At 65.5% G+C, this 55,711-nt stretch carries 53 protein-coding genes (1 of these 53 running past the window's edge); 40 read left to right on the forward strand and 13 right to left on the reverse strand.

The genetic code is table 11. The features are described from left to right. From VHP37_22620 to VHP37_22680, 13 genes are all read left to right on the forward strand, one after another. Window positions 1-1,314, forward strand: partial view of an MmgE/PrpD family protein gene (locus tag VHP37_22620; GenBank protein ID HEX2829160.1) — the 3' portion only. Its footprint begins 105 nt before the window's first position; the window shows 1,314 of its 1,419 coding nt (coding positions 106-1,419); its start codon lies off the left edge, out of view; its stop codon occupies window positions 1,312-1,314. 91 nt (window positions 1,315-1,405) lie between these two features. Further along, window positions 1,406-2,401: a tripartite tricarboxylate transporter substrate binding protein gene (locus VHP37_22625; GenBank protein ID HEX2829161.1), complete on the forward strand. Its 996-nt coding sequence runs from the start codon at window positions 1,406-1,408 to the stop codon at window positions 2,399-2,401. A 54-nt stretch (window positions 2,402-2,455) separates the two neighbouring features. Beyond that, complete coding sequence (locus VHP37_22630; protein HEX2829162.1) at window positions 2,456-3,394, forward strand: isocitrate lyase/PEP mutase family protein; 939 nt, start codon at window positions 2,456-2,458, stop codon at window positions 3,392-3,394. Between the two features lie 69 nt (window positions 3,395-3,463). After that, window positions 3,464-4,165 carry a GntR family transcriptional regulator gene (locus VHP37_22635; GenBank protein HEX2829163.1) on the forward strand — a complete coding sequence of 234 codons (702 nt, stop codon included), beginning with the start codon at window positions 3,464-3,466 and terminating at the stop codon, window positions 4,163-4,165. Between the two features lie 112 nt (window positions 4,166-4,277). Continuing rightward, window positions 4,278-5,156: a tripartite tricarboxylate transporter substrate binding protein gene (locus VHP37_22640; GenBank protein HEX2829164.1), complete on the forward strand. Its 879-nt coding sequence runs from the start codon at window positions 4,278-4,280 to the stop codon at window positions 5,154-5,156. A 185-nt stretch (window positions 5,157-5,341) separates the two neighbouring features. After that, window positions 5,342-7,123: a methanol/ethanol family PQQ-dependent dehydrogenase gene (locus VHP37_22645; protein HEX2829165.1), complete on the forward strand. Its 1,782-nt coding sequence runs from the start codon at window positions 5,342-5,344 to the stop codon at window positions 7,121-7,123. A 49-nt stretch (window positions 7,124-7,172) separates the two neighbouring features. Further along, the gene (locus VHP37_22650) at window positions 7,173-7,958 is read left to right on the forward strand and encodes a quinoprotein dehydrogenase-associated putative ABC transporter substrate-binding protein (GenBank protein HEX2829166.1); all 786 of its coding nucleotides are present in this window, start codon (window positions 7,173-7,175) and stop codon (window positions 7,956-7,958) included. Beyond that, entirely contained in the window at window positions 7,955-8,506 is a 552-nt protein-coding gene (locus tag VHP37_22655; GenBank protein ID HEX2829167.1) for a c-type cytochrome, read from the forward strand. Before VHP37_22650 ends, VHP37_22655 begins: the two co-directional genes overlap by 4 nt. Then, a complete protein-coding gene (locus VHP37_22660) occupies window positions 8,503-9,525 on the forward strand; it encodes a cytochrome c oxidase subunit II (GenBank protein HEX2829168.1) in 1,023 nt (340 codons plus the stop codon). Before VHP37_22655 ends, VHP37_22660 begins: the two co-directional genes overlap by 4 nt. Continuing rightward, window positions 9,522-11,447: a cytochrome c oxidase subunit I gene (gene ctaD / locus VHP37_22665; GenBank protein HEX2829169.1), complete on the forward strand. Its 1,926-nt coding sequence runs from the start codon at window positions 9,522-9,524 to the stop codon at window positions 11,445-11,447. The genes VHP37_22660 and ctaD overlap by 4 nt, the downstream gene beginning before the upstream one ends. Further along, window positions 11,444-12,061, forward strand: a complete 618-nt coding sequence (locus tag VHP37_22670; GenBank protein ID HEX2829170.1) for a cytochrome c oxidase subunit 3 — start codon at window positions 11,444-11,446, stop codon at window positions 12,059-12,061. Before ctaD ends, VHP37_22670 begins: the two co-directional genes overlap by 4 nt. 3 nt (window positions 12,062-12,064) lie before the next feature. Further along, the gene (locus VHP37_22675; protein HEX2829171.1) at window positions 12,065-12,397 is read left to right on the forward strand and encodes a hypothetical protein; all 333 of its coding nucleotides are present in this window, start codon (window positions 12,065-12,067) and stop codon (window positions 12,395-12,397) included. After that, the gene (locus VHP37_22680) at window positions 12,394-13,323 is read left to right on the forward strand and encodes a cytochrome c oxidase assembly protein (protein HEX2829172.1); all 930 of its coding nucleotides are present in this window, start codon (window positions 12,394-12,396) and stop codon (window positions 13,321-13,323) included. Before VHP37_22675 ends, VHP37_22680 begins: the two co-directional genes overlap by 4 nt. 76 nt (window positions 13,324-13,399) lie before the next feature. Here VHP37_22680 and VHP37_22685 read toward each other — a convergent pair whose 3' ends face one another. After that, entirely contained in the window at window positions 13,400-14,395 is a 996-nt protein-coding gene (locus VHP37_22685; protein ID HEX2829173.1) for a tripartite tricarboxylate transporter substrate binding protein, read from the reverse strand. 174 nt (window positions 14,396-14,569) lie between these two features. Then, on the reverse strand, window positions 14,570-14,767 hold the full coding sequence (locus VHP37_22690; protein ID HEX2829174.1) for a hypothetical protein: 198 nt from the start codon (window positions 14,765-14,767) through the stop codon (window positions 14,570-14,572). A gap of 626 nt (window positions 14,768-15,393) precedes the next feature. Here VHP37_22690 and VHP37_22695 point away from each other — a divergent pair. Further along, a complete protein-coding gene (locus VHP37_22695; protein HEX2829175.1) occupies window positions 15,394-16,368 on the forward strand; it encodes a phospholipase A in 975 nt (324 codons plus the stop codon). Between the two features lie 140 nt (window positions 16,369-16,508). Here the strand turns inward: VHP37_22695 and VHP37_22700 are convergent, their stop codons facing one another. The 3 genes from VHP37_22700 to VHP37_22710 are packed head-to-tail and all read right to left on the reverse strand — an operon-like array spanning window position 16,509 to window position 21,923. Then, window positions 16,509-17,903 carry an efflux transporter outer membrane subunit gene (locus VHP37_22700; protein ID HEX2829176.1) on the reverse strand — a complete coding sequence of 465 codons (1,395 nt, stop codon included), beginning with the start codon at window positions 17,901-17,903 and terminating at the stop codon, window positions 16,509-16,511. Then, window positions 17,900-21,055, reverse strand: a complete 3,156-nt coding sequence (locus VHP37_22705) for a multidrug efflux RND transporter permease subunit (protein HEX2829177.1) — start codon at window positions 21,053-21,055, stop codon at window positions 17,900-17,902. The genes VHP37_22700 and VHP37_22705 overlap by 4 nt, the downstream gene beginning before the upstream one ends. Before the next feature lie 7 nt (window positions 21,056-21,062). After that, window positions 21,063-21,923, reverse strand: a complete 861-nt coding sequence (locus tag VHP37_22710) for an efflux RND transporter periplasmic adaptor subunit (GenBank protein HEX2829178.1) — start codon at window positions 21,921-21,923, stop codon at window positions 21,063-21,065. Between VHP37_22710 and VHP37_22715 the strand changes: the two genes are divergently transcribed. The 15 genes from VHP37_22715 (at window position 21,880) to VHP37_22785 (ending at window position 40,391) form a co-directional block, all read left to right on the forward strand. Then, entirely contained in the window at window positions 21,880-22,437 is a 558-nt protein-coding gene (locus VHP37_22715) for a hypothetical protein (GenBank protein HEX2829179.1), read from the forward strand. The two genes, VHP37_22710 and VHP37_22715, sit on opposite strands and share 44 nt — an antisense overlap. Window positions 22,438-22,514: 77 nt before the next feature. Continuing rightward, window positions 22,515-23,402, forward strand: coding sequence for an AraC family transcriptional regulator (locus VHP37_22720; GenBank protein HEX2829180.1), 888 nt, complete (start codon window positions 22,515-22,517; stop codon window positions 23,400-23,402). A gap of 143 nt (window positions 23,403-23,545) precedes the next feature. Next, window positions 23,546-23,986: a hypothetical protein gene (locus tag VHP37_22725; protein ID HEX2829181.1), complete on the forward strand. Its 441-nt coding sequence runs from the start codon at window positions 23,546-23,548 to the stop codon at window positions 23,984-23,986. Between the two features lie 728 nt (window positions 23,987-24,714). Next, window positions 24,715-25,482 (forward strand): helix-turn-helix domain-containing protein, encoded by a 768-nt coding sequence (locus VHP37_22730; protein HEX2829182.1) that lies wholly within the window; start codon window positions 24,715-24,717, stop codon window positions 25,480-25,482. Window positions 25,483-25,849: 367 nt separating this feature from the next. Next, the gene (locus tag VHP37_22735) at window positions 25,850-26,218 is read left to right on the forward strand and encodes a hypothetical protein (GenBank protein HEX2829183.1); all 369 of its coding nucleotides are present in this window, start codon (window positions 25,850-25,852) and stop codon (window positions 26,216-26,218) included. A 244-nt stretch (window positions 26,219-26,462) separates the two neighbouring features. Further along, the gene (locus tag VHP37_22740; protein HEX2829184.1) at window positions 26,463-29,036 is read left to right on the forward strand and encodes an EAL domain-containing protein; all 2,574 of its coding nucleotides are present in this window, start codon (window positions 26,463-26,465) and stop codon (window positions 29,034-29,036) included. Between the two features lie 22 nt (window positions 29,037-29,058). Then, on the forward strand, window positions 29,059-29,361 hold the full coding sequence (locus VHP37_22745; protein HEX2829185.1) for a hypothetical protein: 303 nt from the start codon (window positions 29,059-29,061) through the stop codon (window positions 29,359-29,361). A 237-nt stretch (window positions 29,362-29,598) separates the two neighbouring features. After that, the gene (locus tag VHP37_22750) at window positions 29,599-30,861 is read left to right on the forward strand and encodes a nitrate/nitrite transporter (GenBank protein HEX2829186.1); all 1,263 of its coding nucleotides are present in this window, start codon (window positions 29,599-29,601) and stop codon (window positions 30,859-30,861) included. 18 nt (window positions 30,862-30,879) lie between these two features. Continuing rightward, complete coding sequence (locus tag VHP37_22755) at window positions 30,880-32,307, forward strand: NarK family nitrate/nitrite MFS transporter (protein HEX2829187.1); 1,428 nt, start codon at window positions 30,880-30,882, stop codon at window positions 32,305-32,307. Window positions 32,308-32,320: 13 nt separating this feature from the next. Continuing rightward, complete coding sequence (locus tag VHP37_22760) at window positions 32,321-36,106, forward strand: nitrate reductase subunit alpha (protein ID HEX2829188.1); 3,786 nt, start codon at window positions 32,321-32,323, stop codon at window positions 36,104-36,106. Between the two features lie 9 nt (window positions 36,107-36,115). Further along, entirely contained in the window at window positions 36,116-37,639 is a 1,524-nt protein-coding gene (narH, locus tag VHP37_22765) for a nitrate reductase subunit beta (GenBank protein ID HEX2829189.1), read from the forward strand. Further along, the gene (narJ, locus tag VHP37_22770) at window positions 37,639-38,334 is read left to right on the forward strand and encodes a nitrate reductase molybdenum cofactor assembly chaperone (GenBank protein HEX2829190.1); all 696 of its coding nucleotides are present in this window, start codon (window positions 37,639-37,641) and stop codon (window positions 38,332-38,334) included. The genes narH and narJ overlap by 1 nt, the downstream gene beginning before the upstream one ends. Continuing rightward, window positions 38,331-39,143 carry a respiratory nitrate reductase subunit gamma gene (gene narI / locus VHP37_22775; GenBank protein HEX2829191.1) on the forward strand — a complete coding sequence of 271 codons (813 nt, stop codon included), beginning with the start codon at window positions 38,331-38,333 and terminating at the stop codon, window positions 39,141-39,143. The genes narJ and narI overlap by 4 nt, the downstream gene beginning before the upstream one ends. A gap of 9 nt (window positions 39,144-39,152) precedes the next feature. Next, window positions 39,153-39,941 carry a peptidylprolyl isomerase gene (locus tag VHP37_22780; protein HEX2829192.1) on the forward strand — a complete coding sequence of 263 codons (789 nt, stop codon included), beginning with the start codon at window positions 39,153-39,155 and terminating at the stop codon, window positions 39,939-39,941. A gap of 135 nt (window positions 39,942-40,076) precedes the next feature. After that, entirely contained in the window at window positions 40,077-40,391 is a 315-nt protein-coding gene (locus tag VHP37_22785) for an SHOCT domain-containing protein (GenBank protein ID HEX2829193.1), read from the forward strand. A gap of 92 nt (window positions 40,392-40,483) precedes the next feature. Here the strand turns inward: VHP37_22785 and VHP37_22790 are convergent, their stop codons facing one another. Continuing rightward, window positions 40,484-40,648, reverse strand: a complete 165-nt coding sequence (locus VHP37_22790) for a hypothetical protein (GenBank protein HEX2829194.1) — start codon at window positions 40,646-40,648, stop codon at window positions 40,484-40,486. A 3-nt stretch (window positions 40,649-40,651) separates the two neighbouring features. Here VHP37_22790 and VHP37_22795 point away from each other — a divergent pair, with 3 nt between their 5' ends. Both VHP37_22795 and VHP37_22800 read left to right on the forward strand, forming a co-directional pair. Beyond that, window positions 40,652-40,819, forward strand: coding sequence for a hypothetical protein (locus VHP37_22795; protein ID HEX2829195.1), 168 nt, complete (start codon window positions 40,652-40,654; stop codon window positions 40,817-40,819). Window positions 40,820-41,644: 825 nt separating this feature from the next. After that, window positions 41,645-41,935, forward strand: coding sequence for a hypothetical protein (locus VHP37_22800; protein HEX2829196.1), 291 nt, complete (start codon window positions 41,645-41,647; stop codon window positions 41,933-41,935). Window positions 41,936-41,997: 62 nt separating this feature from the next. Here the strand turns inward: VHP37_22800 and VHP37_22805 are convergent, their stop codons facing one another. Then, window positions 41,998-43,236, reverse strand: a complete 1,239-nt coding sequence (locus tag VHP37_22805; GenBank protein ID HEX2829197.1) for an MFS transporter — start codon at window positions 43,234-43,236, stop codon at window positions 41,998-42,000. Window positions 43,237-43,540: 304 nt separating this feature from the next. On the opposite strand from VHP37_22805, the gene VHP37_22810 reads away from it, so the two are divergent. The 9 genes from VHP37_22810 to VHP37_22850 all read left to right on the forward strand — a co-directional run bounded on the left by VHP37_22810 (window position 43,541) and on the right by VHP37_22850 (window position 48,220). Next, entirely contained in the window at window positions 43,541-43,972 is a 432-nt protein-coding gene (locus VHP37_22810; GenBank protein ID HEX2829198.1) for a MarR family winged helix-turn-helix transcriptional regulator, read from the forward strand. Then, entirely contained in the window at window positions 43,951-44,394 is a 444-nt protein-coding gene (locus tag VHP37_22815; protein HEX2829199.1) for a PAS domain S-box protein, read from the forward strand. The genes VHP37_22810 and VHP37_22815 overlap by 22 nt, the downstream gene beginning before the upstream one ends. A gap of 112 nt (window positions 44,395-44,506) precedes the next feature. Next, a complete protein-coding gene (locus VHP37_22820; protein ID HEX2829200.1) occupies window positions 44,507-44,857 on the forward strand; it encodes a transporter associated domain-containing protein in 351 nt (116 codons plus the stop codon). Window positions 44,858-44,871: 14 nt separating this feature from the next. Beyond that, window positions 44,872-45,630 carry an RNA polymerase sigma factor gene (locus VHP37_22825; protein ID HEX2829201.1) on the forward strand — a complete coding sequence of 253 codons (759 nt, stop codon included), beginning with the start codon at window positions 44,872-44,874 and terminating at the stop codon, window positions 45,628-45,630. A 29-nt stretch (window positions 45,631-45,659) separates the two neighbouring features. Then, window positions 45,660-46,043, forward strand: coding sequence for a succinate dehydrogenase, cytochrome b556 subunit (gene sdhC, locus VHP37_22830; protein HEX2829202.1), 384 nt, complete (start codon window positions 45,660-45,662; stop codon window positions 46,041-46,043). Further along, entirely contained in the window at window positions 46,040-46,378 is a 339-nt protein-coding gene (gene sdhD, locus VHP37_22835; GenBank protein ID HEX2829203.1) for a succinate dehydrogenase, hydrophobic membrane anchor protein, read from the forward strand. The genes sdhC and sdhD overlap by 4 nt, the downstream gene beginning before the upstream one ends. Before the next feature lie 27 nt (window positions 46,379-46,405). Next, window positions 46,406-47,101, forward strand: coding sequence for a succinate dehydrogenase iron-sulfur subunit (locus VHP37_22840; GenBank protein ID HEX2829204.1), 696 nt, complete (start codon window positions 46,406-46,408; stop codon window positions 47,099-47,101). A gap of 207 nt (window positions 47,102-47,308) precedes the next feature. Continuing rightward, window positions 47,309-47,677, forward strand: a complete 369-nt coding sequence (locus VHP37_22845; GenBank protein HEX2829205.1) for a sigma-70 family RNA polymerase sigma factor — start codon at window positions 47,309-47,311, stop codon at window positions 47,675-47,677. A gap of 18 nt (window positions 47,678-47,695) precedes the next feature. Next, window positions 47,696-48,220: a DUF4142 domain-containing protein gene (locus tag VHP37_22850; GenBank protein ID HEX2829206.1), complete on the forward strand. Its 525-nt coding sequence runs from the start codon at window positions 47,696-47,698 to the stop codon at window positions 48,218-48,220. 34 nt (window positions 48,221-48,254) lie between these two features. On the opposite strand, the gene VHP37_22855 is transcribed toward VHP37_22850, so the two are convergent. From VHP37_22855 to aceE, 6 genes are all read right to left on the reverse strand, one after another. Continuing rightward, window positions 48,255-49,460: an MFS transporter gene (locus tag VHP37_22855; protein ID HEX2829207.1), complete on the reverse strand. Its 1,206-nt coding sequence runs from the start codon at window positions 49,458-49,460 to the stop codon at window positions 48,255-48,257. A gap of 150 nt (window positions 49,461-49,610) precedes the next feature. Continuing rightward, the gene (locus VHP37_22860; GenBank protein ID HEX2829208.1) at window positions 49,611-49,823 is read right to left on the reverse strand and encodes a DUF2945 domain-containing protein; all 213 of its coding nucleotides are present in this window, start codon (window positions 49,821-49,823) and stop codon (window positions 49,611-49,613) included. Beyond that, complete coding sequence (locus VHP37_22865; GenBank protein ID HEX2829209.1) at window positions 49,820-51,388, reverse strand: FAD-dependent oxidoreductase; 1,569 nt, start codon at window positions 51,386-51,388, stop codon at window positions 49,820-49,822. The genes VHP37_22860 and VHP37_22865 overlap by 4 nt, the downstream gene beginning before the upstream one ends. Before the next feature lie 118 nt (window positions 51,389-51,506). Continuing rightward, a complete protein-coding gene (locus VHP37_22870; protein HEX2829210.1) occupies window positions 51,507-52,496 on the reverse strand; it encodes an AlkA N-terminal domain-containing protein in 990 nt (329 codons plus the stop codon). A gap of 5 nt (window positions 52,497-52,501) precedes the next feature. Continuing rightward, window positions 52,502-52,858 (reverse strand): carboxymuconolactone decarboxylase family protein, encoded by a 357-nt coding sequence (locus tag VHP37_22875; protein HEX2829211.1) that lies wholly within the window; start codon window positions 52,856-52,858, stop codon window positions 52,502-52,504. Between the two features lie 66 nt (window positions 52,859-52,924). Continuing rightward, window positions 52,925-55,597: a pyruvate dehydrogenase (acetyl-transferring), homodimeric type gene (aceE, locus tag VHP37_22880; protein ID HEX2829212.1), complete on the reverse strand. Its 2,673-nt coding sequence runs from the start codon at window positions 55,595-55,597 to the stop codon at window positions 52,925-52,927. Window positions 55,598-55,711: the final 114 nt, after the last annotated feature.

Below are 55,711 nucleotides of genomic sequence, written 5' to 3' on the forward strand. Positions count from 1 at the left end.
GCCGCGCATCAGGCGAAGGTCCGGGTGATCGATACCCTCGGTGCGCTCATCGGCGGCTTCGAAGGCGAATCCGCGCACATGGCGCGTGCCTTGGCCCCGCGGGATGCGGGTAAGCACGCCGCCACGATCATCGGAACAGGATCGAAAACGACGCTCGAAATGGCGGCATTCGCGAACGCCATCGCGGCGCGTTCCGCGGAAATGATGGACATCTACCACTTCCCGGGCAGCTTCGGCGGCCATCCGAGCGACGTCGTGATGCCGGTCTTCGGCGCAGCCGAATGTTCGAGGTCCAGCGGGGTCGATCTCATCACGGCGATCGTGCTCGCTTATGAAATCTTCCTCAGGTTCTCGGACGCTTTTCACAACGTCGGTTTCGACGACACGAATTTCGCCTGCATCGCGTCGGCGGCGGCCGCGGCACGACTGCTGGGGCTCTCGCGCGAGCAGGTCGGAAACAGCATCGCCATCGCGGCGGTGGCAAACGTCGCGCTGAAACAGGTCAGGACGGACGAGCTCACCGCGTGGAAAGTGATTGCAACGGGTCACGCCGCGAGGGCGGGTGTCTTTGCGGCGATGCTTGCCGAAGCCGGCGCGCCCGGCCCGAGCCTGCCGTTCGAAGGCAAGGCGGGGTGGTGCGCTCATGTCGCACGCGAACCCGTGGCCTTCGACCGGATCGGCGGCGCCGGAACGCCGTTCAAGATTCTCGACACGAGGATCAAGCACCGGCCGGCCGCCGGTGAAACGATTTCGACGATCCTCGCCGCCGAGAAAATCGCACCCAGGCTGCAGGGCATCGACCATATCAAGGTCGTCACGGTCGAGCTTTACAAACGGGCCTTGGAGCGTGCAGGCAGCGGTGAGCATCATTGGCATCCTCGTTCCCCGGACGCCGCGGGTAACAGCATCCCGTATCTGGCGAGTGTCGCCTTGATGGAAGGCGGGGTGACCCGGGCCTCGTTCGACGACGCGCATCTGGCCAATGCCGATCTGTCGGGGCTCATGCGCAAGGTGAAGCTGGTCGAGAACGCGGATTTCACGAGGGCGTACGGAAAAACGCCCGTCGAGCATCGCACCCGCATCACGGTCGAAACGAATGACGGGGCGGTTCACGTCGCCGAAACGGGCGGAGACGCCGACGATTTATCCGCCGAAAAGAGCGACAGCCAGATCGAAGCCAAATTCCGGAGCCTCACCGAGCCTGCCCTCGGCCCTCGGCGCGCGTCGAGTCTTCTGAGCCGCCTGTGGGACCTCGAGAAGCTCGGCGACGTCTCGCCGCTGGCCGCCGAGCTCGCATGGCAAGGAGCGCGATAGGGATGACTGCGCCCGCATCGAACGACAGTTCGTCGCGGATCGCGCGGGGCATCGCTGCGCGCGTGCCGGCGGGAATCAGGGCCGACTAGCCGTGCGGGCGTCGAATTCCAATGGCTACCGGGTTGGCATGAAATGGCTGTTGTCGATGGTCGTCGCGATATCGTGCGCCGCATGGGGTGGGCAATACGACGGTTATCCCGAGCGCCCCGTACGAGTGGTCGTGCCCTACGCGCCGGGCGGCGCAATCGATATATCGGCGCGCCTGCTAGGCGACAGCCTGAGCAGGAATCTGGGCAGGCAATTCGTGGTGGACAACCGACCCGGCGCCGGCGGCACGATAGCCTACGGACTGGTCGCGAAGTCGCGGGCCGACGGCTACACGCTATTGGCGATCGGCGTCGACTTCACGATGACGCCGTCGCTTTACCAGAACCTGCCTTACGATCCGCTGCGATCGTTTTCCCCGGTGTCGCTGGTGAGCGAGTCTCCGTTTCTGCTGGTGGTGCATCCCTCCTCGGCGGTGAATTCGGTGAACGAACTCGTCGAGCTCGCCAAGGCGAAGCCAGGCTCTCTGAACTTTGCGTCGGGCGGACAGGGTAGCTCGCTGCATGTCGCTCTCGAGCTGTTCAAGCTGCTGGCGCGCGTGGACATCGTGCATGTGCCCTACAAAGGCGGAGGGCCCGCGTTGAGCGCCGCGGTCGCAGGACAGGTGCACGGCATGTTCGCAAACTCGGTATCCGCTCTGCCGCATGTGCGATCGGGGAAGCTGCGGGCGATCGCCGTTACGAGCGGGACACGTTCCGAGGCCTTTCCCGAGTTGCCGACGGTTTCCGCATCGGGCGTGCCGGGTTACGAGATCGCGGCGTGGCATGCATGGCTTGCGCCTGCGGGGACACCCTCCGCCATTGTCGCCCGCCTGAGCGAGGCGCTTGCAAAGGCCATCCGCTCGGCGGATGTGTCGAACAGGCTCGAGGCGGACGCCGGCAAGCCGCTCGGCAGCAGCCCCGACGAGCTGCGCCGGCATTTGAGCAACGAGCTTGCGAAGTTCTCCAAAGTCATCAAGGCGGGCGGGATACGCATCGAGTAAGACCGCGCGGGTTTCATGTCCGCTCTCCAGTTTCCAACCTGAAGGATCAGCGCCGTGGCCGACACGACCAAACGGAAGACCACCCGACTCAAGGAGCTGTACGCCCGTACGGACCGAATCCTGATCTGTATCAGCGCGCCGTCGCCCTACGGCGCGAAGCTGATCGAGGCCGCGGGCTTCGAGTACACCTATGCGGCGGGAGGCGTCACCGGATCGTCGATGATGGCGATGCCGGACAACGGAACGATCAGCCTCACCGAGTTCGTGTGGATGGCCAAGCTGATCGCGGATGCGGTCACGATACCGGTGGCCGCGGACGTCGACACCTGCTTCGGAGGGATATTCCACGTGCAGCGCGCCGTGAGCGAGCTGATCAGGGCGGGGCTCGCGGGCATACGCATCGAAGACCAGCCTTTCATCGGCAAGCGCTTCGGGGGCGCGGCCGGCAAGGAAGTGATTCCGATGGCCGAAGCGGTGGCCAAGTACCGCGTTGCGATCGATACGCGCAACGCGATGGACCCCGACTTCCAGGTCATCGCGCGATGCGAGGCGCTCACCGCGTCCAATTCGCGAGGCCTACCTGAGGCGATCGAACGCATGCAAGCCTACAAGGCCGCCGGCGCCGATGTCCTGCACCTGGAAGGACCGCGTTCGATCGACGACATCAAAGCGGTTCGTGCGGCCGTCGACGGCCCGCTGACTGCGAACTTCTACAATCTTCCCGAAGATCTGGCGCCCGAAGACGCATTCGCCCTCGGGCTGACCGAGGCGCGATATCCGCGATTGTTGTCGGGCGCCATGCATACTGCGGGCTGGGACGTGTTGCAGCGTTTCAAGGCGCAGGGCTATCAGGGCGTGAAGGATTTCTACAAACTCTTTCCCGGCGACCTCGAGTCACGCGCGCCCGACGTTTCGAAATCGAGCGGCATACAGGAGATGGAAGAGAAGTATCTGCCGCCTGAGCTGTTGCAGAAATATGCGCGCAAGCCATAGCGCCGCCGTTCCGCACGACGCATAGCCGATGTTCAAGATAGTGCACCGAAACTTCAGATACCCCGCGAAATGAAATCGACCACGATCAGACGATCCGTCAAAAAAGAAAAAACCCGACCGATCCAGCCCGCCCGCGGCTCTCAGGGCGGTCATGCTTATGAAAAGCTCCGCGCGCTCGTCAAGGACGGCGTGCTGAAGCCGGGCGACAGGGTCATCGAGGCGACCGTTGCGCAGCAGCTCGGCGTGAGCCGCACGCCGGTGCGCGACGCAATTCGCCGGCTCGAGGCGGAAGGCCTGCTGGACTACGAGCCGCGCGCCGGCCTCGTGGTTGCGAAGCTCGACCGCCGCGGCGTCGCGGAGCTGTACGAGATGCGCGAGGTGCTCGAAGGCACGTCCGCCCGTCTCTTCACGCGCCACGCGTCGGATATGGAGGTACAGGAGCTCGTGGAGCTGGTGGAGCTCGAGCGCGACCTGCAGGCGAAGCCGGAAGAGCTCGGAGCCCACAACCTGAAGTTTCACCGGCAGATCCATCGCGGCGCCCACAACCGATTCCTCGAAAGAGCGTTGCGGGCGGTGAACGCCGTGCGCTGGCTCCTGGGGCCGACTCAGATGTCGGACGCACCACGGGCTGCACAAGCGTTACAGGAACACGCGGAGCTGGTGGAGGCGATAAGCAAGCGCGACGCCGAGCGCGCCGAGTCTGTCGCGCGCAAGCACCTGCGCTCGGCGCAAGCGCGCCGGATGAAGACGTTGTTTCCGCAGGATGATTGAAGCGCGCGCAGGCGAGCGCCTGCACCGGGCGCTCGGTATGATCGGAATCGCGTGCAGCGTGTGGTCGCATGCCGCGTGCGCGCAGGGCACCTCGGACTATCCGATCAAGCCCGTGCGCGTGCTGGTGGGACTTGCGCCCGGCGGCGCCAACGACGTTCAAACCCGCCTGTTTGCGCAAAGGCTGGGCGATGCGTTCGGCAAGGTGTTCCTCGTCGAAAACCGGCCGGGCGCAGGCGGCATCGTTGCGTATCGCGCAGTCGCGTCGTCCGCACCGGACGGCTATACCCTGCTGGGCGCTTCCGGCGGATTCACCATCGCACCTGTCGCGTACCCGAACCAGCATCTCGATCCGGTCAGGGAGCTCGAGCCGATTTCCCTGATCGTGCAAGCGCCTTTCCTGCTGCTGGTTCATCCATCCGTGCCGGTGAAATCGGTAAAGGGCCTGATCGCGCTCGCCAAAGCCAAGCCCGGCGCACTCTCTTACGGCTCGGCCGGGCAGGGGTCCTCCAACCATCTTGCTTTCGCGCTGTTCACGACTATTGCGAAGCTCGATATCGTCCACGTCCCGTACCGGGGCGCGGGGCCGGCACTCGTCGATACGCTTTCAGGCCAGGTGCAGCTCGCCATGGCGAACGTGATCTCCAGCCTGCATTACGCAAAAGCCGGAAAGCTGCGCGCGGTGGCGGTCTCGACGAAGGCGCGATCCCCCGCCGTGCCGGAGCTGCCGACCATGGCCGAAGCGGGCGTGCCCGGATACGAGGTGAGCACCTGGCACGCATGGTTTGCGCCGGCCCGTACGCCTGCGCCTGTCATCCGAAAGCTCAATAGCGAGCTGGCGAAAGCGGCGAAAGCGCCCGAAGTCACGGCCCGCCTCGCCCCCGACGGCGTTCAAAGCATCGGCAGCTCTCCGGAGCAGTTGCGCGAGTTCGTCGCCGCCGATATATCGCGGTGGCGGAAGGTCGTAAACGAAGGCGGCATCCGGCTCGAGTGAAGGTCGTGGCGGCCGCTCGCATTCGGGAGGCCGAAGCGCGAGCACGTCGATCCGAGCCGCGGCCGCGCGGATTCCCGGGTATCAGAAGTTGAGCGTTCTGCGGCAGTAGGCGTATGCGGCCATCTTGAGGCCATCGGTACGTGGATTGCGTATCGCGCCCACACAGCAAGCACGAACAGGCGGGGATGAACTCCATTAGGCTGGGATGGGCGGTCGCGTCGCTCGTCACCGTTTTGTCATGGCCTCCTGCTGACGGCGCCGCGCAATCGAAACCAGCCGCGGGCGCAGAATGGCCGATGGCGGGTAAGGATTACGCGAACACTCGATTTTCGGAGCTGGCCGAGATCAGTTCCGCCAACGCCAAAGACCTCAGGCTCGCATTCACCTTTTCCACGGGTGTCGTGCGCGGACATGAAGCCGCTCCGGTCGTCGTCGGCCACACGATGTATATCGTGACGCCGTATCCGAACATTCTCTACGCGCTCGACCTGACAAAGCCCGGGGCTCCGACCAAGTGGAAGTTCGAGCCGAAGCCCCTCGCCGCGGCGCAGGGCGTTGCGTGCTGCGACGTCGTCAACCGCGGCGTGGCTTACTCGAACGGCAGGATCTACTTCAGCACCCTCGACGGGCAGACGATCGCGGTAGACGCGCAAAGCGGCAAGCAAGCATGGCGCGTCAAGCTCGGGGACATCACGCGCGGCGAGACGATCACGATGGCGCCGCTCGTGGTGAAAGACAAGGTTCTCGTCGGCAACAGCGGCGGTGAATACGGCGTGCGCGGCTGGCTCACCGCGCTCGATGCGGCGAGCGGCAAGATCGTCTGGCGTGCCTATAGCACCGGGCCCGACAAGGATGTGCTGATCGGGCCGAAGTTCAAGCCGTTCTACGCGACCGACCAGGGCAAGGACCTCGGCGTGTCGAGCTGGCCCTCGGAGGCGTGGAAGATCGGCGGCGGGACCGTGTGGGGTTTCGTTTCTTACGATCCCGAGCTCAACCTCGTCTACTACGGGACTGCCAACCCGGGTCCGTGGAATCCGCATCAGCGGCCGGGCGACAACAAGTGGACGTCCGGCATCTTCGCGCGCGACGCCGACACCGGCGAAGCGCGGTGGTTCTACCAGACGAGCCCGCACGACGTGCACGACTGGGACGGCGTCAACGAAAATGTCCTCGTCGACCTCGACATCAAAGGCGCGAAGCGCAAGGTGCTCGTGCATCCCGACCGCAACGGCTACGTCTATGTGATCGATCGTGCGAGCGGCGAGGTCCTCAGCGCGGAGCCGTATGCGTACATCACCACGTCGTCCGGTGTCGATCTGAAAACGGGGCGCCTGCGATACGCCCCGGAGATGGAGCCAAAGCTCGGGCGTGTGGTGCGCGGCGCGTGTCCCGGATCGGCCGGGGCGAAGGATTGGCAGCCCTCCGCGTATTCGCCGCGCACGCGGCTTCTGTACGTGCCGCAGCAAAACATCTGCCAGGACGTCGAGGCCTCGCAGACGAGCTACATCGCCGGCACGCCTTACGTCGGCATGGACGTGCGGATGCGCCCCGGACCCGGAGGCCATCGTGGCGAATTCAGCGCGTGGGACCCCGCGCTGGGCAGGAAGATGTGGAGCGTCAAAGAAGACCTGCCGGTGTGGTCGGGCGCACTCGTGACGGCGGGGGACGTCGCGTTCTACGGGACCATGGACGGCTGGTTCAAGGCGGTCGACGCGAGGTCGGGTTCGCTCGTGTGGCAGTTCAAGACCGGCTCGGGGATCGTCGGCCAGCCGATGAGCTATCAGGGACCGGACGGGAAGCAGTACGTGGCGATACTGTCGGGCATCGGTGGCTGGCCCGGCGCGATAGTCGCCGGCGACCTCGATGTGCGCGACGGCACCGCGGCGGCGGGTTGGGGCAATGTGCTGAAGGACTTGCCGCAGAAGACCACCAAAGGCGGGATGCTGTATGTCTTCGCGCTGCCTTAGCAGGCGCAGGGGCGGTCCGCGTAGGGGCTGCGCCGCGCTGCTCCTGGCGATGGCCTTGTGCGCCGCGCCGGCCGGCGCAGAAGGCCAACTTCGTCTGTGCGCGGATCCGCACAACCTCCCCTACTCGAGCGAAAGCGGCGCCGGTTTCGAAAACCGCATCATGGAGCTGGTGGGGAAGGCAATGCGCGTGCGCGTCACCCCGGTATGGCTGCCGCAGGGGCGGGGTTACGTCAGGAAGACGCTCAACGCGGGGCTTTGCGATGTCATTGCCGGCGTTCCCTCCGACTTCGGGCCGGTGCGTACCACGATGCCGTATTACCGCTCGGCCTACGTATTCGTTTCGCGCGCGAATGCAGGTGAGGCCTATCGCACGTTCGACGATCCGCGACTCGCGACCGCGAAGATCGGCGTTCAACTCATCGGCGACGATCTCGCCGCTACACCCCCGGGACATGCGCTCGCGGCGCGCGGGCTGGTCGACAACGTAACCGGCTACGCGATCTACGGTGAGCGCCCGCAAGTGCAGCGTATGGTCGATGACGTCGCGAGCGGCGCGCTCGACGTGGCGCTGGCCTGGGGGCCGCAGGCCGGGTATTTCGCCTCCCGCGCTCCGGTGCCGCTGCAAGTCGCCATCGCCGAGGCGCCGCCGGAGCTCCCGGGCATCCCGTTCTCATTTTCGATGTCGATGGGTGTCCGTAAAGGCGACACCGCGCTTCTGCATTCGCTCGATGCGGCGCTGTCGAAAATACGGCCGGCGATCGATGCGATCCTCACGGAATACAGGATCCCTCGGGTGGACTTCACATCGAGCCGGCGCGCGGAGGCAAGGCCGTGAGCGCGCGATTCCCGATCGTGGCGACCGCCGCCGTCCTCGCCGTCTTTTCGGCGGGTTGCGAACGCGAGGCGCGCCGGTTCACGGAGGCTGCTTCGCAATCGGCGCCGGCCGATGCCGTGCGTGCATCTTCGCTGCAGGCCGGCGGAGCCTCGCAGCCATCGCTGCCTGCGACGAATCCGTACGAAGAGAACGCGTACGCCGTGTCTCAGGGACAACGGCTGTTCACTGCGTTCAACTGCGTCGGCTGTCATGCGCATGGGGGCGGAGGGATGGGGCCCGCTTTGATGGACGACAAGTGGATCTACGGCGCGAAGCCGGCGAATATCTACCAGACGATCGTGCAGGGCAGGCCGAACGGCATGCCTTCGTTCGGCGGGAAGATCGCCGACGCGCAGGTGTGGCAAATCGTCGCCTATGTGCGCTCGATGAGCGGGCAGCTCGACGCCGCGACTGCGCCGGGGCGCACCGACAGCCTGGCTGCGTCGAAGCCCGAATCGACGCGCGAGCGCGAGACGCCGCGGCAGGGCGGCACCGCGCATCCACGATGACGCGCTGCCGGCTGGGCGCCTTACCGCTGCTCGCCTTCAGCAGGGCTGCCGCGTCCGCGACCTTCCAGAGCGTGTGGACGCCGGCCGGCGTTCAATCGGAGCACGTGCACTCGTTGTGGCTCGTCATGCTAGGCCTGTGTGGCGTGGTGTTCGGCGCGGTGTTCATTGCGTTTCTGCTTGCAATCGGCCGAGCGCCGCGGGTCGACGAAACGAGTGAGCCGCAGACAAGTCGCACGGTGGGCGGCGAGCGCGGCGCGCAGCGCGCGGTGGCCATCGGCGCGGCGTTATCGATCGCGGGACTGCTGGCACTGATCGTCGCGAGCGTGGTCACCGATCGCGCGCTCGCGAGCCTCTCCCTCGAAAATGGATTCGCGATCGAGGTCAGCGGGAAGCAGTGGTGGTGGCAGGCGACGTATTACCCCGGAGATCCGCAACGCACGTTCGAGACCGCGAACGAGCTCCACATCCCGGTCGGCAAGCCGGTGGTGCTGAAGCTGTCGTCGCCCGACGTCATTCATAGCTTCTGGGTGCCGAGCCTGGCCCCGAAGAAAGACATGATTCCCGGACGCACGCTCACGCTCACGCTTCGCGCCGATAAAGCGGGCGTCTATCGCGGCCAGTGCGCCGAGTTCTGCGGGTTCCAGCACGCGAAGATGGCGTTCCTCGTTTACGCCGACGAACCCGCTCAATACGAGGCGTGGGTGAGGTTGCAGCAGAGGAGCGCGAGCGAGCCCTCGGACGCGATCGCGAAACGCGGCCGCGATGTCTTCATGAGCTCGCCGTGCGTCATGTGCCACACGATCCAGGGCACGACGGCGCAGGCCAAGCTCGGTCCGGACCTCACGCACGTAGCGAGTCGGGCGACGCTCGCGGCCGGCGTCCTTCCGAACGCGCGCGGCCCTCTCTCGGGCTGGATCACGAATCCGCAGCAGATCAAGCCCGGTACGAACATGCCCGCTGTTGCGTTGCCGCCCGAGGACCTCCATGCGCTCGTGACTTACCTGGAAAGCCTGAGATGAGCGAAGACGTGTCGATCGGCCGCGAAAGCGTTGCCGCGGGCGAGCACGAGATCCTCGCGCGTGCCTGGGGCACGCCGCCCGGCATGGTCGGCTGGCTTTCGACGATCGACCACAAGCGGATCGGCCGGCGCTTTATCGTGACCGCGATGGGTTTTTTCGCCGCAGGCGGCATTCTCGCGGCGCTCATGCGGTTGCAGCTCGCGAAGCCGGACAACACGCTCATAGGGCCGGATCTCTACAACCAGATCTTCACCATGCACGGCACCACCATGATGTTTCTCTTCGCGGTGCCGGTGATGGAGGCGGTCGCGATTTACGTCGTGCCGCTCATGGTGGGAACGCGCAATATCGCTTTTCCGCGCCTCAACGCCTACGCTTACTGGATCTATCTCTTCGGCGGACTGATGCTGTATGGCGCGTTTTTCCTGAATATCGGACCGGATGCGGGCTGGTTCAGCTATCCGCCATTGGCCGGACCCGAGTTCTCCCCGGGCAAGCGTGTCGATTTCTGGGCGCAACTCATCACGTTCACCGAAGTGTCCGGGCTGCTCGGTTCGATCGTTCTCATCACCACGATCTTCAAGCTGCGCGCGCCGGGCATGACGCTCGACCGCATGCCGCTCTTCGTGTGGGCGATACTGGTGACGTCGTTCATGGTGATGTTCGCGATGCCCGCGGTCATGTTCGCGAGCACCGCCCTCATCACGGACCGTCTCGTCGGCACGCACTTCTACAACCCCGCCGAAGGCGGCGACGCCATGCTCTGGCAGCACCTTTTCTGGTTCTTCGGTCATCCCGAGGTCTACATCATCTTCATCCCGGGGCTCGGCTTCCTGTCGACGATCATAGCGACGTTCGCGCGCCGGCCGGTCTACGGCTACCCGGTGATGGTGCTTTCACTGATCGCGACGGGATTCCTCGGATTCGGCCTGTGGGTGCATCACATGTTCGCCACCGACGCGCCGGAGCTCGGAAAGAGCTTCTTCACTGCAGCGAGCATGATCATCGCGGTACCCACCGCGCTGCAGATCTTCTGCTGGATCGCCACGCTCTGGAACGGCAGGCTCAACATGAAGGTGCCGCTCCTCTTCGTGCTCGCGTTCTTTTTCATCCTCCTGATCGGCGGTCTCACCGGGATCATGCTGGCGTCGGTGCCGCTCGATCTGCAGGTCCACGACACCTATTTTGTCGTGGCGCACCTGCATTACGTGTTGATCGGCGGCGCGGTGTTCCCGCTGTTCGGCGCGTTCTACTACTGGTTCCCGAAGATCACCGGCCGCATGATGGACGAGCGCCTCGGGCGCTGGAGCTTCTGGCTGTTCTTCGTCGGATTCAACGTCACGTTCTTCCCGATGCACCAGCTCGGGCTCGAAGGCATGCCGCGCCGGGTTTACACCTATCCGGCGAACATGGGCTGGGGCGATCTCAATCTGATCGCGACGGTCGGCGCGGTCACGATCGCTGCAAGCATGCTCGTGTTTCTGTTCAACGTCGTGCGCAGCCACCGCAGCGGCTTACGTGCGCCGGATGACCCGTGGCGCTCGCCGACGCTCGAGTGGATGACGTCTTCGCCACCGCCGACATACAACTTCGCGCGCATCCCGATTGTCGCCAGCCGCGAGCCGCTTTGGGAGCGCGGCGGAATCGCGGGCCGGGTCGAGGGGCTTTCGGGCGACCCCCCCGAGAACCTCGTCACACACGTGCTCGACGCCCGTCCCGATCACAGGAGCGTATATCCGCGCCCCAGCCTCTGGCCATTTCTGAGCGCCCTTGCCACGGCCGTTCTGTTCGTTGCATCCATCTTTACGCCGTGGGCGGCGGTGTGGGCGTCGATACCGGTGGGAGTCGCGCTGACGTTCTGGTTCTGGCCCTCTAAAGCGGAGACGCGGGAGCACCTCGCGCTGGAGAAGAAGCCCTCGTGAGCGAAGAGCGTCTACCTTCCCGGCACATCGTCGATGCGGCGAAGCTTCCGAGTTACGCGTTCGGCCATCGCAGCCTGATGTGGTGGGGGACGTGGGGAATGATGGCCATCGAGGGTTCGGTCTTCGCACTCGCTTCGGTCGCTTACTTCTACGTCCGAAGTCGCGTAGACGAGTGGCCGCCGGCGGCGCTGCCGCCCGACCTCACGTGGGGCACATTCAACATGCTCCTCATGCTGGCGAGCCTCATTCCTAACCACATCGCAAAGCGGGCGGCGGAGCGCGAAGACCTGTTGCGGGTTCGGCGCTGGCTCTGGATCTGCTGTACGTTCAGCGTCGGCTTTCTGGTGCTCCGTGCGCTCGAATTCACCGCGCTCAACGTGAGCTGGGACACCAACGCGTACGGCTCCGCGGTCTGGATGTTGCTGGGCCTGCACACCTTCCACGTGCTGACCGATTTCTGGGACTCGGTGGTCCTTGCGTTGCTGATGACGAGCGACAGGATCGAGGGCAAGCGCTATGTCGACGTGTCCGAAAGCGGCATGTATTGGTACTTCGTCGTCGTCGCCTATCTACCGATTTACTCAATCGTCTATTTCGGCGCACGTGTGCTCTAGGCCGTGAAGCTCTGGTTCCCTATCATCGTGCCTGCGCTGGCAGCGCTGGCGCAGCAGTCGGTGAACTACGCGCTGGTCGCCCTGGAATGCCGGCAACAGGAGCGGCTGCCGCTGCATTTCGTCGCGGCAGTCGCGCTGGTCGTCACGCTCATCGGGGCAGCGATCGCCTGGGGCCGCTGGCGCGAGGCAGGGATGGATGAGCCGGAAGACCGCGGCGAGCAGCGCACGCGCACGCGTTTTCTCGCGATCGTCGGGTTCTGGGTATCGGCGCTGATGGCGCTCGCGGTCGCGGCGCAGTGGCTCACCAGCGCGTTCGTCTCGCCATGCGTGCAATGAAACGCATCGCGTGCGCTGTCGCGCTCGCGCTGACCGCGCAGGGCGCGAAGGCGCATGCCGTCGCTGCAGGCGATGCCGAGGCGGGCTTGCGCATGGTGGTCGGCGCGCTGCTCGTGTTATCGGCGCTGCTGTACGCGGCGGGTTATTACCGCGTCTCGCAATCGAGCGCGCGGCTTGTCGCAGTCCGGCGCAGCGCGGCACTCTTCGGGGCGGGCTGGCTGACCGTCGCAATCGCGCTGGTGTCGCCACTCGCAGCGATGACCGCGGGTCTGTTCGGCGCGCACATGATGCAGCACGAGCTTCTGATGGTCGTCGCGGCCCCGTTGCTCGTGCTGGGGCGGCCCCTGGCGATGTGGATGTGGGCACTGCCGCGAGCGTGGCGTGCCGCGCCCGCGCGCGTCGTGCATGCCGGCGCTTTTGCGCGCGTATGGGACCGTCTCGCCAGCCCCATCGGCGCGTCGGTGGTGCACGGCGCTGCGATCTGGCTCTGGCACATCCCGCGAGTCTTCGAGCTGTCGGAGGTGAGCGTGGGCGCGCATGCACTCCAGCACGCCGCGTTCCTGTTCTCTGCTCTGTTGTTCTGGTGGGCGCTGCTGAAACCGGTTAGAGGCGGTCGTGTCGGGACGAGCGTGATGTGTCTCTTCGTCACGATGCTCCATACAGGTGCGCTCGGGGTGTTGCTCACGTTTTCGGGGCAGGTGTGGTATCCCGCGGCGACTGCACATGCGGCGCACTGGTCTCTGACTGCTCTGGAGGACCAACAGCTCGGCGGCCTGGTGATGTGGATCGTCGGGGGATTGCCCTATGTGGCGGCTGCGCTTGCGTTGGCGGCGCGATGGTTCCTGACCAGGGAAAGTGCGGAAGTGCCGGCACCTTCGATGAAGGACGGGGCGCCGGGGTCATCCTATCGGCGAAGCGCCGCATGAGGAACAGTCACTCTCGAGCCGACAGCAACGCAGCGAGACGGGCGCGGGCGATGAGTGTCAGACGCAGGCGCGGCGCTTATTTCGCCAAACCCAGCTCGCTCAGGAACGCCTTCGCCTCCTCGTTATCCTTCGCGAGGAACTTGCGCGTGGCGGCGCTGCCCTCGAAATTGGCCCGCCAGAAATTCGCGTTGAGCTCGTTCTTCCAGTCCTCGGCCTCCATGAGCCGCTTCATGGTGTTCTCCCAGTAGGCGATCTGTTCCGGCGTCATGCCTTTGGGGCCGATCAGAACGCGCCACTGCGCCACCACGACGTTCGCGCCCTGTTCCTTCCACGTCGGCACGTCCTTGAGATCGCCGCCCAGCCGCTCCGGCGCCGTGATCGCGATCAGCCGGACCTGGCCGTTCCGGTACAGGGATGTAGCGAAGGCGACCGAGATCGGGACCACGTCGACGTGCCCGCCCATCAGCGCCGTGCTCGCGGCGCCGCCCGACGAAAAGATCACGTTCTTCATCTTCCTGATGTCGATGCCGGCGGCCTTGAAGGGTGCCGCCACGCCGGCGTGATTCGGCGCGCCCAGGCTGGTGGCGATGCCGAAGCTGATCGCGGTCGGATCCTTCTTCATGAAGCTGAGCAGGTCCTTGCCGGTCCTGATGGGTGACACGGGCTTGACCGTGACGGCGATGTATTCGTCGAAGAGGTGCGCGACCGGCGTGAACTCGGCGGGATTCGGCCCGTGGCCCGCGATGTGATTCGTGAGGAAAGAGCGCGACCCCAGTACGAGGAAATGCCCGTTCCCGGGATACTGGTTGATGTAGTTGTAAGCGACCGCGCTGCCGCCGCCCGGCTTGTTGACGAGGTTGATCGCAGTCGGGACGAGCTTCCGGTCCTGCATGATCTTGATCATGATGCGGCCGATGCGGTCGGAGCCGCCGCCAGGCGCATTGGTCGCGACGAGCTCGACCGGCTTCACCGGCTTCCACTCCTGTGCGGCAACGTCGGTGACGACAGGCAGAGCGAGAGCGAAAGCGAAAGCCGCGAGTGTTGCGTGTGAGGCGGCACTGCGTTCGATCATGATGCGCCTCCTCCGGTGGATTCTTATTGCCGCAGGTTAACAGCCTGCGCGAAACGGGCAAATTCCGCCATGTCCACGGCTCGCGCGCCGGACGGCTTAACGCCCGGATACCCGGGCAACGTGGCAAGGATGAGGCAACGGGTTGCGCCGCAACCGTGGCGCGGAGTGCTCGGGCTAGGAGCCGAACGTACGGGTGTTTTCCCGTTCGGGCGTGTACCCGTGCAGTCTGGCGTCCGCCACACAGGCGTCGCGCGTGGTAAAGCCGACGGGGCTTTCGTTGCGGCCCTCCAGGACCGGGCTTCGCCAGAACCACCGCAGAGCGATTCCACCGTCTTCGGTCTCGACCGGTTTCGTATAGATGCGCCAGAGCATGGCCCGCATCTTACATCGCCCGCGAGGTCCTTCAGTCCGCATCATACGGCGTGCGCGCAGCGTGCATGGGGTTGCACACACATTCCCACGGCAGCCGGCTAATCACGGCTTCATCGCCACGTTAGAGTGGAGGCTCGAATGCTTCTCGTGGGGCGCCCGAGGCGGCGCAGGTCGGTAAACAACCGAGGTGAGGATGAAAGCTATGCATGAATACAGTACCGCTCGGGCGGACGGCGGGCCGTCGAGGCGTAACCGGTCGGAAAGCAGGAAGGTCTTTTTCGGTACGTTCACGGGGGTCGTCCTGGGCGGGACAGTCGGGACCGGCCTTGCGGCCGCTGCCGCGGTCGTCCCGCCGCTCGCGCCACTGCTGGTGGCCGGTCCCGTTTTGGGCGTTGCCCTCGGGGGCCTTGCCGGCGGGTTGAACGCCATGCGTCGTACCGGCGCCGGACGAAGCGAACGCGGAGCGCGGCAGTGAACCGCCCGCGCCGATGTTCAGATTTCGGGCAAGAGCAGTGCGTTTTGGGCAAGGGCGGCGAAGCATCCGGTGTCCGGCGCAGGTACGCTTCCGAGGTGCGCGTCGAGCCTTCGATGAGCGCGCGACGACGAATGCATATGACGGTACGACAGTGAACAGAGCGTCACGGCTTGTGGTGTCGTGTGTCGGGCTGACCGCAGCGGCGTGGCCGGCCCTCTCGAACGCTCAGCTTGCGGTGTGCGCGCGCATCGCCGACCCTGCGGCGCGGCTCGCGTGCTATGACGAGCTGGCCGGCGCCGAAAGGGCACGCGGCGCCGGTGTCCCGCAGCCGGCCTCGAAGGCTCCGCACGCGCCGGCCGCAGCCGATCGCGTCGCGCTCAGAGCGAGCGTGATGGAAGAGCGTTGGGAGCTGCGCCCCGAGCTGAAGCGCGGAACGTTCAATCTCCTGCCGTACCGGCCGGTGTACGGCCTCGTGCACTGGACGACCGATGCGAACACGCAGCCGGCGTCTCCGACGCGGCCGTTCGACGCCTCGCAGCCGGTGGACCTCGACCGCGCCGAAGGCAAGTTCCAGCTGAGCTTCAAGACCAAGGCCGCCGAGGGATTGTTCGGGACCCGCGGCGACCTGTGGCTGGGCTACACGCAGGTCTCCTATTGGCAGGTGGGCAACCGCCGCCATTCGTCGCCGTTTCGCGAGACGAACTACGAGCCCGAAGCGACGCTCCTCTTCCCGTTGAACGTCGGGCTGGGCGGGCTGGACGTGCGCTTCGCCGGCCTGACGTTGAACCACCAGTCCAACGGACGTGGCGGAACGCTGTCGCGGAGCTGGAACCGGCTGATCGGGGAAGTCGGCGCGGAATACGGCCCGTGGTCGTTGCACGCGAGGCCGTGGGCGCGCGTCTTCAAGTCGAGCGGCCAGGACGACGACAACCCCGACATCGAGGACTATGCCGGCCGCGGCGAGCTTGCTGTCTCATGGCGGGGCCGGGGTCACGTGGTGACCACGACGCTGCGTCATTCGCTGCGCTCGGGCGATCGGTCGCGAGCTCGGCGCGGCTGGATTGGGCGTTTCCGCTGGTCGGTTCGCTCAATGCACACCTGCAGGTCTTCAGCGGGTACGGCCTGACCCTCATCGATTACAACCACCGGCAAACGACGATCGGCCTCGGCGTGTCGTTCCTCGACTGATAGGGCCCTTCGTGTCGATAGGCACGAGCAGGCAGGCGAGGCGGTCGTGCGGGGCGTTCCGGCTTCCTGTCGCTGCGCTCACTGCCGCGCGAGCCCATCGCCGGGGCTGCCGCGATTCCATCCGCCGCCGAGCGCCCGGTAGAGCAGCACCACGTCCAGCCGCTGGTTGAGCTCGCTCGCGTTCAGGTCGAGCTGCGCGGCGAAGAGCTGGCGCTGCGCGTCGAGCACCTCGAGATAGCTGATCACGCCCGAACGAAAGCGCAGGTCGGCCAGGCGCAGGTATTCCGAGGCGACGGCGACGCGCGCGCGGTTGCCCTCGGCCTCGACGCGGTCGCGATCGTAGGCGACCAGCGCGTCGGAGATCTCGCGCAGCGCCACCAGCACGGTGCGGCGGTAGGCGAGCACCGCCTGCTCCGCGCGCGCGCGTGCGACCTGGTAGTTCGCGGTCAGCGCGCCGCCGGTGAAGATCGGCGCCAGCAGATTGCCGCCCACCGTGAAGAAACTGTCGCCGCGGCTGTTCACCAAACCTTGCAGCCGGTCGCTCGCGCGCCCGAGCGAGCCGGTCAGCGCGATGGTCGGGAGGAATTGTGCGCGCGCTACACCGACGTTCGCGTTCGCCGCGACGAGCAGCTGCTCGGCCTGACGGATGTCCGGGCGGCGCTCGAGCAGCTCCGACGGCAGCCCGGTCGGCACCTCGGGCGCGACGCGCACGGTCCGAAGGTCCGAACCGGTGTCGAAAGCGCGCGGCGGCGCGCCGAGCAGGAACGCGAGCGCATCCTCGGTCTGCGCGATCTGGCGCTCCAGCGCGGGGACCTGGTTCTGCGTGGTGAGGAGCTGGCTCTCCGCCTGCCGCTCCTCCGCCGCGGACTGCACGCCTTGCTGCGACAGCAGCCGCACGAGCCCCAGCGAATCGCTTTGTGCGGCGCCGGTCTGCCGGACGACCTCGAGGCGCTGCCGCAGGCCTTTCAACTGGAGATACTGCTGAGCGACTCCGGCGACGAGCGACGAGACCACGCTGCGGCGACCTTCTTCCGTCGCGAGGAGGTTGGCGCGCGCCGCTTCGGTCGCGCGGCGGTAACGGCCCCAGAAATCGATCTCCCACGACAGCGCGAGCGCGGCGAGAAACGTGTTGAACGGCGTACCCGTCTCGTTGCCGCGCGTGCCTTGCACCTGCCCGGAGATCTGGGGAAAGATCGGGGAGCGCGCGGCGACCACCAGCGCCTCGGCTTCCAGGATCTGCGCGGCCGTCACCTGCAGATCGAGGTTGTTGCGCAACGCTTCTTCGATCAGCGCGACGAGCTGAGGGTCGTCGAAGAGCTGCCACCACGCGACGTCGGCGATCGAGCGGGCCGCGGCTTCGGGGATGGCCCGATGGTAGGCGGCGGGCAGCTCCACGGCCGGGCGGCGGTAGTCGGGACCGAGCACGCAGCCGCCCAGCAAGACGGCGGCGAGGCATGCGCATGCGGCCTTCACGTCGCCTCTTCCTCCGGCGCGGGCTGCATCTCGCGGCCGCGTCGGCGGTGGGTCCAGCTCACGGCGCGCTCCACCGCGACGAACAGAACCGGGATGATGAAGATCCCGACCAGCGTCGCGCACGTCATCCCCCAGACGACCGCGACGCCCATCGACACGCGGGCGCCGGCGCCCGCGCCCGTCGCGCTCGCGAGCGGGACCACGCCGAGAATGAACGCGAACGAAGTCATCAGGATCGGCCGCAAGCGCAGCTTCGCGGCTTCGACGGCGGCTTCGACCGGATCGTCGCCACGGTCGACCGCGACTTTCGCGAACTCCACGATGAGGATCGCGTTTTTCGCGGACAGGCCGATCAGCAGGATCAGCCCGATCTGCGCGTAGATGTTGTTGGTGAGGCCGGCGACCGCGAGCGCGAGCATCGCGCCGAAGATGCCGATGGGCACCGCGAGCAGCACCGCGAACGGCACCGACCAGCTCTCGTACAGCGCCGCGAGGAACAGGAACACGCACACGATCGTCAGCGCGAAGATGATCGAGGTCTGCCCCGCGGTCTCCTGTTCCTGCAGCGAGAGCCCCGACCACTCGAAGGCGTAGCCCGCCGGGAGCACCTGTGCGGCGACTTCGGCCAGCGCGGCGTTCGCCTGCGACGAGCTGTAACCCGGCGCGGCGTCGCCCGTGATGGCCGCGGTGCGGAACTGGTTGTAGCGCTGGAGCACCGCCGGCGAGCTCGTGGAGACCGCCTTGACCAGCGTCGACAGCGGCACCATGTCGCCCCGGGCGCTGCGCACGTAGAAGAGCTTGATGTCTTCGACGTTGTTGCGGAACGGGGCGTCGGCCTGCAGCGTGACCTTGTAGCTGCGGCCGAAGCGGTTGAAGTCGTTGACCTGGAGGCTGCCGAGATAGGTCTGAAGCGTTGCGAACACGTCGGTCAGCGGCACGCCGAGCTTCTTCGCTTTCTCGCGGTCGACCTGCAGGTCGTAGGCGGGCGTGCGCGGGTCCAGCGCCGAGCGGACGCTGCCGACCTCCGGACGCTTCGATGCCGCCGCGATGAACTGGTCCGCCACCGCGACGAGGTCGAAAGGCGAGCGACCCTGGCGGTCCTGCAGCATCAGGCTGAAGCCGCCGAAAGCCCCGAGGCCGGGCAGGGCCGGCGGGTTGAGCGGCACGACCGTCGCCTGCGGGATCGCCGCGCTGCGGGCGAAGATCCGGCCGATGATGCCGTCGACGCTCTTCTCTGGCGTCGCGCGCTGGTCCCAGGGCTCCAGCGCCGTCACGAACAGCGCGCCGTTCGGCTGCTGCGAGGACGCGAGGATGTTGAAGCCGTTGACGATCAACCGGTCCTGGACGCCCGGGACTTTCGCGAGCAGCGCGTCGAGCCGCGCGGTGGCCTCCATCGTGCGGTTGAGCGACGAGGCTTCGGGCAGGACTGCGGCGCCGATGACGAACCCCTGGTCCTCCGGCGGCACGAAAGCGGCCGGGACCTTACCGAACAGCACGACCGTCCCGAGCGCGAACGCGGCGAGCAGCGCGAGCGTGAGCGCCATGCGCCGGATCGACACGGCGACCAGCCGTCCGTAACGGTCGGTCACGCGCTCGAAGCCGCGGTTGAAAGCGCCGAAGAAGCGCGCGCCCAAGCCGCGCTTCCCGCCTTCGCTGCGCGGTTTCAGCAGCAGCGCGCTCAGCGCGGGCGTGAGCGACAGCGCGACGAACGCCGAGATCAGCGTCGAGACCGCGACGGTGAGCGCGAACTGGCGGTAGAGCGCGCCGGCGATCCCGCCCATGAACGAGACCGGGACGAACACCGCCGCGAGCACGAGCGCGATCGCGATCACCGGCCCCGACACCTCGTCCATCGCCCTGGTCGTCGCATCGCGCGGGCTCATGCCTTGCGCGATGTGATGCTCGACCGCCTCGACGACGACGATGGCGTCGTCGACCACGATGCCGATCGCGAGCACCATGCCGAACAGCGTGAGCGTGTTGAGCGAGAACCCCAGCGTGATGAACACCGCGAGCGTGCCGATCAGCGATACCGGTATGGCGAGAAGCGGGATCAGCGTCGCGCGCCAGGTCTGCAGGAAGAGGAACACCACCGCCATCACCAGCAGCATCGCCTCGACGAGCGTCTTCAGCACTTCCTCGAGCGAAGCCTTGACGAACACCGTGCTGTCGACCACCACGCTGTAGGTGAGGTCCGGCGGAAACGTGCGCTCGAGCTCCTTCAGCCGCGCACGCACCGCTGCCGCGACGTCCACCGCGCTCGCTTCGGGCGTCAGGTTGACGCCGAAGGCCGCGGAAGGGCGGTCGTTGTAGCGCGCCTGCACCGAGTAGTTCTGGGCGCCGAGCTCGACGCGCGCGATGTCGCGAACGCGGACGAAGGACCCGTCCGGCTGCGCCTTCACGACGATGTTTCCGAACTCCTGCTCGGTGACGAGCCTTCCGCGTACCTCGATCGAATACTGGTACGCCTGGTCCGGCGGCGACGGGTATTGGCCGACCTGACCCGCGGGCGCCTGCACGTTCTGCTCGCGCACGGCGTTGGCGACGTCCGCCGCGGTGATCCCCAGCTGCGACATGCGGTCGGGCTTGAGCCAGATGCGCATGCCGAACTCGGCCCCGAACACCTGCACGTCGCCGACGCCCTTGACGCGCCGGATGGCGTCCACGATGTTGATGCTGAGGTAGTTGGCGAGGAAGACCGAGTCGTAGGTGCCTTTCGGCGAGAACAGCGTGACGAACATGAGCGTGTCGGGAGTGCTCTTGCGCGTCGTGACGCCGCCGGCGATGACTTCGGACGGAAGCAGCGAGTTCGCCTGCGCGACGCGGTTCTGCACCTGCACCGACGCGATGTCGGCGTTGGTGCCCAGCCCGAAGGTCACGCGCAGCGAGTAGGTTCCCGCGCCGGTGGAAGTCGACTGCATGTAGAGCATGCCTTCGACGCCGTTCACCTGCTGCTCGATCGGCTGCGCGACCGACTGCTCGACCGTCTGCGCGCTCGCGCCCGGATACGCCGCGGCGACGACGACCGTCGGCAGCGTGATCTGCGGGTACTGGGCGATCGGCAACTGGAATCCCGCGATCGCGCCGACGAGCACGATGAACAGCGCGGCGACGATCGCGAATACCGGACGCGCGATGAAGAAGTGAGCCATGCCGCGCCTATTTCGCGCCGGCCTTGGCGGCGACCGACGCCGGCGGCGTGCCCGGCGGCGCGATCGACGGCGGCGGGGTGTCGCGCAGCTGCGCTTCGGTGATGAGCGTCGGCGCGACGGTCGCGCCGTCGGGCGCCTTCTGGAAACCGTCGACGATGATGCGCTCGTTCGGTTTCAGCCCGGACGTGACGATCCACAGCTCGCCGACCCGGTCGCCGACGGTGACCGGCCGCTGGTGCGCGACGTTCCTGTCGTCCAGCACGGAGACGAACTGCTTGCCCAGGAGCTCGCTGACCGCGCGCTGGGGGACCAGTAACGCGTTCGGGACCTCCTCGTACACGAGCTGGAGCCGGACGCTCATGCCGGGACGCAGCAGATTCTCGGGGTTGGGAAACCTCGCCCGCAGCGCCAGCGTTCCGGTGATCGGGCTCACCGCGCGGTCGGCGAAGTCGAAGGTTCCGCTGTACGCGTACGGCTTGCCGTCGGGCAGGATCATCGAGATCGGATTGGAGCGCACCTCATGCGCGATGGCCCGCCCTTTGCGGCCGCGCACGAACCGCACGTGGTCGACCTCCGGAATACTGAAGTGCACGTAAACCGGATCGAGCGTCGACACGGTCGCGAGCACCGTCTGGCCTGCGCTGGCGAGGGCGCCGACCTCGACCTGCTGGATCCCGATCTGTCCGCTCACCGGCGAGCGCACGCTCGTATGGCTCAGCTCCAGCCGTGCACGCTCCGCGGCGGCGCGACGCTGCTTCACCAGCGCCTGCGTCGATCTCAGCGTCGCGACCGCGGCGTCGTAGGTCGCTCGGCGGAATGGCGTTGTGGGGAAGCAGCGGCTCGTAACGCGCGACGTCCTGGCGCGCACGCGCGAGAGAAGCTTCGGCGTCCGCAACCGCGCCGAGCGCTTCGGCGACCGCGGCCTCGTACTGCCGCGGGTCGATGACGAACAGAGGCTGGTTCAGCGCGACCCGCTGTCCCGGCTCGAACAGGATGCGCTGCACCGTTCCGGTCACTTCGGGCCGCAGGTCGACCTCGCGAAACGCGCGCACCTCGCCGATCAGCTCGCCGATGACGTTGGTATCGCGCTGGATCACGGTCATCGCGATGACCTGAGGCGGCGGCGCCGCCGGCGCGCTTTTCTCTTGCGAGCAGGCGGCGAGGGCAAGCACGAGGCAGCAGCTTCCGACGGAGCGCAGGCACGGCATGGTCGCAACGTAGCCGCGGCCTCGCGAAGCCGCGTTGCCGTGATTGCCGAAAGCGCACCGGTCTTGCGCAAAATCGGACGCGACACGCGGGCCTCAATGTTGCTGCAGGGCCTCGCCGGATACCCCCAGACCAAGCCGCGCGCGGACCTGCCTGCTTACCGCCGGCCGCCGTAAGAACGCGTCGAAGGGTCGGTCGTCGGCAGGTAGTTCTTACAAGACAGCGGCGCGTGTGGGTAGCCTGGGAGCCGAACATGTACGCGAATGACGCGTTGGATCTGCCCACGTACGCGGACGCCTATGCTGCGAGCTGCGGCGACACCGTCATCTCGCGCGAGCGCGTGGGCACGGCGGGAGCGTCCGTCATCAGCTTCAAGCGTCCCCCCGGCAGCTATCCCGGCACGGCGACGTCCGATTTCGCGCTGATGATGGTCCACAACGGCGTCTGCGGGGCGGAGTTCGATCTCGGGATGGGCCGGTTCGCGCTGAGGGTGGCGCCGGGCCAGCTCTTTCTCGCGCCGCCTTTCACCCCGACCGAGAATTCGGTGCACGGCATCGTGACCGGCGTGGTCCTGGCATTGGGACATGCGAAGGTAGCCGAGCTCCTGCACGATCTGTCGGCCGATCCGCACACGTTGTTCCGCAACTTGTACAGCCGCCCCGTCTGCGACGATTTCATCAGGGTCGCCATCAATCAGCTCCTGGTGCTGGCGCGAGCGCGCATGATCGAGAGCACCCTGATCGCCGACGGCGCGATCCTGGCGATATTCGCGGCGCTCGCAGGGCACGGCACGAGGCGTTCGGGCAAGGCCAAGCGAGGGCTCGCCGATTGGCAGCTTCGCCGGGTGGTGGAAAAGCTCGAGTCGCTGCGGGACGTCTCTGTCGCCGAGCTTGCGGCGAGCGCTAATCTGTCCCCGTTCTACTTCTCGCGCGCATTCAAGCAGACGACGGGCGTCGCGCCTCATCACTTCCAGCAGCGGGTGAGAATAGAGCGGGCAAAAGAGCTGCTGGCAGGCACTGCTCTGTCCATCACCGAGATCGCATTGAGCGTCGGCTACGAATCGAGCCAGACGCTCGCGCGCGTTTTTCGCAAGAACGTAGGGACGACACCCGCCGCGTACCGCCGCTGTATAGCGAGCTGATACTCCGTAACGCGCGGGTCCTCGGTGTGCGTGATTGCCCGATATAGCGCAAGAGTGGTGCCTCCGAGGCAAGGCGGGCAACGCAGTCTTCGCGGCAGCGGGATATCGTTCGCGGTGCCTGCGCGATATCCTGCCCGGAAAATGTGCGACTGCGCTCTGCAACAGCCTGGTGCTTTTGCTGCACCGGCCGAGCGGCCTTAGCGATGCCGCCGGCTCCGCGCGCGGCGCAAAACCCGACGGCCGCCCGACTGAAGCAGTTGTTCGCCACCCATCCGTTCGACGAGGCGGCGTGGGGAACTGCCGCCGCTGCGGATCTCCACGTTCGCATCGGCAATGCCGCGCCGGTCGTCGGCAGAGATCCCGCGCTCGGCGAGCTCAGGCGATTCTTCGCACGCGTCGATTCGATCGGAAGCGGTTTCTGCGAGATGTGTCGCGTGAGAGAAACGATCTTCGCGGAAATGGAAGTCGATTTCACGGACGAGGCGGGCGGCGGGCGACGCATACCCTGCACGGTGGTGGCGCGGGTGGCCGGCGGCCGCGTGCTCGATATTCGCCTGCATCTCGATCCGTCGCCGATCCCTTGATCGGGCGCCACGCCGTGCCGTGCGCCGATTGCGCAGTGGTCGACGACCGATCTTGCCCGCAGCTCGATCGAAGGGCGGTTCGCCGGCGGAACCATCACCGTTACCGCAAGCGCGATGGCAATGTCACCCGCAAGCATGCGCACACCGGGGAGCAGGCATCAGAGGTAAAATACGCGAGAACGACTGACGCAGCCCCCGTGGCGGTGACAACGCGGTCCGCATCGACGACAGCGGTCTTCCGACATGGATAACGACGAACGTTATTCGCCGCGATCGGCGGCATGGCGCTATGCGGCACGTCCGCGGTTACCGCGTCACAAGGCTCGTCGCGGTTCGTGCGAGCGCCGAGAATGATCTCCTCTCATTCGTCTCGATTTCTGCGAGGCCGCGCCTATACCTCGCAAAGTCCGCCTGTTCCGCCGGCGTGGTGTGAACCGGGTGCGTTGGCTCAGCGTGGGCCGGGCCGGCGACGCACAGGACACGAGAGATCGACGAGTATGCGCGACGCTCCCGGGGCAAGGTCGCCCGCGTCGATGCCACCGCGCTCATAACGTCTTGCCGGATGACTGAGCTCAAGCGCCACGTAGCGTCATGAGACGCCATGACTCGCTCTGCGAGGCTTCAGCGACCAAGTCCAGTTAACATCGCGCCGCTCCCCGACACAGGGGCAGGTCCGCAATAAAACGAATCGGAAGGAGCGGCATCATAACCACCGCTGTCGAGCTGACATGAATCGGAACGTTCTGAAGTCCTGGAAGGAAATTGCCAGCTACCTGAGTGTCAGCGTCCGCACTGCGCAACGGTGGAAACAGGAACGAGGGCTGCCGGTGAGGCAGCCGGGCACGCAACGGAGGAGCGCGGTACTGGCGATCACCGCTGAGCTCGATCGCTGGCTGCTGCAGTCGTCCGCGGAGAATCCGAAGACCCCGTTGGAAGAAGTCGAGCTGTCCGATGTCAATGCGACGAACATGCTCTGGAGCCGCCATTCGCGCCCACCGCGTTACCCGGCCGAGATCAGGCTGCTGCTCGCGATGTACCGTAAATGGGCACAGGCGGATAGCCTGTCCCTGCTCGAGGAGCTGTCCAGCTTTGCCATGCAACAATGCAAGGCGGAGTCCGCCGGTTTCAGTATCCGGGGGACCGATGAGCGGGGAGCGCAGATCTTCCGTTGGACGGCGACGCGAGGCCGGATGGAAGAATTCGTCGGGGGCACCACGCCCGCCAATTTCAGCCCGTGCGCGGTGTGCCTGGCGCGCGATTCTCCTCAGCTGTTCGTCTATCCTGAAAAGCTCTACACCTACCTGGACACCGTCTCGCCGATCGGGGAGCTGTTGCTCGTCCCGATGCATGAGATCCACTCGCCCATCGGGACGATCTGGATAATCTCCCACGAGAATTTCCGGCGTTTCGATCTCGAAGACGTGCGGGTCTTGACGGACCTGGCCAGCATTGCGGCCGCTGCACTGGCTACGCCAGTCGGTTCTCGATCGAGCTGATCGACACGACCGTCCCGGCCGCGAACGATTCGCCGCGCGTAACGGCCTGCGGGAGCCGTAACGCTATGGGATGACGCGTGTTGGCGCTCCACGACGTTCGTTGGCGTTTCACTCGAGCGGGCGCGCACGATACAGTCCGCGCCAGGGTTATTCCGTGTGTGTTCTCCGCATGTGGCGTGTGGGAAAGCTTGCATCAGAGATAACGCCAGAACCGGCGGAGCTGACGCCTGACGGCGTGGAGTACGGACCCGAGTCCGAGTGCAAGGCGGCCAAGCGCCCCCGTTCACGTACGGGAGCTCACGTAACTTGGCGTCGAAGATCACCGCTTCCAGCGGCAGAATGCCGGGCGCACCTCATCGGGTACGTCTTGGACGACTTGTCCGTCATCGCTCAAATCAAGACGTACGCTCCGCGCTCGAAGATCGTTGCGCTGTCGATGTGCACCGAGGACGCCTACGTCTCGCAGGCGCTCCGAAACGGTGCATCGGCGTTCGTATTGAAATCGCGAGGCTTCGTCGACCTCCTGCACGCCGTGTACGAAGTGGTGGCGGGGCGGAAGCACTTGAGCCCGGAGCTCGATGCCGACGCGATCCGCCAGCTCGTGGCGCGCCTCAGTATCAGCCAGCGTACCGCTGAAACCCACCGCGCCAATATCCGGAAGAAGTTCGAGTTCGCGAGGCACGCGGACCTCGTGTCATTCGCGCTGCGCAGAGGACTTCTCACGCGTGACCTCTGACGAAGCCTGCCGGGCCAATTCAAACACGAACGCCAATCCAGGGCGCGGACCCTGGAATCATCGAGAAAGAAGGCGCGCTTGACGCGGTACTACTTGTGAGGAGCGCACGCGCGCGCGATGCCATGAACTGCTCGACACAGCGCAAGAGCGCGACGGTATTCACGCGGCATTCGCATAACAACTGAGAACACACCGGGGGGGAATACGCCACGTGCGCTTGCAAGTATCCAATAGTACGTTCGCATTGGACGTCCTGCTCATCGAGGACCAGCCGCTCGACGCCGAGCTGTGCGAGCGCGAGCTGAAGAACGCCGGGCTCGACTTCAGGTCGCGGCGGGTCTGCAGGAAGGCGTCGCTCATAGCCGCGCTCACCGAGCTCGTGCCGGACGTCATCCTGTCGGACTTCAGCATGCCCTCCGAGCTGGACGGCTTCAGCGCGCTCGAGATTGCACGGGAGCACGCGCCCGGAGTGCCTTTCATCTTCGTGTCCGGGACGATCGGCGAGGAGCGCGCGGTCGAAGCGCTCAAGGCGGGTGCGACCGATTATGTGCTCAAGGACAAGCTGTGGCGCCTGGGCGCCGTAGTGAAGCGGGCGCTGCAGGAGGCCCGCCATCGCCGTGCGATCGTCCGGGCGCAGGAGGCCCTGCGCCTGAGCGAGGCGCGCTTCCGCTCGTTCATGGGGCATCTGCCCGGCAACGCCTCGATCTGCGACGCGGACGGCCGCTATGCGTACGTGAACGAGGTCTGGGAGAAAACATTCGGGCTCTCCGCCGATGAGGTCATCGGCAGACGCTACGACGAGCTGCCCGCGCAGTTCACGGCGGAGCTCCTGAGCGGCCACGCAACGGTCCTGCGCACCAACGCCGCGGCCGCCGGTATTACGAAAACCGGCAGCAACGGTAATTCGAGATGGTGGCTCTCGCATCACTTCCCGATTCCGGCGCTCGAGGACGGCCGCGGCATGGTCGGCACGATCGCGATCGACGTCACCGAGCGCACACTTCAGGAGGAGCGGATCGCGCGCCTCTCCCGGATACATGCGGTGCTGAGCGGCCTCAACTCGGCGATCGTCAGACTCCGCGACAGCCGTCAGCTTCTGGCGGAAGCGTGCTGCATCGCGAACGAGCACGGCGGCTTCGGCGTCGCGTGGATCGGCATGATCGACCCCGCCAGCGGGCACATCACTGCCGTGGCGAGCGCAGGGCTCGGTCCGGAAGAGGATGTCGCCACGAGCGCGCTGGTCATCAACGGCGCGCCGCGCTCGCGCGGCATCGTCGCCGAGATGCTCGGCAGCGGCAGGCCCGCGGTCTGTAACGACATCACAGTCGCCCTGGAAATGCCAAGCGCGCGCCGCCAGGAAGCAGTCAGGCGCGGCTACCGGTCGATGCTGGTGCTCCCGCTCACTGTCAGCGGGCGCATCGCCGCCGCGTTCTGTCTTTACTCGAAGGAGCGGAACGCGTTCAGCGCCGAAGAGGTGAAGCTCCTGATCCAGCTCGCGAGCGACGTCTCTTTCGGCCTCGAGTTGAACGACAAGGAAGAGAAGCTGTACTACCTCGCGTGGCACGACCCGGTGACCGGGCTCGCCAACCGGGCGCGGCTGCACGACAGGCTCCAGGATGCGCTCGCGACCGCCGCGCCCGGCCGATCGCATATCGCCGTAGTGGTGTGGGACATCAAGCGCTTTCGTACGATCAACGACACCTTCGGCCGCAGCGCGGGCGACGAGCTGCTGCGCATCGTGGCGGCGAAGATCGCGAACGCGTGGCCGCGCGTCGAGCACATGGCGCGGCTGTCGGCGGACTGCTTCGGCGGCCTCGTCAGTGACGTCACGCGCGCGACCGACATCGCGCAGTGGATGGAGCAGTCGGCAGCGGCGCTGGCGGAGCCCGTCCTCCTCAACGGCACCGAGCTTCTGATCGGCGTCACCGCCGGCATCGCAATGTATCCGACCGACGGCCGCGATCCGGACACGCTGCTCGCGAACGCCGAAGCGGCGCTCAAGCAGGCAAAGCTCCGCGCCGAGCGCTACGTGTTCTACGAAGCGGCCATGAACGCGCGTGTCGCGGAAAAGCTCACCCTCGAGAGCCGGCTGCGCCGTGCACTCGACAAGGACCAGTTCGTCCTGCATTACCAGAAGAAGATCGACGTCGCGACGGGGGCGGCCAAGGGGCTCGAGGCGCTCATTCGCTGGGACGATCCGGAGGCGGGACTGGTCCCGCCGGCGAAGTTCATCCCGCTGCTCGAGGAGACCGGGCTCATCCTCGACGTCGGCCGGTGGGCGATCGGCAAGGCGCTCGCGGACCGGCGGGCGCGCGCGTCCCAGGGCCTGCCGACGCCGCGCGTGGCGGTGAACGTGTCGGCGATCCAGTTGCGCCGGCCGGAGTTCGTCGCAGGCGTCCTGAAAAGCCTCGGCACGGGCGATCACGGGCTCGACCTGGAGATCACCGAAAGCCTCCTCATGGAAGACATCGAGGCCAACATCGCCAAGCTGCGCGCGCTCAAGGACGAAGGGATCAACATATCGATCGACGATTTCGGCACCGGCTATTCGTCGCTCAGCTATCTTGCCCAGCTTCCAGTCGACGCGCTGAAGATCGACCGGTCGTTCGTCATGTCGATGATGGACAAGTCCGAGAGCACGATGATCATCTCCACGATCATCTCGCTCGCCCACGCGCTGCGCATGCGCGTTATCGCCGAAGGCGTGGAAACGGCCGAGCAGGCGAAGCTCTTGCGGCTGCTCCAATGCGATGAAGCACAGGGCTATCTGTTCGCGCGGCCGATGCCGTGGGATCTATGCTTCGATCCGCCGCAGTAGCGCAGCGAGGCACCTGGCGGTCGTGCAACGCATCATCACGCCGAGCGGCCCGACGTTGCGCCGCGCCTCGTGCTCCTCGACCCGAAATTGCCGAAGGTCGCGTCGTGGAAGTGCTGAGGGCGATCAGGCGGACCAGCGGCTCGGGCGCATCCCCGTTGTCGCCATGACTTCGTCGCGGGAAGAGCGCGATCTCGCGATGACCTGCGAGCTCGGTGTCAATGGCGACGTCGTCAAGCCGCTCGACTTCAACACATTCGCCGAAATCACGCGCCACGGGTGTCACTGCCGGCTCGCGATCGACCGCAGCTGTCGCGCCGGCGGTTGATCCATGTCAACCCGGACGACCGGCGCTCGCGACAAAGTCCATGGCATTGACGCGATCGAGGTCGCCGACCGAGACGCGCCTCGACCCCGATCCGCGCGAACGATGCCCGGGATCGGCGCCGACTGAACAGGCTCGGTCACTTTCCGAATGATCGTTGATCTGCATCAAGATCGCGCACGTCGCGCCGACTAAAGTGGGCTGCGACGATGCACACCAGGGCCAGACAGGGAAAAACCCATGACGTCCTACGGCAGCAGGCAGTGGTCGGTCCTGAGCGCTAGCACCCTCGCATTCACCATCTGCTTCGCGGTGTGGATGATGTTCGCGGTGATCGGAATTCCCATCAAGAAAGCGCTCGACCTCAGCGAGACGCGATTCGGCTTGCTGGTGGCGATGCCCGTGCTCACCGGCTCGCTGATCCGCCTGCCGCTCGGCATGTGGACCGACCGTTTCGGGGGGCGCGTCGTGTTCTTCATTCTGATGCTGTGCACCGTGGTCCCGATATGGCTCATCGCCGAGGCGACCGAATACTGGCAATTCCTGACGCTGGGCCTTTTCGTCGGCCTTGCCGGCGGCTCGTTCTCGGTCGGCATCGCCTACGTCGCGCGCTGGTTCGACCGACGCCGGCAGGGCATGGCGATGGGCATCTTCGGCGCGGGCAACTCGGGTGCCGCGGTGACCAAGTTCGTCGCGCCGGCGATCGTCGTGGCGTACGGCTGGACGATGGTGCCCAAGGTCTATGCGGCGGCGATGCTCGTCACGGCCCTGGTGTTCTGGGCGCTCTCCCATCATGACGAGCAGCACGTGGTGCCGTCGACGGTCGGAATCCGCGAGCAGCTGCGGGCGCTCAAGGACCCGCATGTGTGGCGCTACTGCCAGTACTACTCGATCGTATTCGGCGGCTACGTCGGCCTCTCGCTGTGGATGACCAAGTATTACATCAGCGAATACGGCTTCAGCCTGCAATCCGCGGCGCTGCTCGCGGCATGTTTCTCCCTGCCGGGCGGCGTGCTGCGTGCAATCGGGGGTTTTCTGTCGGACCGGCACGGCGCGCATCCCGTGACGTGGTGGGTGCTTCTCGTTTCGTGGGCGTGCCTCTTCTTCCTGTCGTATCCGCAGACCGAGTTCGTCGTGAAGACCCTGCGCGGCGATGTGACGATGCACGTGGGGCTGAACGTGTGGGCGTTCACCGCGCTGATGTTCACGATGGGCGTCGCATGGGCGGTCGGGAAAGCGTCCGTCTTCAAGTACATCTCCGACGAATACACCGCCAGCATCGGCGTGATCTCCGGCATCGTCGGCCTTGCCGGCGGGCTCGGCGGCTTCCTGTTGCCGATCCTGTTCGGAATGCTCGTCGACGCGACCGGAATCAATTCGTCGGTCTTCATGCTCTTGTGGGGCATCACCGGCGTGTCGCTCGTCTGGATGTACTGGACCGAGATCGTCCCGCGGCGCGCGGCCCTGCGCCTCGCGTCCGGCCGTGTCGCACAGGCTGCCTGACAACCAGGGGAGAACATCATGACCACGCATCCACCGCCCGTCCTCGTCGGCGGGCCGCGTCGGGGCCGCGTCCTCCAGATCTGGACGCCCGAGGACAAGGCATTCTGGGAAAGCCAGGGCAGGGCGATCGCGAATCTGAACCTGTGGATATCCATCCCGGCGCTCTTTCTCGCCTTTGCGGTGTGGATGGTCTGGAGCGCGGTCGTGGTTCAGCTCCCCGCGATCGGGTTCAGGCTCGGCACCGATGAGCTGTTCTGGCTCGCCGCGATGCCCGCGCTCTCCGGGGCGACGCTGCGCATCTTCTATTCGTTCATGGTGCCGATCGTCGGCGGGCGCCGCTGGACGGTGCTGTCGACCCTGTCACTGCTCATTCCTGCGATCGGTATCGGCCTGGCGGTGCAGGATCCCGCCACGCCGTACTGGGTGCTGCTGCTGCTCGCGGCCTTCTGCGGTCTGGGCGGCGGCAACTTCAGCTCGAGCATGGCGAATATCAGCTTCTTTTTTCCCAGGGAGCGCAAAGGCTCCGCCCTCGGCCTGAACGCGGGCTTGGGCAACCTCGGCGTTTCGGCGGTGCAGTTCATGGTGCCGCTCGTGATCTCGGTCGGCGTCTTCGGCTGGCTCGGCGGCGAGCCGACGATGGTGACGATGCCCAACGGCGTCGCCAAGCAGATCTGGCTGCAGAACGCCGGTTTCGTATGGGTGATTCCGATCGTGGTCTCGTCGCTCCTCGCGTTCCTGATGATGAACGACATCGCCGACGCCAAGGCATCGTTCTCCGAGCAGGCGGTGATCTTCGGTTCGAAGCACAACTGGATCATGTCGTGGCTGTATCTCGGGACATTCGGGTCGTTCATCGGTTTTTCGGCCGGTTTCCCGCTGCTCATCAAGAGCCAGTTCGCGGGCGTGAATCCGCTCGAGTTCGCGTGGATGGGACCCTTTCTCGGTGCGCTGATCAGGCCCGTCGGCGGCTGGCTCGCGGACCGCGTCGGCGGAGCGCGGGTCACGTTCTGGAATTTCGTAGCGATGGTGATCGGCGTCCTCGGCGTGTTGCAGTTTCTGCCGCATGAGGGCGACGCGGGCAGCCTCACGGGCTTCTTCATCTCTTTCATGGTGCTTTTCGTCACCGCCGGAATCGGCAACGGCTCCACCTTCCGCATGATTCCGGTGATCTTCACCGACGAATGCGTCGAAGCCGCGCGCACCCGCGACGCCGATGCGATGGCCGCGGCCGCGAAGGAGGGCAACAGGCAGGCAGCCGCGGTGCTGGGCTTCACCGCAGCGCTCGGCGCTTACGGCGGTTTCTTCATTCCCAAGAGCTACGGCACGTCGATCGCGCTGAGCGGCAGCCCGCACGCCGCGCTCTGGGCATTCATCGCGTTCTACGTGACCTGCATCGCGATCACGTGGTGGTTTTACGCACGGCGCGGCGCGTCGCGGCCGTGCTGAAGAGGAGCATCAAGTGAGTCATTTTCTGGACCGTCTGAACTATTTCGCCACTCCCAGGGAAACCTTCTCGGGCCGGCACGGCGTCGTCACGGGTGAAGACCGCACCTGGGAAGACGCCTATCGCAATCGCTGGGCGCACGACAGGATCGTGCGCTCGACGCACGGCGTGAACTGCACCGGCTCCTGCTCGTGGAAGATCTACGTGAAAGGCGGCATCGTCACGTGGGAGACCCAGCAGACCGATTACCCCCGCACGCGCTGGGACATGCCGAACCACGAGCCGCGCGGCTGCGGCCGCGGGGCGAGCTACAGCTGGTACCTCTACAGCGCGAACCGCGTGAAGTATCCGATGGTCCGCGGGCGGCTGCTCAGGAGCTGGCGCGAAGCGCGGGCGACGCTCGAGCCGGTGGAAGCGTGGGCTTCGATCGTCGAGTGTGACGCGAAACGCCGCGACTACCAGAGCAAGCGCGGGCTGGGCGGCTTCGTGCGCTCGAGCTGGGACGAAGTGAACGAGATCGTCGCGGCCGCCAATGTCTACACGATCGCCAAGCACGGGCCCGACCGCGTGATCGGCTTCTCGCCGATTCCGGCGATGTCGATGGTGAGCTACGCCGCGGGCAGCCGCTACTTAAGCCTGATCGGCGGCGTGTGCATGAGCTTCTACGACTGGTATTGCGATCTGCCGCCGTCGAGCCCGCAGGTATGGGGCGAGCAGACCGACGTGCCCGAGTCGGCCGACTGGTACAACTCGTCCTACATCATCGCGTGGGGGTCGAACGTTCCGCAGACGCGCACGCCCGACGCGCACTTCTTCACCGAGGTCCGCTACAAGGGCGCGAAGACCGTCGCGGTGACTCCGGACTATTCCGAAGTCGCCAAGCTCGCCGACATCTGGATGCACCCGAAGCAGGGCACCGACGCGGCCGTGGCGATGGCGATGGGCCACGTGATCATGAAGGAGTTCTACTTCGAGCGGCGCAGCGCGTACTTCGACGACTACGTTCGCCGCTACACCGACATGCCGATGCTCGTCCTGCTGAAGGAGCACGTCACGGCGGACGGCGAGAAGATCATGGTTCCGGACCGCTACCTGCGCGCCTCGGACTTCGAAGGCGCGCTCGGCCAGTCCAACAACGCCGAGTGGAAGACGGTCGCCTGCGACGAATCCGGCGAGGTCGTGCTCCCCCACGGCGCAGTCGGCTTCCGCTGGGGCCCCGACGGGCGGGCGGATGCGGGGCAGTGGAACCTGGAAGCGAAAGACGCGCGCCGCGGCGCCGACGTCAGGCTCAGGCTGTCGGCCCTCGAAGGCGACGAGCCGAGCGCGGAAAGCGCGAAGGTGGGTTTCCCGTACTTCGGCGGCATCCCGACCGCTCATTTCACGCACAGTCCCGGCAAGGACGTGCTGGTGCGCAGCGTCCCGGTACAGCGCGTCGCGCTCGGCCACTCGGCCGAGGCGCTCGTTGCTACGGTGTTCGACCTCCAGGCGGCGAATTACGGCATCGCCCGCGGCATTCCCGGCGAGCTCGCCGCAGCGGGCTACGACGACGACACGCCGTATACGCCGGCGTGGCAGGAGCGCATCACCGGCGCGCCGCGCGAACAGGTCATCGCGGTGGCCCGCCAGTTCGCGGAGAACGCCGAGAAGACCGAAGGCCGCTCGATGGTGATCATCGGCGCGGCCATGAACCACTGGTATCACAGCGACATGAATTATCGCGGCATCATCAACATGCTGATGATGTGCGGCTGCATCGGCAAGAGCGGCGGCGGCTGGGCGCACTACGTAGGACAGGAGAAGCTGCGGCCGCAAACCGGGTGGACCGCGCTCGCTTTCGCGCTCGACTGGATACGCCCGCCGCGCCAGATGAACTCGACCAGCTTCTTCTACGCCCACACCGACCAGTGGCGTTACGAGAAGCTCGGGGTCGAGGAAGTGCTCTCGCCGCTCGCCGACGTCAAACGTTACGGCGGCAGCCTCATCGATTACAACGCGCGCGCCGAGCGCATGGGCTGGCTGCCTTCCGCGCCGCAGTTGCAGGCCAATCCGTTCGAAGTGGTGCGTGCAGCGGCCGCCGCAGGCGTCGATCCGAAAGAGTACGCAGTGAAGGCCCTGAAGGACGGCTCGCTCCGGATGAGCTGCGAAGACCCGGACCATCCGGACAACTGGCCCCGCAACATGTTCGTGTGGCGCTCGAACATCCTGGGCTCGAGCGGCAAGGGCCACGAGTACTTCCTCAAGCACCTGCTCGGCACCGCCCACGGCGTGCAGGGCAAGGACCTCGGCGCGGACGACGCCAGACCGGAGGAGGTGGTGTGGCGCGAGGACGCGCCCGAAGGCAAGCTCGATCTGCTCGTCACGCTCGACTTTCGCATGAGCACCACGTGCCTTTATTCCGACATCGTGCTGCCCACCGCGACGTGGTACGAAAAGAACGACCTCAACACGAGCGACATGCACCCGTTCATCCACCCGCTGTCGACCGCCGTCGACCCGGCGTGGCAGTCGCGCAGCGACTGGGACATCTACAAGGGATTCGCGAAGAAATTCAGCGAAGTGTGCCCCGGCCACCTCGGTGTGGAGCGCGAGCTCGTGCTGACGCCGATCATGCACGACACGCCCGCGGAGCTCGCGCAGGCCCTGGACGTGAAAGACTGGAAGCGCGGAGAAACCGACCTCATCCCGGGCAAGACCGCGCCGCAGATGACCGTCGTCGAGCGCGATTACCCCAACGTCTACAAGCGCTTCACCGCGCTCGGCCCGCTGATGGACAAGGCCGGCAACGGCGGCAAGGGCATCGGCTGGAACACCGAGACCGAGGTGAAACAGCTCGGGCAGTTGAACGGGTTGGTCACGGACGCGGGCGCGACGCTCGGCATGCCGAAGATCGAGACCGACATCGATGCGTGCGAGGTGGTGATGATGCTCGCGCCCGAGACCAACGGTCACGTCGCGGTCAAGGCATGGACAGCGCTGGGCAAGCAGACCGGGCGCGACCACGTCCATCTAGCGCTCCACCGCGAGGACGAGAAGATCCGCTTCCGCGACATCCAGGCGCAGCCGCGCAAGATCATCAGCTCCCCGACGTGGAGCGGGATCGAATCGGAGACGGTCTCGTACAACGCGGGCTACACCAACGTGCACGAGCTGATTCCGTGGCGCACGCTGACCGGACGCCAGCAGTTCTACGTCGACCACCCCTGGATGCGGGCGTTCGGCGAAGGCCTGTCGACCTACCGCCCGCCCGTCGACCTGAAGACGACGAGCGGCATGCACGGCATACGCCCGAACGGCAACCCCGAGATCCTGCTCAACTTCATCACGCCGCACCAGAAGTGGGGCATCCACTCGACCTATACCGACAACCTGCTGATGCTCACCCTCTCGCGCGGCGGCCCGATCATCTGGCTCTCCGAGCACGACGCGAAGTCGGCGGGCATCGTCGACAACGACTGGGTGGAGCTGTTCAACGTCAACGGCGCGCTGACCGCGCGCGCGGTGGTGAGCCAGCGCGTCAATCCGGGGATGGTGCTGATGTATCACGCGCAGGAAAAGATAGTGAATACCCCGGGCTCGGAGATCACCGGCGCGCGGGGCGGTATACACAACTCGGTCACGCGGATCGTGCTGAAGCCCACCCACATGATCGGCGGGTACGCGCAGCTCTCCTACGGCTTCAACTACTACGGCACGATCGGCACCAACCGCGACGAATTCGTGGTCGTTCGCAAGATGGCCAGGGTCGACTGGCTGGACACGCCCGCCACGGCGGAGCCGGTCCTCGACGCGCAACAGATCTAGGGAAAACACATGAAGATTCGCGCTCAAATCGGCATGGTGCTCAATCTGGACAAGTGCATCGGCTGCCACACCTGCTCGGTCACCTGCAAGAACGTGTGGACCAGCCGGCCGGGAATGGAATACGCCTGGTTCAACAACGTCGAGACCAAGCCGGGAATCGGTTATCCCCGGGAATGGGAGAACCAGGACAAGTGGAACGGCGGCTGGGTACGCAGGGCCGACGGCAGCATCGAGCCCCGGCAGGGCGGCAAGTGGCAGCTCCTCATGCGCATCTTCGCCAATCCCAACCTGCCCCAGATCGACGACTACTACGAGCCGTTCACTTTCGACTACGCGCATCTTCAGTCGGCGCCCGAAATGGAGGCCGCGCCGACCGCGAGACCCCGCAGCCTGATCACCGGCAAGACGATGGACAAGATCGTCTGGGGGCCGAACTGGGAAGAGATCCTCGGCGGCGAATTCAGCCGGCGATCGAAGGACCGCAACTTCGACGACATCCAGAAGGACATCTACGGCGAGTTCGAGAACACCTTCATGATGTATCTCCCGCGCCTGTGCGAGCACTGCCTCAACCCGGCGTGCGTGGCGAGCTGCCCTTCGGGCTCGATCTACAAGCGGGAGGAGGACGGCATCGTTCTCATCGACCAGGACAAGTGCCGCGGGTGGCGCATGTGCGTGTCGGGCTGCCCGTACAAGAAAATCTATTACAACTGGCAGTCGGGCAAGGCCGAGAAGTGCACCTTCTGCTATCCGCGCATCGAAGCGGGCCAGCCGACGGTGTGCTCCGAGACGTGCGTGGGCCGCATCCGTTATCTCGGCGTGCTGCTGTACGACGCCGACCGCATCGAAGCGGCGGCGAGCGTCGAGCACGATCGCGACCTCTACCAGGCGCAGCTCGACGTCTTCCTCGATCCGAACGATCCGCAGGTCATCGCGCAGGCGCGGATCGACGGCATTCCCGACGCATGGATGGAATCGGCGCGAAAGAGCCCGGTCTACAAGATGGCGGTCGAGTGGAAAGTCGCGCTGCCGCTGCACCCCGAATACCGGACGATGCCGATGGTGTGGTATGTGCCGCCGCTCTCGCCGATCACCGCCGCCGCCAACGCCGGGCACGTCGGCGTCAACGGCGAGATCCCCGACGTGAAGCAGCTGCGCATTCCGGTCAAGTATCTCGCCAACCTGCTGACCGCGGGCGACACCGCGCCCGTCGTTCGCGCGCTCGAGCGCATGCTGGCGATGCGCGCCTACCAGCGCGAGAAGCACGTCGAGCGCCGCGTCAACACGGCCGCCCTGGAGCAGGTCGGACTGACGACCGCCGTCGTGGAGGAGATGTATCGCATCATGGCGATCGCGAATTACGAAGACCGTTTCGTCATCCCGAGCACCCACCGCGAATACGCCGAGAACACGTTCGACGTGCGCGGCGGCTGCGGCTTCTCGTTCGGCAACGGCTGCTCGGACGGCGCGAGCAAGGTCAGTCTCTTCGGCGGCACCAGAAAACGCACCATACCGATCAAGGCGGAGGTTTGATGATGCCGGTTTCGAAACCCGCTGCGCCGGCGCGCACATTGAGAGTGCTCGCGCGACTCCTGGGCTATCCGGACGCCGAGCTGCTGGCCCATCTCGATGACCTGCGCGAGGCGCTGGCGAGCGAACGCGCGCTGGGCGCGGCGCGCACGGCCGAGCTCGAGGCGCTCATCGAGACGCTCTCGCGCGCCGACGCGCTCGACAGCGAGGCCGAGTACGTGCAGCTCTTCGACCGCGGCCGCGCCACCTCGCTGCACCTGTTCGAGCACGTCCACGGCGACTCGCGGGATCGCGGCCCGGCCATGATCGACCTCGCCGGGACTTACGAGAAAGCGGGGCTGTTGCTCGCCCCGGGTGAGCTTCCCGATTACCTGCCGGTCGTGCTCGAGTTCGTCTCGACCCAGCCGCAGCGCGAGGCGCGGGCTTTCCTGGGCGAGACGGCGCATCTGCTCAATTCGATCTTCAGCGCGCTCCGCGAGCGCGGGAGCGCTTACGCGAGCGTGCTCGGCGCGCTGCTCGAGCTTGCAGGCGAGAAAGCGCAAGCGGTGAAGATCACTCCGGACGAGCCGCTCGACGCCGCGTGGGTCGAGCCGGCGGCGTTCGACGGCTGCTCGAGCCATGGCCAGGCGAAACCCGGCCGGCCGCAGCCCGTGCGCCTCGTCCGTAATCACAGCGCCGCGAAGGGAGCGTCGACATGAGCACGCCATACGGCTTCTTATTCGGGGTCTATCCCTACATCTGCCTCACCGTGTTTCTGCTCGGCAGCCTGATCCGGTTCGATCAGAACCAGTACAGCTGGAAAAGCGACTCGTCGCAGATGCTGCGCGCGGGAAGCCTGCGCTGGGGCAGCAATCTCTTCCATATCGGCATCCTGTTCCTGTTCTTCGGGCACCTCGTCGGGCTCCTCATGCCTCATGCGCTGTACGGACTGTTCATCGGGGCGCCGGCCAAGCAGATGCTGGCGATCGTGTCAGGGGGCATCGCGGGTCTGCTGTGCTTCATCGGGCTCACCCTGCTGATCCATCGGCGCGCGTTCGATGCGCGCATCCGCGCCACCAGCCATCCGACCGATCTCGCGATCCTGGTGATCCTCTGGGTGCAGCTGACGATCGGTCTGGTCACGCTGCCGTTTTCGTGGCAGCACTCGGACGGCAGCGTGATGCTGCGCCTCGCCGACTGGGCGCAGCGCGTGGTGACCTTGCGGCCCGTGGACGCCGAGGCGCTCGGCAATCTGCCGTGGCCGTATGTCGCGCACCTGATCCTCGGGATGACGATCTTCCTGCTCTTCCCGTTCAGCCGCCTGGTGCACGTGTGGAGCGGTTTCGCCGCGGTGGGTTACGTGTTTCGGCCGTATCAGGTGGTGCGCAGCCGCCGCCTCAACGTCCCGGAGGGACAGAACCTTCCTTCGCATCGCGACCTGGAGCCGGCGGTCAGCGCTGCGACATCGGACCCGGCGCCACGCGGCGCGAATCCGGACACCCACAGGCCCGTTAAAGCGGGTATTTGAGGAAGATCCATGCCGGATAGCACCGCCACTGTGTCACCCGTCGCGCGCGTCGAAGGCGTTGCGCTCAATACGCCCGCGGAAGCGCTCACGCCGGCGCAGCTGCGGCAGCGCGCGTACACCGAGCTTCTACGCCAGGACGCGCAGCGCGGGGGCCTGCTCGCCGCGGACGATGCACCCTCCGCCGATGGCGTGATCAGCGAAGCTGCGGCGGCCGCGATCGAGGCGCTGCTCGCGCGAAGCCTGAAGGTTCCCGAGCCTTCCGACGAGGCGTGTCGCCGTCACTACGCCGCTCACGAAGGACGCTATCGCACCTTCGAGCGCGTGCGTATGCGCCACATCCTCGTCGCGGTCACGCCCGGAGTCGACGTCACGGCCTTGCGCAGGCAGGCGGAGAAGATCCTGCTCGACGTGCGGTGCCGCGCCGCCGGCGAAGCCGATGCTTTTGCGAAGGCGGCAGGCGCGTTCTCGAACTGCCCGAGCGGCGCGCACGGCGGCGACGTCGGCTGGCTCACCGCCGAAGACTGCGCGCCCGAGCTCGTAAGCGAGGTGTTCGGCCGCAGCGAAGTCGGCGTGCTGCCGCGGCTGGTGCATACGCGCTTCGGCCTGCACGTCATCGAGGTGCTCGAGCGCGATCCCGGCGAGACGCAGCCGTTCGACGCGGTACGCGAGGCGGTGACGATGACGCTTCGGCGGCAGGCGTTCGTCACCGCTTTGCGGCAGTATTTGCTCGTGCTCGCGGGCGACGCGCACATCGAAGGTGTCGACCTCGAGGCGTCGGATACGCCTCTGGTGCAATAGCTGCTGCACGCGCGTTGATCTCGGTCAGTACAGCGCCGGTCGCCGCGGTTTACTGTGCAGGCATGGTTCCATGCCGATAACACGTGCGGGCGTTGCCGCCATCGTGCCGAGGACCGCCCGGTCCGGATCCTGGCGATGCTGTCAATCCACGCCGTCGTGCTCCTGTTCGCTTTTCCGCGCAGGCCGGGCGCGATCGACGAAGGAGGCATCATGTTTTGGAATGGACCCTGGAACATGCCGTGGGAGGCTTTCCCGTGGATGTGGATATTTCCCCTGACTTTTCTGATGGTGTTATTGCTGGTCCTTTTTCGCGGTCCGGGCCGCTTCATCTGCGCCGGGCGCGGCGCGTCGAATGACGCAACCAGCGCACGCGAGATTCTCGACCGCCGTTACGCGCGCGGTGAGATCAGCCGCGAAGATCATCAGCGGATGAGAAAGGACGTGGAGTAGCGGACCGTCGCGCCGGCGTCGAGCGCAGGGCTGCGTCGCCGGTTCACCTGAGGCCCACGCTCAGCCGGGGCGCTGGCGCGCGGCGCTGACGGCTAGTGGCGCGTGCTGAAGTCGCGATACAGCGCGAGCACGCCGTCTATCTTCCGCACGAGCTGCTCGAGGCAGAGCGCGTAGCCTTCGTCTTCCTCGATGAGCGCTTCACCGTGCAGACGACACGCGGGCTCGCGCATCTTCAGCAGATGCGCGAGAGCGGCCATGCCGTGTTCGCGAAGCTGCCGCGCGGCCCGTATACCGTCGAAGCCACGTACGACGGCAGCACGCAGGTGCGCAAGATCGACCTGCGCGAGCGGCTGCGCACCGAGTACATGCGCCGGCCGAGCAATCCCGACAACGATTTCCCCGGTCCCAAGGCGACCGAGAAGGAGTGAGCGATGCCGTCCTTCGACTACCGCGCGGCCGTGAGGCCGTTCGCGATCTCGGCTTTCGATTCATCCAAACCGCCGGCGACGAAGTGGAAGCTCGAAACCCGGGCATGATCATGCAGCAACCTGGCGTGCGGGCGGCTCAGCCTCGCAGCTGAGCAGCGGGCTCGCCGACCCAGCGCTCTCCGAGCTGCCACTCGCGGGAGACAACTCCGGGCACCGCTCGCGGGCGGCTGGCAAAATTGAAGACGAGATGCGGACGCGGGCTCCGCAAGCGCACACGTGTTCCCGTATCGCGCAGAGGACTCACGAGATCGGCCAACGCCGCGAGCTCGTCGACCGCGGACAGCCGCAGAAGCAGGTCCGGATCCGCAACGATGTCTATGCGACTGCGGCCCCGGCTCGTTCCGTACAGGGCCGTGGACAGGAGGGGATGGCACTCCGGCGGGAGCTTCACTATCGTTCGCTCGCAGTGCCGCGCGTTTATGAGGAGCTCACGCACCGTTTCGCTTCCGGCCCACGTGAGCTCCGACTTCAATCGCCATCGATTCATCTCCATCTCCTTCAAAGAGCCCGCTTTCGCCGCTTTCGCGACCGTGCATCACCGTTCGCGGGCCCGTCCGGCGTAACGAGGCCGGGACCTATGATGGGACAACGGCAGAGATCCGATAAGCCGTACGGCTGGAACAATGCTGTTTCTGATATGGCCGCAAATAGCCTCATTCGTCCGGGAGCGAGGGTGCGGCATCTGAGTCGCCCGCCGGCGTCCGATGGAGATTGACGGCGTGCGCGTCATATACTTCCTCTCTCATTATTTCACCGGAGAACGCGATGAGCGCAGCGGAAGACCAGAGGCAGTATCCGGCCGGACGCGACTCGCCGGCTCGCGTCGCCGGTGCGCCGGGGCACGATGAATGGCTCATCGACGAATCGATCGCCGAGAGCTTTCCCGCGAGCGATCCGCCGGCGCCCCCGCACCCGGGCAGCACCGTCGGCATGCGTTATCCCATCGCCGCGTCGCGGTCCTTCCCGCATGCGCTGCGGTTGCCGGGTTCCGCTGCGGCATGGGCTGCGATTTGCCTGTCGCTCGTCTGCATCGCGCTTCTCTCGAGGAGGCGTTGACGCCAGCACGCCGTGGACGCCGGTGGCCCACCGAAAGTGGTCCATCGGCATTTCGCGACGCACTAGCGCCGGGACAGTGGCGAATTGCGCGCGGTGACCGGGTTCGATGGGGGCAAGAGCATCAGCATGATCGCCCCTATCGCGAAGCCTGCCGCACCAAGCAACATGATCGCGCTATAACTGCCGAACGAATCGTACGCGAAGGCAGCGGCGAGCGCACCCACGACGCGACCGAACAAGGCAAACGAATTGGACGATGCGTTGATGCTGCCGTAGTTCGCACGCCCATAAGTATCCGCGACCCATGCCGCTTGCAGCGGCAACATGGCCAGACCGATTCCCCACAAGATCGCGTACACCCAGACGAGCTCTGTCGAGGCAGGCCCTATGAAGGCGAAGGCGAGGAGCGCGAATCCGCCGGCGATCGCCGTCAGATTCAGCAACCATTTCTTGCTGTAAATGTCGCCCATCCAGCCGATGACGATGCGCGAGGGAATGTTGACTATCAGCGATAGGCTGAGCGCTGCGGTCGCTGTCACAGGGTCCACGCCTCGGCTCAGCATGTGCGGCATCTGGTGGACCTGCGTGATGCCCATGCCGACATAGCGCAGAAAGATCGCCGTCGTGAACAGCCAGAACGGCGTGTGGCGCAGCGCCTCTGCCAACGTGAACTCGGGCTCGAGAGGCGGCTGCTGACCGACAGACGTCGGCGGCCGACGGTCTGACGTCGTGACCTCCGAAGTCGGACCCGCTTCCCGATCGAGCTCGTGCGGCGCGGGCTTATGGCGCATGAAGGGAGCTACCGCCGCGGTGAAAAGCAGCGCGGTTGCACCCAGGCTCGCAGCGCTGACCCTCCACCCATACATTTCCGTCAGCGCGCTCATGATCGGAATCAAGACCAGGCCTGCACCGCCGGAACCGGTGAAGTAAATGCCCAGTGCGAGGGAGCGGCGCATTTTGAACCAGTGCGCGATCGCCGCCGATCCTGTGGACGGTCCGAGCGCCCCGTTGATCCCGGTGCCGACCAGCAGCACGAAATATGCGGCAAACGCCCAATAGCTATGAGCGGTGGGTATCAAGAGCCAGCCCAAACCGCCGAGCAGGCCGCCGACGACGATAACGGGCCGGGATCCGTATCGGTCGAAGTACTTCCCGAACGCGGGTCCCAGCAGCAGGCCCCAGGTCAGGGACAAAGCCCAGGCAACGGTGATGCTCGTACGGCTCCAGCCGAATTCCTGCGCCAGCGGATCGACGAAGACTGTAAAGCCCCACGTGAACGCGGCCTGGTTCAGCATGTACATGACCCACGCACCCGCGACGACTGCCCATCCATGGTAAAAGCCCGGCTTCTCTCGCCGCTGTGTTGCCACGGGTGATCCCTGCTTGCTCACGATCGCGCGATAGTAGCTCACATTGCAGCTTGAATTTGCACCGGCGGGCGCAAGGCTTTACCGGCTTCAGCTGGAACATCCGGGTCGAAGAGGTGCCGGATCCATGCCGAGTATCTTCTCGAGGTGGGTGCGCGATACTCGCATATATCACAGCGTGATACAATGGCTCATGAACAAAGCATCCGCTCGCCAAGCCCCGAGTCGTCGGTGCGAGATGATGAAGCGCGATTTCGAAAACCTTGCCGATTTCCGCTACCAGGTCCGCCGTTTCCTCCGCTTCAGCGAGGAAGCTTCGCGCATGCTGGGCACCACGTCGCTTCAATACCTGCTCATGCTTCACATAAAGGCATTTCCCCGGCGTGAATGGGCGACTGTAGGCGAGCTCGCGGAGCGCCTTCAGGCGAAGCACCATGGCGTGGTGTCGCTGGTGTCCCGGTGCGAGGCCGCGGGATGGGTCTGTCGACGCACCGGCCGCGGCGATAGGCGCCGGGTCGAGGTCACGTTGACGAAGAAAGGCGGCAGGCGTTTGGCCGACTTGGTGAGCCTTCACCGCGCCGAGCTGCCAACCGAAGGGTTTCTCGATGCCGGCTCTCGGGCAAGCCGCTCAATCGCCCGGAGAGGAATATGCCGGAAGCGGCCGCGCTGAATCTATTCGAAGCTCTCGTGGAGCAGGCGCCGGCCGCTTTGATCTTTGCGGACCGCGAAGGCGCAATCCGCGTCTGGAACGCCGGCGCCGAGACGGTCTTTGGATTCTCGAAAGCCGAGGTGATGGGGGCCAGCCTGGACGTGATCATTCCCGAGCGGCTGCGGGACGCTCACTGGCGAGGCTTCCGAACAGCGATCGAGACGGGCCGCGAAAAGTACGCGGGGAAGGTGTTGACTACTCGGGCAGTCCACAAGAACGGGAGCAAATTGTACGTGGATCTGAGTTTCGCTCTTGTGAGAGACGACGCCGGTTTCGTGGTCGGCTCGCTGGCGATAGCGCGCGACTGCACTGACCGCTACGCGCTGGATAAAGCGCTGAAGGCCCGGGTCGCCGAGCTGGAGCGCGGCGCCGGAAACCCTTGACACGTCGCACGCCAATACATCATAGTGTGATATATCTCGTTCATTCCGGGAATACGCTCCCGGTTGAAGTGAATGTGTCAGGGGTTTGCCGCAGATGCAAAGCTCCAGCTCCATGAAATCGGATCCACCGTCAGCTGCTCCAGCGCAATCCTACGGAGAGCTCGTGCTCTACGCCGCCGCTCCTGTCGCGGACGTCGCCTGGTTCTACGGACTTCCGCTCGAAGACAAATTCATAGGCATCACGCTCGGCGCGTACATGGCGGCGGCCCTTCATGTGCGCCCGATGATCGGGCGATATGTGCAACTCGGTAAGGTGCACCTGGTCATCAGGCGACTCGACCATGACCGAATCGCGAAGGTCGGCCTCAGGCTTGTAGAGAGCCCGTGTGAGCCGGGCCGAAACGACCGTTCCCATACCGGATCCGATATCAGCCGCCCACCCGAGGAAGAGTGCGCTACATAGAAAAGGAGAGTGCCATGCCAGCCGAAGTCGAGGCGATCGACGGTAACGCCATAGCGGTGTCGGATTCCGAGCTCGTCGATGCGATCGCATCGGGGGATCACGGGGCGTTTCGAGCTCTCATGCAGCGTTACAACCGGCTTTTATACAGGACGGCGCGCAGCATCCTCAAGAACGAAACCGACGCCGAAGATGCGCTGCAGAGCGCGTATCTGCTGGTGTATCGCGGCATCGACTCATTTCGCGGTGACGCCCGTATATCGACCTGGCTCGTGCGCGTCGTCATCAACGAATCGCTTGCGTGCCTGCGCAAGCGAGCGCGTTCGGCGTACGTCGTCAACCTCGAAGGCAGCGAGCTCGACGCCGCGGTCGAGGCGGAGGCCGACGCCAGCTTCGACAAAGGCGAACGACCGGAAGACGAGCTCATGCGCGCGGATACCCGGCAGCTCATCCAGGCCAAGGTCGATGAACTGCCGCTCGCGTATCGCGCCGTGTTTGTCCTGCGGGCGCTCGAGGAGCTGTCGGTGACCGAAACGGCCCAGGCGCTGCAAATTCCGGAGGCAACAGTCCGGACTCGTTTCTTCCGAGCGCGGGAGCGGCTCAAACGATCATTGTCTCTCGATGCAACCGGTGCTCTCGATATGGCATTCCCCTTCGCCGGTGCACGTTGCGCCGGGAGTGTCGCGCGCGTGATCGCTGCCATATCGGCGGATGCACTATTGTCCTCGAACCGCCCGGGCAGTGTCCGTGGAGACCTCATCCTGCGGCAACGGTAGCCTCCACCGTGGCGCACCAGGCTCGGGCAATGACACACCGCACTGATCGAAGGCCGGTGTTCTTCGATCTTCTGCACATTCAGATGCCGGTGGGCGCACTGACCTCGATCACGCACCGGGTGACCGGCGTGCTTCTGGCCGTCGGCGTTCCAGTTACGATTTATCTGCTGGACCTGTCGGTGCGAGACGCGGACGGTTACGCCGCGGTCATTGCGCTGTTCGACCGATGGTACGTCAAATGCGGCGGGATCCTTTTGATCTGGTCGCTCGCTCATCACTTGCTGGCGGGCATCCGGCATCTGTTGAGCGATATCGACGTCGGCTCGCAGCTGCACGCAGCACGTCGCAGCGCATGGACCGTGAACCTGGCCGGGCTCGCCGTCGCGTTCCTCGCGGCCGCGGCGTTGCTGTGAGAAAAGCCGCCACCGGCTTCCGCGCGTGGCTCGTGCAGCGGATCAGCGCGGTCTACATGCTTTTGTTCATCCTGTATCTGCTCGCCCATTTCATCGTCGATCCGCCTCGGTCGCACCTCGCGTGGCGCGGCTGGATATTGAGCCCCGCGGTGAGCATCGTCTCGTTCGCCTTCTTTGCAGCGTTATTGATGCATGCCTGGATAGGGCTGCGCGACGTGACCATGGATTACGTAAAGCATCCGGGCACGCGGGTGTTCGTGCTCGCTTTACTGGTCGCAGCTCTCCTGGCGACAGGCGGATGGACTGCGCGGATTCTGCTCCTGGGAAGCCACTGAGCCGGAACGAAGCCGAGGGAAGCCCCGATGAAACTGTCGATTTTCCGTTTCGATCCCGAGCGCGACGGGAAGCCGTATATGCAGGATTACGAGATCGACCTGCAGCCCACGGACCGCATGCTGCTCGACGTCATCATCCGCATCAAGGCCCAGGACGACACGCTCACCTTCAGAAAATCCTGTCGGGAAGGGGTGTGCGGCTCGGACGCGATGAACATCAACGGTCGCAACGGGCTGGCCTGCATTACCAGCGTTCGCGAACTGAAAGAGCCGGTGATATTGCGCCCCTTGCCGAGTTTCCCCGTCATTCGCGACCTCGTGGTCGACATGACGCGGTTCTTCAAACAGTATCACTCGATCAAGCCGTATCTGATCAACGACGAGCCCCCACCCGAACGAGAACGGCTGCAATCGCCCGCAGATCGCGACAAGCTGAACGGGCTATACGAGTGCATTTTGTGCGCGTGCTGCACCAGCCAGTGTCCGTCGTCGTGGTGGAATCCCGATAAATTCGTCGGCCCGGCCGGGTTGCTGCAGGCCGATCGTTTTATCGCCGACAGCCGCGATCGGGCAACGCCGGAGCGGCTCGATGACCTGGACGATCCATACCGGTTGTTCCGGTGCCGCACGATCATGAACTGCACGGAGGTCTGTCCCAAAGGTCTCGCGCCGTCCCGGGCGATCGAGAAGATCAGGCTGCTGATGGCCAGGCAGTCGGTTTGAGCGGCGCGCCCGGCCGGCACGCTGCGCCCGGGCTCTGTCTCGAAGCCCTGATTCGCGGGGTCATCACAACGCGTGCCGCTGCGTGGGAACGGCCACCGACGCGTTCGCATCTAACCGATTGAACCGTTGATGAACCGCGAACCTCTCGAGGACCCAATCCGCCTTTTCGACGTTGAACACACAACGCGATGATTTGACCCCGTCGATTTGGCTGCCCCGGCCGGACGAGCTCCCGCGACCTGTGAAAGCCGGACACCGTCGGAGGATGCCGCGTTGGGTGCCGAGATAAGAGAGCTGCTCGAGCAGAAAATCGACGAGCTGCCGATTGCGCTCCGGATGGTCTTCGTAATGCGGGAGCTCGAAGCAATGACGGTCGAGCAGACGGCCGAATGTCTCGGCATTTCCGAAGCGACCGTGCGCAGTCGTCTGTCCCGGGCCAAATCGCTGTTACGCACATCGCTCGAGCGCGAGATCGATCTCGAGTGGCGGAACGTATTCGCTTTCGGCGGGGACCGCTGCGAGCGCTTCATCGACGCAGTGCTGGCCCGTATCCGTAACGACGGAAGTCACACCTGAACTCAAAGGAGCACTTTCATGAAAACAGCAGCGCTTATTGCAGCAGGAGCTTTCGCACTGGCATTCCCGGGCGTATCGGCGCACTCCGCAGAGCCGAATGACGCGCAGATCGCCGCAATCGTCGTCACGGCGAACCAGGTCGATGTCGACGCAGGAAAACTGGCGCAGTCGAAATCGGGCGACAAGGAGGTCAAGGCATTCGCCCAACGCATGATCAAGGACCATACGGGCGTCAACAAAGCGGCGGTAGAGCTCGTGACGAAGCTGAAAGTGAAACCCGAGGAGAACCCCACCAGCAAGAGTCTCAAGGCCGGGGGCGACGACACGCTCAAGCGGCTCAAGGGACTCAAAGGGGCGGAATTCGATAAGGCCTACGTCGATAACGAGGTGACCTATCATCAGACGGTGCTCGACGCGCTCGACAAAACGCTGATCCCGGGTGCGAAGAACGAGGAGTTGAAGGCGCTGCTGGTGAAAGTCCGTCCGGCGTTCGTCGCGCACCTGGAGCACGCCAGGCAAATTCAGGCGTCGTTCAAGAAATAACGAACCGTCGAATGGCGTCGATTTCCGGCTGCCGTCAGGTCCTGCGTCCGGTCATGGCGCCTGCCGCAATGGCTGAACCCAGGGCCATCACGGCGAACGCCCAGAACCACGCGGATGCGTTCGCCACACCGCCTGCGCCCTTCACGGCGAGCCCTACTGCCAGAGGCCCGAGAAATCCGCTCGTGAAACCGAGCAAGCCGAAGAGCGTCAGCGCGGCAGCGCGGATATCCGGCGTCGACTCCGCAATCACGCCGCCATTGATCGCTCCGGCATCACCGTAACTGGTCGCCCCGTGCACCAGGAGCAGGGTGAGGACGAGCGCATAAGGGCTTGTCGCCAGCGATCCCAGTATCAGACAGACGCAAACCGATGCGAGCGAGACGAGACGCACCATCCGCTGGCGTCCGAACCGAAAAGCCAGCTCGGCGACGCCGAGACTCACCGGCACGGCGATCAACGCCGAAATCCCCGCCAGGACGGGCGGTGCCCAAACCGACTCCGGACTGCCGTTCAACCCGGCGTTGAACGCGAGGAAAGGTACGAACCATACCCGGATGGCAAAAACTTCCCAGGTGTTTCCGGCGTAGGCGATGACGTAGCGCATCACCTTCGGTTCTTTCAGTGCCGCGCGGAAATCGGGGAACCAGCGGATTGATTTGATTTCGCCGACTTCGAGCGAAGGACCGATCAGCAGCAGCAGCGGCAGCGAGAGTATCGCCGCGGTGCCTGCTCCGACGAATGCCGCCGGCCACCCATAGGCTTCGCCGAGCAGTCCCGCGATAAGGAACGATCCACCGCTCCCGATCGCATAGGCTGCGCTGTAGAACGCCCCGGCACGCGCCTTGGTGGTGCCTTCGAGACGCTCGACCATGAGCATCATGCCGACGATATGGACGCCGGAAAAGCCGACGCCGGCCATGAACCGCAGGAGCACTGCCGACCAGAAACCCGTGGCGACGAAAGCGAAGGCAAAAGATGCGAGCCCCGCGATTCCGGCCGAGACCGCATAGACCGTTCGTCCGTCGGTTCGATTTGCCGCGCCGGAGAGGAACGACAGTCCTGCCGCGTATCCCGCGAAATAGATGCCGCCCAACCAGCCGATCTGTGCGGCGTCGAGCGACCATTGACGGGCCAGCTCGACGATCACGGCGGGCACGGCCATGATCGCGACCTGGCTCAGGATCAAGCCGAACGACAGGGCCGCGATGATGCGCGCAGGCCGCCGGATCAGCGTCGCCACTTCAGAAGCTTCCCCCACCCGGAGCGAACGTCACCATGCCGGCACTGTGCACCAAATCGAGGAAAAATGCTGCGGCGAAGGCCGAAGCATTTGGAACGACGAACGGGTCGGCGAAACCGACAGCAGCCGCGCGACGGCCAGCCCGCGAGCTCAATCGATCTTGTGCAGCGCCGATCCTTTGTGAGCCGCGATGTGGTCGGACTTGTCGCTCCTGATCTCGTACTGCGGTTCGTCCCGACTGGCGTGATGCGTGTATCCCTTGTAATCGAAATCCCTGGTGTGGACCCGGATGATCCTGCCGCTCACGTGACCGGCCTCCGAATTCCAGCGAACGCGATCGCCGACCTTGAATCGTTCGCTCATGACGGCGCTCGTGCCCGTGCGGATTGTCCTTCGCGTGCCGCGATCGTTCTCTCGAATGCGACTTCAGCATGCAGCCCTTCGAGATCCCGGTGGATCACTGCGACCGCCAGCTTCTCGCCGCCGCGCCTGTAGGTGATCGCGCAGTCGCGCGCGTCGATCTGTCCCTCGATCTCGGTCTTGTCGAATCGTTCCGCGTGCCCGACATACGCGAGGCCGAAATCGTATTGCTCGGTCCAGAAGAAGGGGACGGCATCGAAGCGTTCGCGTCGCCCGAGGATGTTGCGCGCCGCGGTTTGCCCCTGGCGCTGGGCCACGACCCAGTGCTCGACACGGATGCGCTCGGCCGTGAGGTGATCCGGCCAGCGCGCAATGTCGCCGGCCGCGAAGATGCCCGGAACGCTCGTTTCCAGGTACTCGTTCACGATGACGCCGCGATCGACGGCGAGACCCGCCTGCTCGGCCAGTTCGACCGCCGGCCGTACGCCGACCCCGATGACGACCAGATCGGCCGGGATGTTGTCTCCGCTCTTCAAGGTGACGCTGCGCGCGTCGATCGACGCGGCGGTCGTGCCGAGATGGAAGGTGACGCCGTGGTCTTCATGGAGCCTGCGGATGAAATTTCCGACCTCCGCCCCGAGAATCTTCTCCATGGGACAGGCCTCGCGTCCGACCACGTGCACGTCGATGTTGCGCGCGCGAAGCGACGCGGCCGCCTCGAGACCGATGAAGCTCGCGCCGATCACCACGGCCCGCTTCGAAACCAGCGCACGGGCGACCAGCGCCCGGCTGTCGGCGAGCGTGCGCAGATAGTGGACGTGAGGGAGATCTCCACCGGGCAACGCGAGCCGCACCGGCTCCGCGCCGGTCGCGAGCAGCAGCGCATCGTAGGCGTGGCGCCCGCCGTCCGCGAGCTGCACCTGTCGGTTCGCCGTGTCGATCGAAGTGACGCGCGCCCCGAGCTTCAGGTCGATGCGCTGCTCCGCGTAGAACTCGGGCGAGCGTAGCGGAATCCAGTCCTCGGGCGCACTGCCCGCGAGGTAGTTCTTGGAAAGATTCGGCCGATCGTAGGGCGCCGATGCGTCCGCGCTCAGCATCGTGAGGCGACCGGCGTAGCCTTCGCGCCGCAGCATTTCCGCGGCCGCGTCGCCCGCAGCGCCGCCGCCGACGATGACGACCGACGCCGGCATCGCGGACGCCGGCGAAGACCGCCGCCGGTCCGCGTTGCCGAGCTTTTCCCGGACGAACGCCTTGCCGTCCCGCTGCTCGACGCGCCAGCAGGAGACGGGGTTCAGCGCGGGCGCGCGCAGCGCCTCGCCGGTGCGCAGGCTGAAGCATGCGTGGTGCCAGGGACAGCGCACCGTATCATCGACGAGCAGCCCTTCGGCAAGCGGGGCGCCGTAATGCGTGCACATCGCGCCGACGGCGAAAAGCTCGTCGCCACGGCGCACGAGGATCAGCGGTTCCCCCTGCGAATGGCCGAGCAGCATCGCCCCTTTGGCCAGGCTCGACAGCGCGACGCCTTGCGCGAAATCGGGCCCTTCGAGTTTCGTTTGATCGTCGCTCATTCAATTCTCCATGGTGGGAACGGATCGGCGCGCGCCGGTCAGGGCGAGCGCTGCTCGCAGCATCTGACGCGGATAAGCCCAGCGTGCGTGTGCGTTGCGTGTCGGCATGCGACGACTCCTATCGAATGAGGCCTTTTTTCAGAAGACTTGCGGCGAGACCGAAGAAGTAGAGATAACCTCGCTGCTCGCCGAAGCGCTCGACCACGCGGTCGAGCGATCCGCGCGAACGAAGGTGCAGTAACGCGCCGAGCCCGCGGACGGCGCCTGCGTCGCCGGGCGGAAATACATCCAGTCGCCCGAGGCCGCGCAGCATCACGACCGCAGCGCTCCACGCGCCTATGCCGCGCAGCTCGGTCAGTTTCGCCAGCGCGTCGGTCGTGCTCATCTCCGCTATCTCGTCTTCGGTCAGATCGCCGGACTCGATCGCCTTTGCGGCATGACGGAGCGACTGGGCCTTCGCACGACTCAGGCCGCACTCGACGAGCGCCGACAGGCGCGCGGCGGCGACAGCGCGGCTCGTCGGAAACGCATGGAAGCGGCGGCCGTCGAGCTCGATATGTTCACCGAAGCGCTCGACCAACCTGCCCACGATGGCGACGCCGGCGTCGAGGCTCAATTGCTGGAAAGGTATGACGTTGGCGAAAGCCTCGAACAGGCCGGGGAACCGCGGAGGGCGCATGCCGCGCAGCGCCGGGACCATCGCGCGCAGCCGGCGCTCGCGCTCTACCCGATGCCGGAGCGGTGCCGGGTCTACGTCGAGGCCGAGCATCCTGCGCACGGTCTGCATGAGATCCAGCCGCGTCGCGGCGGAGGGATGGCCGGATCGAACATGAAGACGAACGTCCGGATCATCGATCGTCCCGCGGTTCTCCACCTCCACGAGCACGAGGCCATCGGCTGTGGCCAATACTCGAAAGTAACGGTGCGCTTCCCAGACATCGATGAGGTTCTTCGGCCGGCGTTGCAGCACGCGCGCGGTCGCTTCGAGATGAAACGGCGCCCGAACGGTGAGCTGCGCGCCGGCGACGTCCTCGCCGCTCCAGGTTTCGGCGCAGCTCATCCGCGCTTGCGTATGCGCGCGGCACGCCGTCGCATCGATGGCGAACATGGTTTTCAGGCGCCGACCGTGCCGACCTGTCCCTTCGCCTGCGCTATCGTGTCGAGCGCAAGAGCCGAGTGCGCGTAGGCTCCGCCTGCGCGCATTTCGGCGGCCACCCAGATCGCTTCCATGATTTCTTCCGCGGTCGCGCCTTCGCGCAGCGCTGCCCTGGTATGGCCACGGATGCAGTAGGGGCACTGAGTGATGTGAGCGGCGGCTACTGCGATCAACTGTTTGGTCTTCGTACCCAATGCACCTTCGGCAAAGACCCGCTCGCTGAATGCCGCGAATGCTTCGTGAACATCGGGCGCGAGCGTTTCGCGGATTTTTACGAGGTGTGACGTGGACTGCGGAAAGATATCCTTCGACATTTGATATGCGCCTCCGAACCTGACATCCGATTAGATGGCGAGGGGACGCGACGCGTTCCGCATGCTTCAGACCGCCGTCGGGTCGGGTTTCTCCGGGTCGAGCTGGTATTTCCTGAGGGCCTCGGCCACCTTCCGGCGTGGCAGCACGTCGTGGTCGGCGAGCGCCTTCAACGCCGCAACAGCGACGTAGTAGCGATCGACCTCGAAAAAATGACGCAGTTGCTTGCGCGTGTCGGAACGGCCGAAGCCGTCGGTGCCGAGAACCGACAGTCGACGCCCCGGCATGAATGCGCGGATCCCGTCGGCAAATGACTTCACATAATCGGTTGCGGCGATCACCGGCCCGCGACGATCCTCGAGGCAGCTTTCGACATAACTGACTCGCGGCTCGCTCTCGGGATGCAGCATGTTCCAGCGCTGTGTGGCGAGCCCGTCGCGCCTGAGCTCATTGAAGCTCGGGACACTCCAGACGTCTGCCGCTACGCCAAAGTCGTCCCTGAGCAGCTCCGCGCCTGCGATCACTTCGCGCAGGATGGTTCCGCTGCCCATGAGCTGAACCACCGGCGTGCCGGCTTTCGCGTTCGATTCGCTGAGGACATACATACCCTTCAGGATGCTCTCCTCGATACCCGGCGGCATCGGTGGGTGGGCGTAGTTCTCGTTCATCACCGTGATGTAGTAGTAAACGTCCTCCTGTGCGTGGTACATGCGGCGCAGCCCGTCCTGGACGATGACCGCGAGCTCGTACGCATACGTCGGGTCGTACGAGCGGCAATTCGGAATGGTGGAAGCCAGAACGTGGCTGTGGCCGTCCTCGTGCTGCAAGCCTTCCCCGTTGAGAGTGGTGCGGCCGGCGGTTCCGCCCATCAGGAATCCGCGTGCGCGCATGTCGCCGGCGGCCCACGCGAGGTCGCCGATGCGCTGGAAGCCGAACATCGAGTAGTAGATGTAGAACGGAATCATCGCCTGACCGTGCGTGCTGTAGGCAGTCGCTGCCGCGATCCAGGAAGACATGGCTCCGGCTTCGGTGATCCCTTCTTCGAGCACCTGGCCTTTGCGATCTTCCCGGTAATACATGAGCTGCGCCGCATCCTGCGGCTTGTAGAGCTGACCGACGTGAGAGTAAATGCCGAGCTGGCGGAACATGCCTTCCATTCCGAACGTGCGCGACTCATCCGGCACGATCGGCACCACGAGCTTGCCGACTTTCTTGTCGCGGATGATCGTGTTGAGAATGCGCACGAAAGCCATCGTCGTGGAAATCTCGCGTCCGTCGGTGCCGTTCAGCTGGCTTTCGAAAGCCGACAGCGGCGGCACTTCGAGCGGCGCAGCTACACGGCGGCGCGCGGGCACGCAGCCGCCCATCGCATGTATCCGCTCACGCAAGTACTGCATCTCGGGCGCATCGTCGGGCGGCCGGTAAAAGGGCACCGCGTCGACCTTGTCGTCCGGAATCGGTACGTTGAAGCGATCGCGGAACGCCCGTACGGACGCCGTGCCCATTTTCTTCTGCTGGTGGGTGATGTTCTGCCCTTCGCCGGACTCGCCCATGCCGTAGCCCTTGACCGTTTTCGCGAGGATCACGGTCGGCTGGCCCGCGTGCTTCACCGCCGCGGCGTACGCGGCGTAGACCTTGTGAGGATCGTGCCCGCCGCGATTGAGGCGCCAGATGTCGTCATCCGACATGTGCGCCACCATTGCGAGCAGCTCCGGGTGTTTCCCGAAGAAGTGCTCTCGAACGAAGGCGCCGTCATTCGCCTTGAATGCCTGGTACTCGCCGTCGACGCACTCTTCCATGCGCTTGAGCAGCAATCCTTTGTCATCGCGCTCGATGAGCGGATCCCAGTACGACCCCCAGATCACCTTGATGACGTTCCAGCCCGCGCCGCGGAAGACCGACTCGAGCTCCTGAATGATCTTCCCGTTACCGCGCACCGGGCCGTCGAGGCGCTGCAGGTTACAGTTGACGACGAATATGAGGTTGTCCAGCCGCTCGCGTCCGGCCAGCGTGATCGCGCCGAGCGACTCGGGCTCATCCACTTCGCCGTCCCCGAGGAAGGCCCACACCTTCCGGTCGCGCGCCTGGACGATGGCCCGGTCGTCCAGATAGCGCATGAAGCGCGCCTGGTAGATGGCCGTGAGCGGCCCGAGTCCCATCGAGACCGTAGCAAACTGCCAGAAGTCCGGCATCAGCCACGGGTGCGGGTACGACGCGAGCCCGTTGCCCGCAACCTCGCGCCGAAAGTTCTTCAGCTGATCTTCGGTGATGCGGCCTTCCAGAAAGGCCCGCGCGTAAATGCCCGGCGACGAATGTCCCTGGATGTAAACCAGGTCGCCTGGCTGTTGATCCCCGGCAGCCCGGAAGAAATGGTTGAAACCGACGTCGTAGAGCGTCGCGGCCGACGAGAACGTCGCAATATGGCCACCTATGCCCGAGGATTCGGCATTGGCGCGCACGACCATGGCCATGGCATTCCAACGCACCAGCGCGCGCAGTCTCGCCGCCAGCGCCTGGTCTCCGGGAATCGGCTCCTGCTCACGCGGTTCGATGGTGTTGAGGTACGCGGTGTTGGCGCTGAATGCCGCGCGCGCTCCCTTGCGCTGCGCTTCGGCGATCAACGTCTCGAGCAGATAGCGTGCGCGCTCCGGACCTTCGGCGCGCATCACCGACTCCAGTGAGTCCAGCCACTCGCGTGTTTCCTGGGGATCGGGATCAGGTACGACGTCACGCATGTTCATGATTACGCCTTTACTTTGCCGCCGGCGCGGTCGAGAACCGCGCCGTCTCGTACAGATCGCTTCGCTCTCGAAAAGTATACGCCGATATATCATGCCGTGATATATCTAGGCGGG

Source organism: Burkholderiales bacterium (assembly GCA_036262035.1).
Classification (GTDB): domain Bacteria; phylum Pseudomonadota; class Gammaproteobacteria; order Burkholderiales; family SG8-41; genus JAQGMV01.

Bases quoted from the DNA above. Each gene is read 5' to 3' on its own strand.
- VHP37_22875 (HEX2829211.1), bottom strand. From the start codon at position 52,858: ATGTCGAAGGATATCTTTCCGCAGTCCACGTCACACCTCGTAAAAATC.
- VHP37_22705 (HEX2829177.1), bottom strand. From the start codon at position 21,055: ATGGCTCACTTCTTCATCGCGCGTCCGGTATTCGCGATCGTCGCCGCG.
- ctaD (HEX2829169.1), top strand. From the start codon at position 9,522: ATGAGCGAAGACGTGTCGATCGGCCGCGAAAGCGTTGCCGCGGGCGAG.
- VHP37_22850 (HEX2829206.1), top strand. From the start codon at position 47,696: ATGAAAACAGCAGCGCTTATTGCAGCAGGAGCTTTCGCACTGGCATTC.
- VHP37_22840 (HEX2829204.1), top strand. From the start codon at position 46,406: ATGAAACTGTCGATTTTCCGTTTCGATCCCGAGCGCGACGGGAAGCCG.
- VHP37_22750 (HEX2829186.1), top strand. From the start codon at position 29,599: ATGACGTCCTACGGCAGCAGGCAGTGGTCGGTCCTGAGCGCTAGCACC.
- VHP37_22730 (HEX2829182.1), top strand. From the start codon at position 24,715: ATGAATCGGAACGTTCTGAAGTCCTGGAAGGAAATTGCCAGCTACCTG.
- VHP37_22635 (HEX2829163.1), top strand. From the start codon at position 3,464: ATGAAATCGACCACGATCAGACGATCCGTCAAAAAAGAAAAAACCCGA.
- VHP37_22720 (HEX2829180.1), top strand. From the start codon at position 22,515: ATGTACGCGAATGACGCGTTGGATCTGCCCACGTACGCGGACGCCTAT.
- aceE (HEX2829212.1), bottom strand. From the start codon at position 55,597: ATGAACATGCGTGACGTCGTACCTGATCCCGATCCCCAGGAAACACGC.
- VHP37_22810 (HEX2829198.1), top strand. From the start codon at position 43,541: ATGATGAAGCGCGATTTCGAAAACCTTGCCGATTTCCGCTACCAGGTC.
- VHP37_22785 (HEX2829193.1), top strand. From the start codon at position 40,077: ATGCTGTCAATCCACGCCGTCGTGCTCCTGTTCGCTTTTCCGCGCAGG.
- narH (HEX2829189.1), top strand. From the start codon at position 36,116: ATGAAGATTCGCGCTCAAATCGGCATGGTGCTCAATCTGGACAAGTGC.
- VHP37_22685 (HEX2829173.1), bottom strand. From the start codon at position 14,395: ATGATCGAACGCAGTGCCGCCTCACACGCAACACTCGCGGCTTTCGCT.
- sdhC (HEX2829202.1), top strand. From the start codon at position 45,660: ATGACACACCGCACTGATCGAAGGCCGGTGTTCTTCGATCTTCTGCAC.
- VHP37_22800 (HEX2829196.1), top strand. From the start codon at position 41,645: ATGAGCGCAGCGGAAGACCAGAGGCAGTATCCGGCCGGACGCGACTCG.
- VHP37_22870 (HEX2829210.1), bottom strand. From the start codon at position 52,496: ATGTTCGCCATCGATGCGACGGCGTGCCGCGCGCATACGCAAGCGCGG.
- narI (HEX2829191.1), top strand. From the start codon at position 38,331: ATGAGCACGCCATACGGCTTCTTATTCGGGGTCTATCCCTACATCTGC.
- VHP37_22660 (HEX2829168.1), top strand. From the start codon at position 8,503: ATGACGCGCTGCCGGCTGGGCGCCTTACCGCTGCTCGCCTTCAGCAGG.
- VHP37_22690 (HEX2829174.1), bottom strand. From the start codon at position 14,767: ATGCTCTGGCGCATCTATACGAAACCGGTCGAGACCGAAGACGGTGGA.
- narJ (HEX2829190.1), top strand. From the start codon at position 37,639: ATGATGCCGGTTTCGAAACCCGCTGCGCCGGCGCGCACATTGAGAGTG.
- VHP37_22805 (HEX2829197.1), bottom strand. From the start codon at position 43,236: ATGTACATGCTGAACCAGGCCGCGTTCACGTGGGGCTTTACAGTCTTC.
- VHP37_22650 (HEX2829166.1), top strand. From the start codon at position 7,173: ATGGCCTTGTGCGCCGCGCCGGCCGGCGCAGAAGGCCAACTTCGTCTG.
- VHP37_22790 (HEX2829194.1), bottom strand. From the start codon at position 40,648: ATGGCCGCTCTCGCGCATCTGCTGAAGATGCGCGAGCCCGCGTGTCGT.
- VHP37_22825 (HEX2829201.1), top strand. From the start codon at position 44,872: ATGCCAGCCGAAGTCGAGGCGATCGACGGTAACGCCATAGCGGTGTCG.
- VHP37_22780 (HEX2829192.1), top strand. From the start codon at position 39,153: ATGCCGGATAGCACCGCCACTGTGTCACCCGTCGCGCGCGTCGAAGGC.
- VHP37_22755 (HEX2829187.1), top strand. From the start codon at position 30,880: ATGACCACGCATCCACCGCCCGTCCTCGTCGGCGGGCCGCGTCGGGGC.
- VHP37_22820 (HEX2829200.1), top strand. From the start codon at position 44,507: ATGAAATCGGATCCACCGTCAGCTGCTCCAGCGCAATCCTACGGAGAG.
- VHP37_22645 (HEX2829165.1), top strand. From the start codon at position 5,342: ATGAACTCCATTAGGCTGGGATGGGCGGTCGCGTCGCTCGTCACCGTT.
- VHP37_22815 (HEX2829199.1), top strand. From the start codon at position 43,951: ATGCCGGAAGCGGCCGCGCTGAATCTATTCGAAGCTCTCGTGGAGCAG.
- VHP37_22865 (HEX2829209.1), bottom strand. From the start codon at position 51,388: ATGAGCGACGATCAAACGAAACTCGAAGGGCCCGATTTCGCGCAAGGC.
- VHP37_22860 (HEX2829208.1), bottom strand. From the start codon at position 49,823: ATGAGCGAACGATTCAAGGTCGGCGATCGCGTTCGCTGGAATTCGGAG.
- VHP37_22680 (HEX2829172.1), top strand. From the start codon at position 12,394: ATGAAACGCATCGCGTGCGCTGTCGCGCTCGCGCTGACCGCGCAGGGC.